Annotated in this window: 58 protein-coding genes (2 of these 58 cut by a window edge); 33 read left to right on the top strand and 25 right to left on the bottom strand. The window is 50.9% G+C overall.

Annotation, left to right across the window (positions count from 1 at the left end; translation table 11 throughout):
- Positions 1-871, top strand: partial view of a serine hydrolase domain-containing protein gene (locus ACO0LD_RS18865; RefSeq protein ID WP_423009593.1) — the 3' portion only. The gene continues 329 nt to the left of window position 1, outside the view; only the last 871 of its 1,200 coding nucleotides appear in the window; its start codon lies off the left edge, out of view; the stop codon is at positions 869-871.
- Between the two features lie 49 nt (positions 872-920).
- On the opposite strand, the gene ACO0LD_RS18860 is transcribed toward ACO0LD_RS18865, so the two are convergent.
- Positions 921-1,712, bottom strand: coding sequence for an alpha/beta fold hydrolase (locus ACO0LD_RS18860; RefSeq protein ID WP_423009591.1), 792 nt, complete (start codon positions 1,710-1,712; stop codon positions 921-923).
- A gap of 177 nt (positions 1,713-1,889) precedes the next feature.
- Between ACO0LD_RS18860 and ACO0LD_RS18855 the strand changes: the two genes are divergently transcribed.
- The 3 genes from ACO0LD_RS18855 (at position 1,890) to ACO0LD_RS18845 (ending at position 4,017) form a co-directional block, all read left to right on the top strand.
- Positions 1,890-2,318 (top strand): MarR family winged helix-turn-helix transcriptional regulator, encoded by a 429-nt coding sequence (locus ACO0LD_RS18855; RefSeq protein ID WP_423009589.1) that lies wholly within the window; start codon positions 1,890-1,892, stop codon positions 2,316-2,318.
- 47 nt (positions 2,319-2,365) lie between these two features.
- The gene (locus ACO0LD_RS18850; RefSeq protein WP_423009587.1) at positions 2,366-2,935 is read left to right on the top strand and encodes a demethoxyubiquinone hydroxylase family protein; all 570 of its coding nucleotides are present in this window, start codon (positions 2,366-2,368) and stop codon (positions 2,933-2,935) included.
- A gap of 407 nt (positions 2,936-3,342) precedes the next feature.
- The gene (locus tag ACO0LD_RS18845) at positions 3,343-4,017 is read left to right on the top strand and encodes a GNAT family N-acetyltransferase (RefSeq protein ID WP_423009585.1); all 675 of its coding nucleotides are present in this window, start codon (positions 3,343-3,345) and stop codon (positions 4,015-4,017) included.
- 30 nt (positions 4,018-4,047) lie between these two features.
- Here ACO0LD_RS18845 and ACO0LD_RS18840 read toward each other — a convergent pair whose 3' ends face one another.
- Entirely contained in the window at positions 4,048-4,446 is a 399-nt protein-coding gene (locus tag ACO0LD_RS18840; RefSeq protein ID WP_423009583.1) for a GFA family protein, read from the bottom strand.
- Between the two features lie 109 nt (positions 4,447-4,555).
- On the opposite strand from ACO0LD_RS18840, the gene ACO0LD_RS18835 reads away from it, so the two are divergent.
- On the top strand, positions 4,556-5,122 hold the full coding sequence (locus ACO0LD_RS18835; RefSeq protein ID WP_423009581.1) for a GNAT family N-acetyltransferase: 567 nt from the start codon (positions 4,556-4,558) through the stop codon (positions 5,120-5,122).
- Between the two features lie 323 nt (positions 5,123-5,445).
- Here ACO0LD_RS18835 and ACO0LD_RS18830 read toward each other — a convergent pair whose 3' ends face one another.
- Complete coding sequence (locus ACO0LD_RS18830) at positions 5,446-5,802, bottom strand: DUF1801 domain-containing protein (RefSeq protein ID WP_423009579.1); 357 nt, start codon at positions 5,800-5,802, stop codon at positions 5,446-5,448.
- Between the two features lie 155 nt (positions 5,803-5,957).
- Positions 5,958-7,187: an HPP family protein gene (locus ACO0LD_RS18825; protein ID WP_423009577.1), complete on the bottom strand. Its 1,230-nt coding sequence runs from the start codon at positions 7,185-7,187 to the stop codon at positions 5,958-5,960.
- 165 nt (positions 7,188-7,352) lie between these two features.
- On the opposite strand from ACO0LD_RS18825, the gene ACO0LD_RS18820 reads away from it, so the two are divergent.
- Together ACO0LD_RS18820 and ACO0LD_RS18815 are read left to right on the top strand one after the other, a co-directional pair.
- The gene (locus ACO0LD_RS18820) at positions 7,353-8,105 is read left to right on the top strand and encodes an SIMPL domain-containing protein (protein ID WP_423009575.1); all 753 of its coding nucleotides are present in this window, start codon (positions 7,353-7,355) and stop codon (positions 8,103-8,105) included.
- Between the two features lie 277 nt (positions 8,106-8,382).
- The gene (locus ACO0LD_RS18815) at positions 8,383-8,715 is read left to right on the top strand and encodes a DMT family transporter (protein ID WP_423009573.1); all 333 of its coding nucleotides are present in this window, start codon (positions 8,383-8,385) and stop codon (positions 8,713-8,715) included.
- Between the two features lie 67 nt (positions 8,716-8,782).
- On the opposite strand, the gene ACO0LD_RS18810 is transcribed toward ACO0LD_RS18815, so the two are convergent.
- On the bottom strand, positions 8,783-9,238 hold the full coding sequence (locus tag ACO0LD_RS18810; RefSeq protein WP_423009571.1) for a hypothetical protein: 456 nt from the start codon (positions 9,236-9,238) through the stop codon (positions 8,783-8,785).
- Between the two features lie 250 nt (positions 9,239-9,488).
- Here ACO0LD_RS18810 and ACO0LD_RS18805 point away from each other — a divergent pair, with 250 nt between their 5' ends.
- The 8 genes from ACO0LD_RS18805 (at position 9,489) to eutC (ending at position 15,628) form a co-directional block, all read left to right on the top strand.
- Positions 9,489-10,214 (top strand): hypothetical protein, encoded by a 726-nt coding sequence (locus tag ACO0LD_RS18805; protein WP_423009569.1) that lies wholly within the window; start codon positions 9,489-9,491, stop codon positions 10,212-10,214.
- 134 nt (positions 10,215-10,348) lie between these two features.
- Positions 10,349-10,690: a low molecular weight protein tyrosine phosphatase family protein gene (locus ACO0LD_RS18800; protein ID WP_423009567.1), complete on the top strand. Its 342-nt coding sequence runs from the start codon at positions 10,349-10,351 to the stop codon at positions 10,688-10,690.
- An 87-nt stretch (positions 10,691-10,777) separates the two neighbouring features.
- Positions 10,778-10,987 carry a YgaP family membrane protein gene (locus tag ACO0LD_RS18795; protein WP_423009565.1) on the top strand — a complete coding sequence of 70 codons (210 nt, stop codon included), beginning with the start codon at positions 10,778-10,780 and terminating at the stop codon, positions 10,985-10,987.
- A 1-nt stretch (position 10,988) separates the two neighbouring features.
- Positions 10,989-11,582, top strand: coding sequence for an RNA polymerase sigma factor (locus ACO0LD_RS18790; protein WP_423009563.1), 594 nt, complete (start codon positions 10,989-10,991; stop codon positions 11,580-11,582).
- Entirely contained in the window at positions 11,572-11,778 is a 207-nt protein-coding gene (locus ACO0LD_RS18785; RefSeq protein WP_423009561.1) for a hypothetical protein, read from the top strand. Before ACO0LD_RS18790 ends, ACO0LD_RS18785 begins: the two co-directional genes overlap by 11 nt.
- A gap of 224 nt (positions 11,779-12,002) precedes the next feature.
- Positions 12,003-13,421: an ethanolamine permease gene (eat, locus tag ACO0LD_RS18780; protein ID WP_423009559.1), complete on the top strand. Its 1,419-nt coding sequence runs from the start codon at positions 12,003-12,005 to the stop codon at positions 13,419-13,421.
- A 2-nt stretch (positions 13,422-13,423) separates the two neighbouring features.
- Positions 13,424-14,821: an ethanolamine ammonia-lyase subunit EutB gene (locus ACO0LD_RS18775; protein WP_423009557.1), complete on the top strand. Its 1,398-nt coding sequence runs from the start codon at positions 13,424-13,426 to the stop codon at positions 14,819-14,821.
- A gap of 6 nt (positions 14,822-14,827) precedes the next feature.
- Positions 14,828-15,628, top strand: coding sequence for an ethanolamine ammonia-lyase subunit EutC (gene eutC / locus ACO0LD_RS18770; protein WP_423009555.1), 801 nt, complete (start codon positions 14,828-14,830; stop codon positions 15,626-15,628).
- Between the two features lie 319 nt (positions 15,629-15,947).
- On the opposite strand, the gene ACO0LD_RS18765 is transcribed toward eutC, so the two are convergent.
- A complete protein-coding gene (locus tag ACO0LD_RS18765; RefSeq protein ID WP_423009553.1) occupies positions 15,948-16,760 on the bottom strand; it encodes a hypothetical protein in 813 nt (270 codons plus the stop codon).
- A gap of 382 nt (positions 16,761-17,142) precedes the next feature.
- Between ACO0LD_RS18765 and ACO0LD_RS18760 the strand changes: the two genes are divergently transcribed.
- The 5 genes from ACO0LD_RS18760 (at position 17,143) to ACO0LD_RS18740 (ending at position 24,089) form a co-directional block, all read left to right on the top strand.
- Entirely contained in the window at positions 17,143-17,907 is a 765-nt protein-coding gene (locus ACO0LD_RS18760) for an SDR family oxidoreductase (RefSeq protein ID WP_423009551.1), read from the top strand.
- A 321-nt stretch (positions 17,908-18,228) separates the two neighbouring features.
- Positions 18,229-20,397 (top strand): DUF4214 domain-containing protein, encoded by a 2,169-nt coding sequence (locus tag ACO0LD_RS18755; protein ID WP_423009549.1) that lies wholly within the window; start codon positions 18,229-18,231, stop codon positions 20,395-20,397.
- A 348-nt stretch (positions 20,398-20,745) separates the two neighbouring features.
- Positions 20,746-21,864, top strand: coding sequence for a ribosome small subunit-dependent GTPase A (gene rsgA / locus ACO0LD_RS18750; protein ID WP_423009547.1), 1,119 nt, complete (start codon positions 20,746-20,748; stop codon positions 21,862-21,864).
- A gap of 330 nt (positions 21,865-22,194) precedes the next feature.
- Positions 22,195-22,554, top strand: coding sequence for a hypothetical protein (locus ACO0LD_RS18745; RefSeq protein ID WP_423009545.1), 360 nt, complete (start codon positions 22,195-22,197; stop codon positions 22,552-22,554).
- A 134-nt stretch (positions 22,555-22,688) separates the two neighbouring features.
- Positions 22,689-24,089, top strand: a complete 1,401-nt coding sequence (locus ACO0LD_RS18740; RefSeq protein WP_423009543.1) for a hypothetical protein — start codon at positions 22,689-22,691, stop codon at positions 24,087-24,089.
- A gap of 55 nt (positions 24,090-24,144) precedes the next feature.
- On the opposite strand, the gene ACO0LD_RS18735 is transcribed toward ACO0LD_RS18740, so the two are convergent.
- Positions 24,145-24,477 carry a hypothetical protein gene (locus ACO0LD_RS18735; protein WP_423009541.1) on the bottom strand — a complete coding sequence of 111 codons (333 nt, stop codon included), beginning with the start codon at positions 24,475-24,477 and terminating at the stop codon, positions 24,145-24,147.
- A gap of 656 nt (positions 24,478-25,133) precedes the next feature.
- On the opposite strand from ACO0LD_RS18735, the gene ACO0LD_RS18730 reads away from it, so the two are divergent.
- Positions 25,134-25,934 carry a polysaccharide deacetylase family protein gene (locus ACO0LD_RS18730; RefSeq protein ID WP_423009539.1) on the top strand — a complete coding sequence of 267 codons (801 nt, stop codon included), beginning with the start codon at positions 25,134-25,136 and terminating at the stop codon, positions 25,932-25,934.
- A gap of 296 nt (positions 25,935-26,230) precedes the next feature.
- Here ACO0LD_RS18730 and ACO0LD_RS18725 read toward each other — a convergent pair whose 3' ends face one another.
- The 3 genes from ACO0LD_RS18725 to ACO0LD_RS18715 form a co-directional block, all read right to left on the bottom strand.
- Entirely contained in the window at positions 26,231-26,638 is a 408-nt protein-coding gene (locus tag ACO0LD_RS18725) for a hypothetical protein (protein WP_423009537.1), read from the bottom strand.
- 50 nt (positions 26,639-26,688) lie between these two features.
- Complete coding sequence (locus ACO0LD_RS18720; protein WP_423009535.1) at positions 26,689-27,273, bottom strand: suppressor of fused domain protein; 585 nt, start codon at positions 27,271-27,273, stop codon at positions 26,689-26,691.
- A gap of 170 nt (positions 27,274-27,443) precedes the next feature.
- Positions 27,444-28,097, bottom strand: a complete 654-nt coding sequence (locus ACO0LD_RS18715; RefSeq protein ID WP_423009534.1) for a TetR/AcrR family transcriptional regulator — start codon at positions 28,095-28,097, stop codon at positions 27,444-27,446.
- Positions 28,098-28,279: 182 nt separating this feature from the next.
- Here ACO0LD_RS18715 and ACO0LD_RS18710 point away from each other — a divergent pair, with 182 nt between their 5' ends.
- Entirely contained in the window at positions 28,280-28,723 is a 444-nt protein-coding gene (locus tag ACO0LD_RS18710; RefSeq protein ID WP_423009532.1) for a hotdog fold domain-containing protein, read from the top strand.
- A gap of 174 nt (positions 28,724-28,897) precedes the next feature.
- Here ACO0LD_RS18710 and ACO0LD_RS18705 read toward each other — a convergent pair whose 3' ends face one another.
- A complete protein-coding gene (locus tag ACO0LD_RS18705) occupies positions 28,898-29,359 on the bottom strand; it encodes a hypothetical protein (protein WP_423009530.1) in 462 nt (153 codons plus the stop codon).
- A gap of 163 nt (positions 29,360-29,522) precedes the next feature.
- Here ACO0LD_RS18705 and ACO0LD_RS18700 point away from each other — a divergent pair, with 163 nt between their 5' ends.
- Positions 29,523-29,777 carry a hypothetical protein gene (locus tag ACO0LD_RS18700; protein ID WP_423009528.1) on the top strand — a complete coding sequence of 85 codons (255 nt, stop codon included), beginning with the start codon at positions 29,523-29,525 and terminating at the stop codon, positions 29,775-29,777.
- Between the two features lie 11 nt (positions 29,778-29,788).
- On the opposite strand, the gene ACO0LD_RS18695 is transcribed toward ACO0LD_RS18700, so the two are convergent.
- The 3 genes from ACO0LD_RS18695 to ACO0LD_RS18685 form a co-directional block, all read right to left on the bottom strand.
- Positions 29,789-30,388 (bottom strand): phosphatase PAP2 family protein, encoded by a 600-nt coding sequence (locus ACO0LD_RS18695; protein WP_423009526.1) that lies wholly within the window; start codon positions 30,386-30,388, stop codon positions 29,789-29,791.
- 128 nt (positions 30,389-30,516) lie between these two features.
- Entirely contained in the window at positions 30,517-31,230 is a 714-nt protein-coding gene (locus tag ACO0LD_RS18690; protein WP_423009524.1) for a hypothetical protein, read from the bottom strand.
- A 101-nt stretch (positions 31,231-31,331) separates the two neighbouring features.
- Positions 31,332-31,721: a hypothetical protein gene (locus ACO0LD_RS18685; RefSeq protein ID WP_423009523.1), complete on the bottom strand. Its 390-nt coding sequence runs from the start codon at positions 31,719-31,721 to the stop codon at positions 31,332-31,334.
- Positions 31,722-32,052: 331 nt separating this feature from the next.
- On the opposite strand from ACO0LD_RS18685, the gene ACO0LD_RS18680 reads away from it, so the two are divergent.
- Together ACO0LD_RS18680 and ACO0LD_RS18675 are read left to right on the top strand one after the other, a co-directional pair.
- Entirely contained in the window at positions 32,053-32,514 is a 462-nt protein-coding gene (locus tag ACO0LD_RS18680) for a cupin domain-containing protein (protein ID WP_423009522.1), read from the top strand.
- Between the two features lie 170 nt (positions 32,515-32,684).
- Positions 32,685-33,188, top strand: a complete 504-nt coding sequence (locus tag ACO0LD_RS18675; RefSeq protein WP_423009520.1) for a DUF2199 domain-containing protein — start codon at positions 32,685-32,687, stop codon at positions 33,186-33,188.
- A gap of 62 nt (positions 33,189-33,250) precedes the next feature.
- Here the strand turns inward: ACO0LD_RS18675 and ACO0LD_RS18670 are convergent, their stop codons facing one another.
- On the bottom strand, positions 33,251-33,664 hold the full coding sequence (locus ACO0LD_RS18670; RefSeq protein ID WP_423009518.1) for a hypothetical protein: 414 nt from the start codon (positions 33,662-33,664) through the stop codon (positions 33,251-33,253).
- A 582-nt stretch (positions 33,665-34,246) separates the two neighbouring features.
- On the opposite strand from ACO0LD_RS18670, the gene ACO0LD_RS18665 reads away from it, so the two are divergent.
- The 3 genes from ACO0LD_RS18665 to ACO0LD_RS18655 all read left to right on the top strand — a co-directional run bounded on the left by ACO0LD_RS18665 (position 34,247) and on the right by ACO0LD_RS18655 (position 36,303).
- Positions 34,247-35,452: a hypothetical protein gene (locus tag ACO0LD_RS18665; RefSeq protein ID WP_423009516.1), complete on the top strand. Its 1,206-nt coding sequence runs from the start codon at positions 34,247-34,249 to the stop codon at positions 35,450-35,452.
- A gap of 316 nt (positions 35,453-35,768) precedes the next feature.
- Complete coding sequence (locus ACO0LD_RS18660) at positions 35,769-36,023, top strand: type II toxin-antitoxin system Phd/YefM family antitoxin (RefSeq protein ID WP_423009514.1); 255 nt, start codon at positions 35,769-35,771, stop codon at positions 36,021-36,023.
- Complete coding sequence (locus ACO0LD_RS18655) at positions 36,013-36,303, top strand: type II toxin-antitoxin system RelE family toxin (protein ID WP_423009512.1); 291 nt, start codon at positions 36,013-36,015, stop codon at positions 36,301-36,303. Before ACO0LD_RS18660 ends, ACO0LD_RS18655 begins: the two co-directional genes overlap by 11 nt.
- 79 nt (positions 36,304-36,382) lie before the next feature.
- Here ACO0LD_RS18655 and ACO0LD_RS18650 read toward each other — a convergent pair whose 3' ends face one another.
- The 4 genes from ACO0LD_RS18650 to ACO0LD_RS18635 all read right to left on the bottom strand — a co-directional run bounded on the left by ACO0LD_RS18650 (position 36,383) and on the right by ACO0LD_RS18635 (position 39,345).
- Positions 36,383-37,075: a hypothetical protein gene (locus ACO0LD_RS18650; protein WP_423009510.1), complete on the bottom strand. Its 693-nt coding sequence runs from the start codon at positions 37,073-37,075 to the stop codon at positions 36,383-36,385.
- A 74-nt stretch (positions 37,076-37,149) separates the two neighbouring features.
- A complete protein-coding gene (locus ACO0LD_RS18645) occupies positions 37,150-37,617 on the bottom strand; it encodes an SRPBCC family protein (RefSeq protein WP_423009508.1) in 468 nt (155 codons plus the stop codon).
- A gap of 310 nt (positions 37,618-37,927) precedes the next feature.
- Entirely contained in the window at positions 37,928-38,176 is a 249-nt protein-coding gene (locus ACO0LD_RS18640) for a hypothetical protein (RefSeq protein ID WP_423009506.1), read from the bottom strand.
- A 302-nt stretch (positions 38,177-38,478) separates the two neighbouring features.
- The gene (locus ACO0LD_RS18635) at positions 38,479-39,345 is read right to left on the bottom strand and encodes a hypothetical protein (protein ID WP_423009504.1); all 867 of its coding nucleotides are present in this window, start codon (positions 39,343-39,345) and stop codon (positions 38,479-38,481) included.
- Between the two features lie 668 nt (positions 39,346-40,013).
- Here ACO0LD_RS18635 and ACO0LD_RS18630 point away from each other — a divergent pair.
- A complete protein-coding gene (locus ACO0LD_RS18630; protein ID WP_423009502.1) occupies positions 40,014-40,817 on the top strand; it encodes an alpha/beta fold hydrolase in 804 nt (267 codons plus the stop codon).
- A 2-nt stretch (positions 40,818-40,819) separates the two neighbouring features.
- Positions 40,820-42,394, top strand: coding sequence for an ATP-binding protein (locus ACO0LD_RS18625; protein WP_423009500.1), 1,575 nt, complete (start codon positions 40,820-40,822; stop codon positions 42,392-42,394).
- Positions 42,395-42,752: 358 nt separating this feature from the next.
- Here the strand turns inward: ACO0LD_RS18625 and ACO0LD_RS18620 are convergent, their stop codons facing one another.
- The 3 genes from ACO0LD_RS18620 to ACO0LD_RS18610 form a co-directional block, all read right to left on the bottom strand.
- Positions 42,753-43,874, bottom strand: coding sequence for a sensor histidine kinase (locus tag ACO0LD_RS18620; protein ID WP_423009498.1), 1,122 nt, complete (start codon positions 43,872-43,874; stop codon positions 42,753-42,755).
- 488 nt (positions 43,875-44,362) lie between these two features.
- Entirely contained in the window at positions 44,363-45,859 is a 1,497-nt protein-coding gene (locus ACO0LD_RS18615) for a hybrid sensor histidine kinase/response regulator (RefSeq protein WP_423009496.1), read from the bottom strand.
- 57 nt (positions 45,860-45,916) lie between these two features.
- Positions 45,917-47,392: an ATPase domain-containing protein gene (locus tag ACO0LD_RS18610; protein WP_423009494.1), complete on the bottom strand. Its 1,476-nt coding sequence runs from the start codon at positions 47,390-47,392 to the stop codon at positions 45,917-45,919.
- Positions 47,393-48,066: 674 nt separating this feature from the next.
- On the opposite strand from ACO0LD_RS18610, the gene trhA reads away from it, so the two are divergent.
- Entirely contained in the window at positions 48,067-48,684 is a 618-nt protein-coding gene (gene trhA / locus ACO0LD_RS18605) for a PAQR family membrane homeostasis protein TrhA (protein ID WP_423009492.1), read from the top strand.
- 294 nt (positions 48,685-48,978) lie between these two features.
- On the opposite strand, the gene ACO0LD_RS18600 is transcribed toward trhA, so the two are convergent.
- The 3 genes from ACO0LD_RS18600 to ACO0LD_RS18590 all read right to left on the bottom strand — a co-directional run bounded on the left by ACO0LD_RS18600 (position 48,979) and on the right by ACO0LD_RS18590 (position 52,744).
- The gene (locus ACO0LD_RS18600; RefSeq protein WP_423009490.1) at positions 48,979-49,224 is read right to left on the bottom strand and encodes a hypothetical protein; all 246 of its coding nucleotides are present in this window, start codon (positions 49,222-49,224) and stop codon (positions 48,979-48,981) included.
- Between the two features lie 844 nt (positions 49,225-50,068).
- On the bottom strand, positions 50,069-51,997 hold the full coding sequence (locus tag ACO0LD_RS18595) for a sensor histidine kinase (RefSeq protein WP_423009488.1): 1,929 nt from the start codon (positions 51,995-51,997) through the stop codon (positions 50,069-50,071).
- Between the two features lie 63 nt (positions 51,998-52,060).
- On the bottom strand, positions 52,061-52,744 hold the full coding sequence (locus ACO0LD_RS18590; protein ID WP_423009486.1) for a response regulator: 684 nt from the start codon (positions 52,742-52,744) through the stop codon (positions 52,061-52,063).
- Positions 52,745-52,995: 251 nt separating this feature from the next.
- On the opposite strand from ACO0LD_RS18590, the gene ACO0LD_RS18585 reads away from it, so the two are divergent.
- Both ACO0LD_RS18585 and ACO0LD_RS18580 read left to right on the top strand, forming a co-directional pair.
- The gene (locus tag ACO0LD_RS18585; protein WP_423009484.1) at positions 52,996-54,288 is read left to right on the top strand and encodes a hypothetical protein; all 1,293 of its coding nucleotides are present in this window, start codon (positions 52,996-52,998) and stop codon (positions 54,286-54,288) included.
- Positions 54,285-56,353, top strand: partial view of an RHS repeat-associated core domain-containing protein gene (locus tag ACO0LD_RS18580; RefSeq protein ID WP_423009482.1) — the start only. Its footprint extends 3,937 nt past the window's final position; the window shows 2,069 of its 6,006 coding nt (coding positions 1-2,069); its start codon is at positions 54,285-54,287; its stop codon lies beyond the right edge, outside the window. Before ACO0LD_RS18585 ends, ACO0LD_RS18580 begins: the two co-directional genes overlap by 4 nt.

Below are 56,353 nucleotides of genomic sequence, written 5' to 3'. Positions count from 1 at the left end.
CCTGGGCAAACCCGTATTCGCGTATGCGGTACTGGGCCTGGCCGCGCAAGGCAAGCTGGCGCTGGATGAGCCACTGATGCAGTATCTGCCGCAGGGTTATCAACATGCATTGCGGCAAGGTGATATCAATAGCCCGCAAGAACTGGTGACAGACCCGCGCTTGCAAAAAATCACTGCACGCATGGTCTTGCAACATATGGCAGGCTTGCATAACTGGTCTAGCGGCAAGCTGGAATTTCAATCCGAACCTGGCACGCGCTGGCAATATTCTGGTGAAGGCTATATGTTGCTGCAAGCTGTAGTCGAAGCCATCACCGGCATGGGGCTGCAAGCCTGGATGCAGCAGCAAGTGTTTGTGCCATTGGGCATGCTGCACAGCAGTTACCAACCGCCCGGGGAATGGCAAGACCTGCTTATCACCGGCAGCATACAGGGCAAGGCCCTGCCCTTGCGCCCGGCGCGCAAAGCCGCTGCCCCAACCAGCCTGCATACCAGCATCAGTGACTATGCACGCTTTGCGCAGGCGGTGTTGAAGGATACCTCCCTTCAGAAACAAATCCTCGATGCACCTGTCATGGCAAACCAGCGCAGCAAGATTGAGTGGGGCCTGGGCTGGGGGCTGAGTCATACGTCTACGGCAGAACATGCGCCACTGCTCTGGCACTGGGGTAACAACTATGGTTACCGCGCCTTTGTCATTCTCGCCCCGGCGGCTGGTGATGGCATGATACTGCTGGCGAGTGGCGACCAGGGTTTGAGACTGGCAGAAGCAATGACGACCCACATCATCCCCGAACAACTGGGCCTGTTCCAGTTTCCCTTGCTGGGGTTGAAGCCAGGTCTTTTATGCCAGGTCACGGGCATCTGCTGACATTTGCTGATGATGGATGGCGGAGTCGACGAGGTTCATGCGATGAAGTTCATGCATTCCTGGTCTGCATGAATTCATCCATGATGGCAAAGGTTTTTACCGGTTGCTCCAGATGCGGCAAATGGCCAGCCAGCGGAACGGCTGTAAAGCGGGCGTTGGCAAAGGCGTCTGCATAGGCTAGACCGTACGCTATCGTCACTACCCTGTCACTCGTGCCCCACACCACTAATACAGGGATGCCAACCTGCCTGAGTCGCTCACGCAATTGCGGATCATGCATGAAGGGTGCACCGGCGATAATGCGCATGGTCGCCATATTGGCGCGCTGCATGGCTTGCTGCTCTGCGGGCAGGCTGGCAGGGTCGACAAAGAATTTGTCTGGCTCATGGAAGGCATGTTCTGCCAGGCCGCGCGGGCCAAGCACGAAGGGGTCGGCAATAGGTTCACCTTCAACATGGATGCCAACAGCATTCACCAGTACCAAACTGCTGATGCGTTTATCTGCATCATGCAAGGCCATTTCCGAGGCAATCCAGCCGCCTATCGATGAGCCTATGACGATCACATCACGCAAATCAAGATGAGCTAGCAGGGCCAGATAAGCTTTGGCCAGGTCAGCCACAGTTTGCACATCATCCGGCTTGGCCGTGCCATTCCAGCCGGGGTGCGTGGGCAGGATGGTAAGGGCACTAGCAGACACATGACGCGCAATGCCAGCCACGGTAGCCGTGCCGCCACCGCCGTGCAAGATCAACACAGGCCGCCCCTGGCCTGCCTGTTCATAGCGGATGGACAAACCGGGACGCAGGTCTGCAATATGGCTTACTGGTGTGTATGACATGATGATTTCTCCAAGACAGAGGAAGATGAACTCAATACCAAATGATTGACATCGATTGACATCGATTGACATCGATCGACATCGATCGACATCGCATTATATACACATATTTATATAAATATGTTGATATAAATCTTCTTATATCAGCTTATTTATACTTTATGCTAGACTCGCCTCATGCTAAATCACATCCAACAACTGGGCAGGGCCGTCAAGCAAGCCCAATATCGCCAGCACCGCGCCCTGGAAACTGCCCTGGCAACTGCCGGCACGACACTGGCCCAATGGGACGCCTTGCGCGCCATAGGCAACACGCCTGGTGCATCATCACATGACCTGGCTGTTGCCACTTTCCAGACCGACCAGGCCTTTGGCACACTGGCCAACCGCCTGGTAGCACAGGGCCTGATAGAACGCCGTGCAGGCGAAGGGCGACGCATAGAGCATTTTCTCAACAAGCAAGGCGAACGCATACTCGCCGCTGCCAATGATATCGCCACGCAGGTGCTGAGCAACAAATTTACCGTCCTCAGTGCAAGCGAGCAAAAGCAATTGCTGAAACTGTTGACCCGGCTGGTGGAAGCGGATGAGGGTGATTTGGGATAATATGGGAGCAATGCCTTCAATGAAGTGCCATCTCAGGCGACGCCACCATGAACAATAGCAAACTGCGGTCTATCAAGAAGAACATCACCCACTCTGCTGCCAAGATGAATCATGCAAACCGCATATTGAAAGTCAATCATGCCGGCGAACATGGTGCCGTCCACATCTATGCCGGACAAATCCTGATAGCCCGCTTCACCGCCCCTGCCATGCTGGCTGAACTGCGCGAGTTCAAAGCGCATGAAGAAAAACACCGCGCCCTGTTCGCAGCAGAATTGCAACGCCGGGCATGCCGCCCATGCCGCAGTGCTTTTTTATGCGCGGCGGGTGGTCTTGTACTTGGCATTGTCACCGGCCTGTTTGGCCGCCATGCCATTGCTGCGACCACGGTAGCGGTAGAACGTGTCGTCTTGCGTCATCTGCAAGCACAACTCACTGCACTGACTTCTGTAGATGCGGCGGCAGTGAAGGTCATTGCTGCTATCGTCGCAGAAGAGCAATTGCATCATGACCAGTCTGCCGCGCATCTGGATAAATTGACTTTATGTAGCAAGTCCCTGCAAACCATGGTGTCTGGTGCAACCGAGGCAGTGATCTGGACCGGGATGCGTGTGTAAGACGATAGGGCAACAGGACACTAGCAGGCCCAGGGCATGCGTGATACGGGCAATTAACAAACTGACACAAGCCTGTATCAGATCAGGCAAAAAAAGGGGCAACCGGGCAAATGATAGATGAGTTTGTCAGTTTGCCCGCAACAATGCAGGCCACCTTGGTCATTACCCATCACTGATTACAGGAATATGAATAAACAAGTGTATAAGCCGATTTTAGCTATGATAATGCGATCTGCTACAGCCAGATAATCACAGTAAAGAGACGAAACAGGCAAGCCTGGCAGGTTTTCAAAACCAATTTAAATTAACTGTTTGACAAATAGTTGATATATTTACTTAAAAGCAACATAATGCAGTAGAGTTGCTTTTTTGAATATATAATTAATTAGATTCAAACAGAGGCGAACATGCACAACCCTATATTCATCAGCGACACCGCAAGCGGTGCCGACAAGACTGACCAGCTACTCAGTGCCTGGGCGCATGGCTGGACGATTTCACGTGGCACCGACGCCCCTATCCCGCTGGCCGATTTTGGCTACCGCATCCAGGTGGGCCTGCCCGGGCATCTGGAGCGCTATGTCTTGCAAGGCCATGTGCTGACCGCCGTGCAAAAACTCGCACAAGAGCTGGACACACCTGACACCTGGCTCAAGATTTGCGCACCGCACAGCAGTGTTGCCAGCCTGCTGCCCAAGCGCTGGAAAATCAAGCCATTAGAATACCTGATGACAAAATCCATCGCGCCTATAGAAGTCAACATGCCCGACGCCTACCACATCAGCCTCACGCAGGATGGCGACGCAGTCACCGCCCGCGTCTGCAGCCGCGAAGGCCACCACGCAGCCACGGGCCGCATGGCCGTCTTCAAGCAGTATGCCGTGTTTGACCAGATTGTCACCGAACCGGCACACCGCCGCCGCGGCCTGGCCTATGCCATCATGCAAAGCCTGGCTAATCATGCCTGCAGCAAAGATGCTTCCATCGGTGTGCTGGTCGCCACGGACGAAGGCCGTGCGCTATACACCGCCATGGGCTGGATGCTGGCTTCAGAAATGACGGCGGCGGTGTTGGTGGAGTGAGAGTGAAATTCAGCTTGCGAACCTTACAGTCTACAGATAACGGGTCTCGGTTGGCGGTGTATCCCAGTTATCATTGATACCGTCGACATAGCTGACAGGTGCCTCCGCCAGTTCTGCAACGGTGATGTCATCAAAACAGCTGACGCTGACGCCATAGAATTTACCGCGTCGGGGTGAATGGGCAATGCCAAATGGCCGCACGCCACAATGCCCGCAAAAGAAATGCCGTTCATTCTTTGCGCCGAATTGATATTCGCTCAGATCAGCCTCACCTGCCAGCAAGCGAAAAGATTCTGGCTTCACCACCGTCGCCCAGCAGCGTATCTTCAAACAAAAACTGCAGTTGCAGCGCATGGTGCCATCGGCCAGATCGATGTCCGCTTCAAAACGTATGGCCTTGCAGTGGCAACTGCCGTGGTAAGTTTTCATGATATTTTATTCGTGTATGCGAGCTGTTATTGTACACAGACTTTCCTGAAGTGCAGTCCACCCATACGCGGTTATAATCTGCACACTGTCCGCCAAGGAGACCCTCATCATGCCCGCCTTTAACCAAGTCACCCTCGACACCCTGCGCCTGCACCTGCGCCCACTGTGCATGGACGATGCTGCCGCCATCCTGCGCATGCGTTCCAAGCCAGACGTGATGCGCTACATGACCACTGCACCCTGGACAGACATTGCCCAGGCAACTGGAATGGTAGAGCGTGACCAGGCCGCCATGGTCAAAGGCGACCTGTTACGCCTGGCAATGATACGCAAATCGGACCAGCAATTTATAGGCAGCTGCATCCTGTTCCACTTTGACGAAGGCTGCCGCCGTGCCGAAATCGGCTATGACATGGACACCACTTTCTGGGGTCATGGCTATATGAACGAAGCCCTGGTTGCCCTGCTTGATTATGGTTTCAATGCATTGAACATCAATCGCGTGGACGCCGACATTCACCCCGACAATGTGAATTCTGCCCGTTCGCTGGAAAGACTGGGCTTCATCCGCGAAGGCTACTTGCGCGAACGCTGGATCATCGACGGCGTAAGGTCGGATTCAGCCTGGTATGGTCTGTTGCACAGTGATTGGGTCAAGCGGGGTGAGTCCCGATAAATTGGGCTTGCATGCGCAGCGTCAAGACATAGACTGCGTATCACGGAGAAAATATTTTTCGCCGTGCACCACGCGCACATGCGGCGCATTGCAATGCGCCCTACGACTATCCTTTTACAACGATCGCGGTGCAATGCAAAACCCGGCAGCTTGCTGCATATAAAACTGCCCGAGTACCTTGATCATTGCCGTAACGTAGGGCGCATTGTAATGCGCCGTATGAGTATGTCACATACCGAGGGAAATATTTTCGCCGTGCACCACGCACACATGCGCTGCATCATATAACTCCCTGGGATCTGACTCTGTTTCCGCCAGCTGACCTACTCACTTGCTGCCTTCAATGCCAGCACCAGATAAGCGTGAACATGCTTGTCACTGATATCCTGTTCAGAAGTCAGCTTGATGTGACGCCGGTACTTGCCCTCGCCTTCCAGCTTCTTGTACTTATCTGGCAAGGATGCACCCTGACCAAACTCCAGGGTCACATGCTTAGTGTAAGAGAAAATGCCGCAGAATGGCCTGGTAGCTGAAAACAGCAGGCCGCCGTATTTCACCTCTTCGGTCACGCTATCATCAAGTTTCAAGACCAGTTCCCGCAAACTTTGCACCAGTGCATAACGCTCTTCATCGAGCATGCGTATGTCTTGCAGTAGTTTGTTGATTCTTTCTGTACTCATGAGGTCTGCTCCCTTCATCACGTGCAGTTTTTTGGTGATCGCTATCGATGCGCGCAGCGTGCTCTACAAAATATGGCGCTCTGCAGGATACGTTACGCGCATCAACGCAAAAAAACTATCAGGCGATATTTTACCGGCAATGATAAACGACTCTATTAGTCATGGCTATTGACTGCCACACTTTCACTCCCTGTATCTGCCAGCTTCCCCCTATACAAAGCCGCCACCAAATCAGACTGGGTCAGCATGCCTATCAAACGGCGTTCATCATTGATGATGGGGATGTGGTGCAAACCCTGGTCAGATAACAAGGGCACCAGTTCAACGATGTGCATGTCATGACGGGCGGTGCGTACCGGGTGGCTCATGATCTGGCCGACGACTTCTGGCTTGGTGGAATGCATGAGGCGGGTGCGGCGCAACATCTGGCGCAGTTTTTCATCAAACTTTTCATAGACATCCAGGTTGGCGTTCTTCATGAAGTCAACCAGGGTGACGATGCCAATGACACGGCGCGCCTTGTCGATGACGGGCAAGGCCTTGATCCTGTGCTGGCGCAACAGCGTCCAGGCTTCTTCCAGGGTGGTGCCATATTCTGCGGTGACGACGTCTTTGGACATGATATCGGCACAGCTTATTTCACCAAAGCGGCGGCGGTAGGCATGCATCTCGGTTTGCAGGAACAGGGATTCCAGATCGTCGCGACTGATATCGAGTACCTGATTGTATTTTTGCAGCACTTCATCCAGATCACGCGATTGAAAGCCCAGCCTGTCTATGGGCCGCACATCGCCCGTGCCATGTTTGCTGGAATGATCAGGCTGTGCAGCATGTGGATAACGGCGGCCAGTGGCATTGTTATAGGCCAGCGCAAACAGCATCAGCAAGATGGAATTGATGCCGGTCGGTATCAGCACAAACTGATAACCCAGACCCAGTATGGCCGGCCCACCGAGTACCGCAGTCAATGCCACCGCACCACCGGGTGGATGCAGGCAGCGCAGCAAGAACATGGCAGCCACTGCCAGCGCAGTCGCCAGTGCTGCCGTTGCCATCGATGGCCCCAGCAAATGCACGCACATTACGCCCACCAGGGCCGACAGCATATTACCGCCGACTATCGACCACGGCTGTGCCAGCGGGCTGGCGGGTACGCCAAACAACAAGACTGCTGATGCACCTATCGGTGCCAGCAACATGGGGATCATGGGGAGGGCGGCATAAGAGCCCAGCATGGCCCCTGTAGCCAGACCTGTCAGGAACAAACCAGCCAACATGCCAGCACAGGCGCGCAGGCGTTCGCGATTGTCGGTGCCGATTTGAGCGGGTGCGAAAGTCTTGCACCAGGCAAGCAGGCTTTCCAGGGTAGACCATTTTTTTTGCATGGTTTTTTATTTTAATTTGCAACAAAGTGCAATGAGTTTAGGGAAAACAAAAGCTTTATCGCAGTATATGATGATGCGATGCTAATTTTAACAGTGATCGCAAACTCAGTTTTTGCATGGCAACATAGGTTGGCCTTGCTACCTCACCACTCCCTGGAGATTTGAATGAACAAAGACTTATCCCGCGCCCTGGTCATACTCGGCATTTTGCTGGCCCTGGGCATGTCAGCCGCCGCCTTTATTTTTGGTGTGCAGGCCAAGCACATAGGCGCGGGCAAACAGAGTATCTCGGTCAAGGGGTTGGCAGAAAAAGCCGTGCAAGCCAATTATGCAGAATGGCGCATAGGCGTCGCCGTAGTCGCGCCCAGCTTTGCTGAAGCGCTGGCCAAATTGCGCAAGACGCGTCCGGTGCTGGACGATTTCCTGGGCAAGCAAGGCTTTGAAAAAACTGCCTTGAAAGAATCGGAAGAAGCCGTGGAGCCAAACATGGTCGTCGAAGAATTGCCAGAAGGCCGCAGCCGCCAGGTGCAGCGCGGCTACAAGGCCACGCAAAGCATACTGGTCACATCCAAGGATTTGACCAAGGTCACCAATGTCAGCCGCGCAGCCCTGCAACTGGAGGCTGACGGCCAACCGGTATTCCACAGCGCACCGCAATTTCTGGTATCGAACCTGGAAGACATCAAGATGTCACTCATCGGCGCCGCCACCGAAAACGCCAACAAGCGCGCCACTGAATTTGCCAAATACGGCGCAGTCAAAGTCGGCAGCATGCGCTCTGCCTCACAGGGTGCGTTTTATATCTTGCCAGTCGGGACAGAGGTGAGCTCGGATGAATACGGCGGCACTTATGACAAGACCACTATAGACAAGGTGGCTCGGGTGGTGGTGACGATAGAGTATAGTATTGAGCGTTGATCAGAAATGATGCCTGGTATGGTCATTTGCAGGGCGCGTTGTAAGGCACCATCTTCCTGATAAATCATCAGCATCTCGCATGTCGGGACATGGTGTGCACGACGCACCCTACGGGTTACGCTAATCGCTAGGGTGTGCCGTGCGCACCGTTTTTTTGTCAAAATCCATGTAGTCCTCATGTTTTAAACCCCGATTTGCTCAGACATTCGCTGATCTGACAAGACTGTTCAGCCCCCCCATCAACATGCATAATGCCCTCTCACCAAGGACACTTATCATGAAAAACTGGCTCTTCCTGGCTATCGCCATCGTTTCAGAAACCGTCGCTACATCGGCCCTCAAATCCAGTGAAGGTTTCTCACGGCTTGCGCCCTCGGTGCTGGTGGTACTGGGATATGCGCTGGCTTTTTACTTCTTGTCGCTAACGCTGAAGGTCATCCCGGTGGGCATCGCTTATGCCGTATGGTCGGGTGTGGGTATCGTGCTGATTACCGCCGTAGGCTGGTTCATGTTCGGGCAAAAGCTGGATATGCCTGCCTTTTTAGGGATGGCACTGATCATTGCTGGTGTCATTGTGATGAATGTGTTTTCGGTTAGCAAACAGTATTGAGCCCGGCAATTACGTGTTTGCTCTCAAGGCAGCATCCAGATGCTAACGCACAATAAATGCAAACGCATCACCGTTCTGCCATCTTGACACGTCTGCGTGTCAAAAGTGCTTTTATCAGGACAGACAACGAAATATACCAGCCTATAAAAAACGGATTAAGGAACAGGCTACCCACTACTACATGCCAGCCGCCATGCTTCTGAAAACCATTATCCTTTAGGCCAACCTGAATCTTGTAAGCCGTCACCGTCAGGAAAATGAAATTACACGCGGCAAACAGCATGAAAAGCAAGCGTACTTGCGGATTGCTTGGCCCACCAGTCACCACTGCATACCAAAAAATACCCAGGGTAAGCAAATAAATCACTAGACAAATGCCAAGCCGCTTGATGTGGCTGTCCAGTCCAATTTCTTCCCAGGTCTTTGCATCTGGATTCGCGAGTGTTACTGCTTCACTTTTCGGCGCTTTCTTGCTATCTCTGTATTCAGTCTTGATGTCAAATAGCGGTCCCGTGTTTCCCATAATTATCCTGATGTTGTATTGTTTCGGCCGCCGCCGCTCTGGTTACGGCGCAATGCGATGCACCGCATAGTGTATCCGAGTGGTGATCAAGTGTCACCTTCCCATTCTCTTTTTTTAATGACGGAATACCGAAATTGAATACTTCCAGGTACTACCGATGAATGCAAGTACAACAGGGAAATTGTCACAGGTCTCCCTAAATTTTAGGCATATAATTCTCGACTGGCCAACATCAGGTACAAGCTGAACCATGTTTGAAAAAATTTTATCCAAACTGTGGAAGAAAGACATTACGCCGCCTAAAAAAGAAAGTAATGCTGGCGCTACGGACCTAAGCTCTCAAGAGCAGGATAGCGTATCTTTCTCACCTCAATGGATGGATGCTACAGATACCAGAAATCCATTTGGCATTCCCGGCTGCGACTGCTTTGCCTACACACAATCACTGAGATCAACCACAACTCAGGAAAACGTGGAATCCTACTTCAGATTAAGGGGTGATTTTGGTCAAAGACTGATAGGACAGTTTCCCGAGAATTACATCTCAATTCCATGTTCGCTTGAATACCCGTATGCCGGAGAAATTGCCGATGGTGCCTTATTTAAATCCCAAGCGATGGAAGAAAAATGGGACATTTATCTTTACGAATCAAAAATCTATTTCTGCCGTAGTTGGACGGGCCTCCTGGTATATGTCGCTGAAATTGAATTTAATGATGGGAAAGTTCGTATTCAGAAAATTTATGCTCCTCACGAAATTGCTGAAAACGACACCGAATACGCTGTCAGGCAAGTTGACTATCTCAAGAAAGACCATCTCTTCAGATCAGTCGAACCACATCCATTACCCAAGAATTTTCCTTTGGACTTGGACAAAATCGCAGCCTTTTCATTTAGCCAGTATGGAAGCAAATGCTGTTTCGCAACCTATGAAGACACGATCAATTTTCAACGCCCTCCACGCAGAGACATCTGATACGCGACCAAAGACGCCCCCAGCAGTGAACATCCATACACCCTTGAAACAAAGTAGCAAGTATCTGGCATGATGTCGCTGGCACAACCCCCATTCATAACCTCCATTCCATGTAAATTTATCCTATAAGCAATATGCCGGACACCCCCATCAACGCCCTCTTCGTCTGCAGCCGCAACCAGTGGCGCAGCCCGACTGCCGAGCAAGTCTGGCGCAAGCATCCCATGGTGCGCGCCCGTTCTGGCGGCACCAGCCCTAACGCCCGCCACCCTGTCTCTGCTGCTGACATAGAATGGGCAGAAGTGATCTTTGTCATGGAAGAAAAACACAAGTCACGCCTGATGGCCAGCTACCGCAACCTGATTGGCCATAAGCCTGTGCATGTGCTGGATATTCCTGACGAATACAAATACATGGATGCAGAACTGGTAGAACAATTGCAACAGGCAGTGGGTGATATTTTGGGTTTGAACTGATTTTCAAACTATTTTGAAAAAACCTGAATCCTTTTAAGCGTCTGAGCACTCTTGGTCATTGTCATTCATTACAAAGAGGAGTTCAGCATGTTTCATTTCAAACGCAATCTACCCCATTGGGAACGCGCCCTGCGCATCATCAGTGGTCTGCTGCTGTTCTGGCTGGCATACAGTGGTAAAGTTGGCGGTATGTTGAACTGGGTCGTCATCGCCAGTGCTGTCACCATGGTCATGACGGCCTTTGTCGGCTTTTGCCCAGCCTGCGCCATGGTGGGCCGCAAATACCTGGATAACTGAGATGAGCCATCCCCGTCATCAACTACTGGAAGCCGCCCGGCAAGGCGATGGGGCAGCCATTGCCGAGCTGCTGACAGTCTGCCAGCCCGACCTGAAACGCTTTGCACGTCGCACCTGCTCAAATGCCGAAGATGCTGAAGATGCGGTGCAGATGGCCTTGTGGTCGCTGTACCGCAAAGTTGGCGCGTTGCGTTGTGTGGCGACCTTTGCCACCTGGATGTTTCGTATCGTCGAACGTGAATGTTTTCGCCTGCTGCGCATCAAGAAATATCATGATGCACTCGATGAACTCAGCGAAAGCGACATGCCCATGGCCAATATGGTGCCCACAGACCTGCGGCTGGATCTGGTGCGCGCCATGGAACGCCTGTCACCACCCTATCGTGAAGTATTGATACTGCGTGACGTACATGAACTGACAGCACCCGAAGTTGCCGCCCAACTGGGCCTGAGCCTGGAAGCCGTGAAAAGCCGCTTGCACCGCGCCCGTGCACAGGTGCGTGAGCAATTGCTCAATAGTGGATACTGGCTCAAGGATGGTGCGCCCGAGCTTGCCGGAGTTGCCGAGCGTGATGGAGGCAATCATGTTTTGTAGTACGTCTGTGACGGTGCATTTGCTGCGCGGTCTTGGTGCGTTGGCCTTGGTGATCGCTGCTTTCTTGCTTGAACCCCTGGGCATGATCTGGTCGGGTCTGGCACTCATAGCTGCATTTTTGTTGATGCGTGGGTGCCCCATGTGTTGGACGATGGGTTTGATTGAGACTATTTATGAGAGGCGGGAGAAGAAATAGCCGTAGGTTGTGCTTCCTGTAGGTTGGGAAATTATCGTAGGTTGGGCTACGCTTTATCAGCCCAACACTGGGCGTTTGATATACGTATACGTTATTTAAGCGCCGTGTGTTGGGCTGATAAAGCGTAGCCCAACCTACAAAGCCTCCAACCCAAATCTGGCACTTGTGATAACGCCCCGAATCATGGATACTTCAATAACCCCTACCCCACAGTGAGGCTATCCATGACACCCGATCAGGCCACGTCAAGCACGAGTGCGCAGTTAAAACCTACGCTGGGCAGCGTGCAATTGTGGGGCATCGCGGTGGGGCTGGTGATCTCGGGTGAATATTTTGGCTGGAGTTATGGCTGGGCTTCTGCCGGGACCTTGGGTTTTACCGTCACTGCGCTGTTCATTGCGGCGATGTACACCAGTTTCATCTTCAGCTTCACTGAACTGACCACGGCCATCCCGCATGCGGGTGGGCCGTTTGCGTATAGCAAGCGTGCGTTTGGGCCCCTCGGTGGCTTCTTTGCCGGGGCGGCTACCCTCATCGAATTTGTGTTTGCGCCGCCAGCCATTGCGCTGGCTATCGGTGCTTACCTGAATGTGCAATTTCCTGAAATCAATCCCAAGACAGCGGCAGTGGGGGCCTATATCGTCTTCATGGCGCTAAATATTATAGGCATACAAATCGCCGCCAATTTTGAGCTGGCCGTCACCTTGCTGGCGATATTTGAATTACTGGTCTTCATGGGTGTGGTGTCACCTGGGTTTAGCATGTCCAATTTCACCAAAGGGGGCTGGGCCGGGCAAGATCATTTCACTGCAGCCTCACTGCCCGGCATGTTTGCTGCCATCCCGTTTGCGATCTGGTTTTTCCTGGCGATAGAGGGCGTGGCGATGGCGGCAGAAGAATCACGCAACCCGCAACGCTCCATCCCCATCGCCTACATAGGCGGCATCATCACCCTGGTGGTGCTGGCGATAGGCGTCATGGTGTTTGCCGGTGGCGTGGGTGACTGGACCAAGCTGGCGAACATCAATGACCCGCTGCCGCAGGCGATGAAGCTGGTAGTCGGTAATAACAGCAACTGGCTGCACATGCTGGTGTGGCTGGGCCTGTTTGGTTTGATCGCGTCTTTCCACGGCATCATACTTGGTTATTCACGCCAGATTTTTGCGCTGGCGCGGGAGAATTATTTGCCGCATTTTTTTGCCAAAATCCATCCGCGCTTCAAGACACCACACCGTGCAATTATCGCCGGTGGCGCCATCGGCATCGCTGCGATATATAGCGATGAACTGATCAAGATAGGTGGCCAGAGTTTGACAGCGAATATACTCACCATGAGTGTCTTTGGCGCGCTGCTGATGTATATCGTCAGCATGCTCGCCCTGTTCAAACTGCGCCGCAGCGAGCCAGATACGGCACGGCCTTTCCGTGCACCGTTTTACCCTTACTCACCAGCCTTTGCACTGATCAGTGCCTGCATCTGCATGGTCACCATGATTTATTATAATCTGTTGATATTCGGTATTTTTTGCCTGTTCATGGCGCTGGCTTATGTCTACCATGCCATGACTAGCGGCCAGCGTAGTGCGACTGCACAGGATGAAGAAGGCAGCAATCCCATGACGACGGAAACCGCAGCAAGATGATCATGAAGGCAGCACAATTTACCCACATCGTCGGCACGCGCACTTACCAGTTCCGCGACCTTAGTGACTTGCTGGCCAGGGCCACGCCGCTGCGTTCTGGCGACTTGCTGGCAGGTGTTGCCGCAAGCACAGCAGAAGAGCGCGTGGTAGCACAAATGTGCCTGGCTGATTTGCCGCTGAAAACCTTCCTCAATGAAGCACTGGTACCTTACGAGAGTGATGAAGTCACCCGTCTCATCATTGATGAACATGATGCCGCCGCCTTTGCCACCATCAGCCATCTGAGCGTGGGGGATTTTCGTAACTGGTTGTTGTCGGATGCAGCAGATACCGCAACGCTAACGGCACTGGCACCCGGCATCACACCAGAAATGGCAGCCGCCGTCAGCAAGCTCATGCGCGTGCAGGATTTGATACTGGTGGCAAAGAAATGCCGCGTGGTCACGGCATTCCGCAATACCCTGGGGCTGGAAAACCGCATCGCCACGCGCCTGCAACCTAACCACCCTACTGACGATACCACCGGCATCGCCGCCAGCATACTCGACGGCTTATTGTATGGCAGTGGCGACGCCGTTATAGGCATCAACCCCGCCAGCGACAATGTGCCGCAAGTCATCAAGCTGCTGCACATGCTGGACGCCATCATCGATCAATATGCGATACCGACACAGTCTTGCGTGCTCACGCATGTGACCAATACCATGGCGGCCATCGAACGTGGTGCGCCGGTGGACCTGGTGTTCCAGTCGATAGCTGGCACAGAAGCAGCCAACAGCAGCTTTGGTATCAATCTCGCTCTGCTGGCAGAAGCACGTAGCGCCGCCCTGTCATTGGGGCGTGGCTCGGTGGGCCAGAATGTCATGTACTTTGAAACCGGCCAGGGCAGCGCCTTGTCAGCCAATGCCCACCATGGCATGGACCAGCAAACCTGCGAAGCGCGCGCCTACGCCGTGGCGCGCAAATTCCAGCCCTTGCTGGTGAATTCTGTCGTCGGTTTCATCGGGCCAGAATATCTGTATGACGGCAAGCAAATCATACGCGCAGGACTGGAAGATCATTTTTGCGCCAAACTGCTGGGCTTGCCCATGGGTTGCGATGTCTGCTACACCAACCATGCAGAGGCCGACCAGGACGACATGGATATTTTGTTGACATCCCTCGCCACCGCAGGCTGCAACTTCATCATGGGCGTGCCGGGTTCGGACGACATCATGCTCAATTACCAGAGCACGTCTTTCCATGACGCGCTGTACTTGCGGCGCGTGCTGGGCTTGCGGACCGCGCCTGAGTTCGAAGCTTGGCTAAGGCAAATGGAAATATATCGGCACGATGAGCAATTGCACCTGCATGATGCCTTGCCCCGTGGTTTTGAAACTGCCTTGCGACGACTAAGTTGAGCATCAATGAATCCACCCAAGCCACCAGTCCACGCCAACCCCTGGCAAGCCCTGCGCCAATTCACCCAGGCACGCATCGCCCTGGGTCGCGCAGGTGTCAGTGTGCCCACCAATGCGCAACTGGCTTTCCAGCTCGACCATGCGCGCGCCCGTGATGCGGTGCATCAGGCCCTGGATGTCGATGTACTAGCGCAGGCTTTGCAAGCTGCTGGATATGCCAGCCTGCACGTCAACAGCGCAGCACATGATCGCAATACTTATTTGCAACGACCAGACCTTGGCCGCAGATTGAATGAAGCAGCACGACAGCATCTGGGGCAATTGTCATCGCCAGCCAGCGATCTCGCCATCGTCATTGCTGACGGTTTATCAGCCCCCGCCGTTGCACAAAACGCACTGCCCTTCATGGCAAGTTTGCTGACAAGACTCACGCCAGACAACTGGAGCCTGGCCCCCATCGTCATTGCCACCCAAGCCAGGGTCGCCATCGGCGATGAAATAGCTTCCTTGCTGAATGCACGTGCCGTGCTGCTACTCATAGGTGAAAGACCGGGCCTGAGTTCGCCCGACAGCATGGGTGCCTACCTGAGCTGGGCACCTCAGCCAGGCCTGACGGACGCTGCCCGCAACTGCATCTCCAACATACGTCCGGATGGTCTCAGCTACGACACCGCCGCGTATAAATTGCATTACCTGCTGACAGAAGCCCGCAAGCGCGGGATGACGGGAGTGGCGTTGAAGGATGAGACGGAATCGCCGGTACAGTTGGGCAGCCAGACCGTGTCGAATTTCTTGCTGGAAAAGTAGGGTACGCCATGCGCACCGTCGTATGCATCGACAGAAATAAAAGTGGTGTGCATAGCGCCACCTTCAGAGCACGGACTTAGCATGTCCCGATGCTAGCCATTGCCGTGACGTAGGGCGCATTATAATGCGCCGCATGTAATTTCCGCATCCGCAGGTAAATGGCATTGCCGTTTATTGCGATCACATACGGTGCATTACAATGCACCCTACATGACGGCTCTTTTCAAAGCCTGGTGTCACCGTATTCTCTCCACTAAAAGAAGCAATGCCAGGCAGCCTTCTCACCGTCTATTTTCACTGTGAACAAACCCCGACTTTTTTAAAACCGCGCCTTCAAATAAACCGACGGTCCGTTTAAACGCAGGTTCAGTTGCGCACTGTCTTCGCGGCCAAGGTCACGAGTGAGGCTGATTCTGGAGATGCCATAGTCTGCCACGATGCCGACATTCTCCACCGGGAACCACTCCGCACCTATAGTAGCCGTGTAGATATGCCCATTGATGCTGCCACCATTTTTCTTGATGCCAGAAGCTTCTGCAAACATGCGCGTCGATGGCGAGAAGGCATGACGCCAGCCAATTTCAAGCAAGGGTGCAAATGTGCTGCGCTGGAAGCTATCGCTATCACTGGCGCTCAGACCGGGCAAAGCTGTACCTGTCACCGAGCCTGTCACTGTCCCATCGACCGTTGCCCTGTAATAGGCCGCGCCCAAGCCCAGCCCGACAACATCCGAGCCCTGACCCATCCACCATTTATAAGCCACCTGGCCGATTTCCAGCCGGGCTTTTGCGGCAAGTGCGGCAGTGCCGCTCAAGGGTTGGCCATTCAGGGTGGTGCTGCCATTCAGGTTGGACGAGTAGGATTTATCGTAGCGGTAATAGTCGAGAGAAATACCCTGGCTGTGACCCAGCAAAAAATCTGCCCTCACTCTGGGTATGGTCACTCTTTCACCATCATAAGACGGCGTTTCATACCGGCCTGAGGTGGTATTGACACCGAGCTGAAAGCTGGTATCCGCATTGAGAGCGCCGATTGACACGCTGAAACGATCCAGCGCAGGCGACATATTGGACGAGGTGGTATCAGCCGCAGATGCCGTAGATGCTGTAGAAGCTGTTGCCGCTGCTGCCATGCAACTCAAAAAGAGCATTGCCCGGCCAGGTCTTGCGAGCCGCCTGCCCAAATTGATTTGATTAAAATGAGGAATAAATTCAAGTGTAAATCCAGCCATGGATTGCTCCTGATAATAAGATGTTCTTGAAAAAATTGATGTGCGTTTTTACGCATCTGCGCATCTGTAATAAGTGAAGGATAACAATCCGCCACGGAAAATTAAATGGCTGCCTTCTCAAAATCAGGTCGGCGGTTTCCTACATGCATAGCCTTCAGGCCAAGCATTTCGCTGGCACATGCATAGTCTTTTTTAAAATTCCCAGTCCGTTTCTGGCGAGACAGGCCTCGCATCAAAACCAATACTGCTGACTCTTAATAACCAGAAGCAAAGAGGACACAGCATGACAATCTTGAGCAACAAAATAGCCATCATCACCGGTGCCAGTTCTGGCATAGGCCGCGCAGCAGCACTGCTATTTGCAAGCGAAGGTGCGACAGTGATTGCAGGTGCGCGTCGGCAGGGTGAGCTTGATAGTCTGGTGGCGCAAATACGGCAAGCAGGTGGCCGTGCCGTTGGTATTGCAGGTGATGTGCGCCATGAAGCCTATGCACAGACCCTGGTCGATTTTGCCGTCAATGAATTTGGCGGTCTGGACATTGCATTCAATAATGCGGGGACGATGGGTGAACTGGGGGCGACGCCGCAAATCAGCACAGCAGGCTGGCAAGATGCGCTGGACACCAATTTGAACAGCGCATTTTTTGGTGCCAAATATCAAATCCCTGCCATGCTGAAGCGCGGCGGTGGCAGCCTGATTTTCACCTCGACCTTTGTCGGCCACACCGTCGGCTTCCCGGGTGCAGCGGCCTATGCTGCCAGCAAGGCTGGCCTGACAGGCTTGACGCAGGCACTGGCGACAGAATTTGGTGCACAGGCCATACGCGTCAATGCCCTGCTACCGGGCGGCACGGAGACGCCCATGGCGCATGAAATGAACCACACGCCTGAAGCAATGGCCCAGGCCGCCAGCCTGCATGCCTTGAAGCGCCTGGCCCAACCGGAAGAAATCGCGCAGGCGGCGCTATTTTTGGCATCAGATGCTTCGTCTTTCATGACGGGTAGTTCCATGCTGGTGGATGGTGGGGTGTCGGTGAACAGGACTTGAATCTGGCTCCTTAAGTATTCTGAAATTTGTACACGATATTCATGTGCTGAAATTCCACTAGTAGTGGTGCGCCGTGCGAGCCATTTTTACCGTTGCTGATACCTGCAACGGTGGGCACGGCGCATTACCCTACTCACAACTGACCGACACTTGCTTACGCAGGTGTCGGTTAGCAGGCCAGTCTCATTTGCCGTATCGGGCGCAGCGATACTCAATAGGGCAAGACGCCCGCATGTATACAATCCCCCGTTTTTTTGCGATGATGCCGATTCTTTTGGCATGACATTGCCACCATCTTCTACTCAGCAACAAGGTTTTTACATGGCTACCGAAGTCGAGATCCAGAATTTGTACATTGCTTATTTCAATCGCCCTGCCGACAAGGCTGGCCTTGCTTACTGGAAGGATGCGAACCTGAGTATCTTGCAAATCGCGCAAAGCTTTTCTGAACAAAAAGAATATGCTACTGCCTTTGCAGGGTTCACAGCAGAACAAACCATCAATGCCTTGTACAACAATCTGTTCAACCACAAGGCGGACGCTGATGGCCTGGCTTACTGGAGTGGCCAGATCAAATCCGGCAAGGTCAGCATAGGTGCCGCAGCGATTGCGATCTTGAACGGTGCCACAGGTGCAGACCAGATAGCGGTGCAATCCAAAAATGCAGCGGCGATTGCATTTACTCAAAAACTGGCGACTGACCCTGTGACGGCGTATGCGTATAGCATGGGGGGCACGGTATTCAATCTGGCCAAGAACTGGCTGGCACCAGTGATTGACAATGCCAGCGGTGTTAATGCGATCAACAGTTTGGGCATTACGGCAGAAAGAATGGTTTTTAATGCGCCCTTTGGTAGCGACAAACTGGCGGGGATTACACTTGTGCCTGTACTAGCTGGTCAGAATAATACCGGCAAAATTGGCGATTTCAATTTCACAACGGATGATAGTCAGTTGCTAGCAGCAAGTACGCGCCTGACTGGCAATGGTGCGTCTGTTGCACTGAATGTAAACAGTTTTTTTTCACCCGTATCGCACAACGCTACGGTCATCAGCGGCGTGCAAACCCTGAATCTGCAAGCAGGTGCAGATACCAGCAATGCTGGCAGTGATTTCCTCAACAGTTTCAAGACCATCAATGTCAATAAACTCACTGGTGGCGACAATATCGTACTGGGTGGCCTTTCCGGCCAGACTGTAAACCTGAATAATATTACTGGAAATTCGACCGTTACCCTGGGCGGGGCCAACCAGAGTGTAATACAGACTTCCGAGCTGGCGCGGTCGCTGGTCAAGAGCACTACCGCCAATTTGACAGGTGCCAACCTGAACTTCAGCAATGCCAGCACTGGTGAGCACATACTGGAAATTACCGACAGCGGCTATACCAAACTGACTACAGCCAGCATGACAGGTATAAGCGGTATTATTCTGCGAGACACGACTGACAACAGCATCGACATATCGCCATCGCGCGCTGTTTCTATCTCATTGTATGGCACAAAAAATAATCACGTGAACGCCTACAACGGACAAGATGTCAGTATCACTGGCGTTAAAGCCAGTAGCCTGGCTCTTGGTGGCAACAGCAAGTTTACGATTGAAAACAGCCAATTTTCCACCATCAATCTATATGACAAAGGCGGCACGTTAAGTATCAAGGATATCAATACCCAGGAACACTCCATCTACAGTGCCGTTGCAACCAAACTCGATCTGAGTGGTGCCAGTGGAGCCGTTACTTTGTATGGCACCGGGTCATATGACATCACCGGTGTGGGTAACAAAGCCAGTGCTTTTTTCTTTGAGATGACCACGGACGGCAACATCAACCTGACTACAGCCGGCAGCAATAGTGTTGGCTACTACGAGTTCATGGGAACTGGGGCTGTTACTGTCAACATTGGCGGTACGGGCCTCGTAGATCTTGGCTCCAGCCGCAGCCATAGCTCAACCACAGTCTATGTCACCAAACCAGATTCCACTTTATGGCTGAGCGGTAGCGGTGGCTTGATTGATGTCATTGAAGCGGAAGGAAAAGCTGGCAATTTCACTGTTGCCACGGCCACCACCGCCCCAAGCAATATCAAACTAGCCAAGACCGGATTTGGCAGTGACAAAATCAAGATTAACAACTCGACTATAGAGAATATCAAGACCGCGCTGGCGACCATCAGTAATTTCAATGTGACTGGTAGCGACAAGCTCGCAACTGGCATCATAGCGAGCTCACTGAACAAGATCAGCGTCAACAGTTCCGACTTATCCAGTCTGGCAAACAATATAGATCTCAGTATAGCTGCCGCCGGCATTCCCCTGCTTGGTAATAGTGGACAAGCATTTGTGGTCACCGTCAATAATGGTGAAGCTGCGGGTACTTATTTTTACCAGCACAAACCCGGCATGGCCAGCGCTGTTACTGGTAGCGACCTGATCGTCAAACTGATAGGTGCAGGCTTGATCGAATTGAGCACGCTCATCGATTTTTGATGTACCTGACATTTCCGGCCTGGTGGTGGGCTGCAGACCCTGATAGGGTTTGCCCCTTGACGCCCTCGCCCACTGCTGGCACACTACCACTTCCATCAACTACCACAGGAGACAACATCATGAGAACCACGGATATTGCCCTCTTGTCGGCTGCCTGGTCTGCCCACATCGCTCCTGAGCTTCCAAGTTTTAATTTGATTTCATGAGTGTGCTGATGCGCATCTGATCGCGCGCCGACTTCCATTTTCTTTTTTTCGTTCCTGCACGCCCCGGTTTTTTTACCGTGCCTGCGGGATGGTTTAGTGCATCCAAAAACGATGCACGCCTGAATCTGGACACACACTTATCATGATCAATTTTGATTTCGCATCCCTGCGCCTGATCGGCCTGACACCTGCTATCGCCAACCAGTTACATGCATTGGCAGCAGATTATGCTGACGCCGGCGACGATGCCACCCTTGCCACCCTTGCCACCCTTGCCACGCTGCAAATGGTGCGTATTACTGAAGTGCACCGCGACAGCCTGGTCGTTCACAATGGCTACAATACTTTGCAGGCACGCGCCCTGCCGCGCCTCTTGCATGAACTGGCAGCAGACGATGACAGCCTGGCCGTTGGCGACTGGGGCTTGCTCAGCAACATCAGTGGAGATACGGCTAACGCTTACCACTTCATCGCCCGCATGCCACCATTGACGCATCTGGCACGGCGCAATAATGAAGGGCGGCGACAAGCCCTGGCCAGCAATATCGATACTGCCCTGCTGATGATGGGGCTGGACAGTGACTTCAACCTGCGCAGGCTGGAACGTTATTTGGCGCTGGTACACGCCGCCGAAGTTGCCCCTGTGGTGGTACTGACCAAGGCCGATGTGCATGCAGATGCCCCAGCGCGCCTGGCAGAGGTAGAGCAACGCCTGTCCGCCAGCGTGCCTGTGTTTGCCGTCAACGGCCAAAGCAGCATGGCCGCAGACATGCTGGCCCCCTGGATGGCGGCGGGCCAGACGCTGATCTTGCTGGGTTCATCCGGCGCTGGCAAATCGACGCTGACCAATACCCTGACCAGCAGCACGCAAGATACCGGTGCCGTGCGTGCCACCGATGGCCGTGGCCAGCACACCACCACCGCACGCTCACTACACCTGTGCCCTGGCGGTGCCTGCATCATCGACACCCCCGGCCTGCGCACCCTGCAACTCAATCTCGACGAAGAAGCTTTAAGTGCCAGCTTTGCCGACATTGATGCCCTGGCCGCAGAATGCCAGTTCCGCGACTGCAGCCACCAAAGCGAACCTGGCTGCGCCGTGCGTGCCGTGGTGGATGAAGACAGGCTAAAGAACTACCAGAAACTGCTACGCGAAACCCGCCGCAACCAGCAAACCCCGCTCGACAGGATAGCGGCAAGGTCAAAGTGGAAGGTCTTGATGCGCTCGGTGAAGGAGAGGGATAAGGTGAAACGGGGATAGGTTTGGACTAGGTTCAAGGGCGCGGCACGCGGCTGATGCAACATGCCGCGCCATGGATTTGTTATATGTGTTTTGTAGAGCATTTCTGTTAAACGCACCATCAACAATACTGCTGCCAATCTCAGAGTCGTCGCTCCAGCATAGGCTGGAGCCTGGTGGCCTTAGTCGCCCCCCACCAATATCGACAAATTTCAGAGTCTTGCAAGCGACATCTGAATAGTCTCACTTACATTTCACCAGCAACTTAAATTAAAATTACAACCAAGTTAGTTGCAATTTAAAAATAAGTAAATTATAGTATGCACATCAACACCCCGAAAAAAACTCATCATGACTGCGCACAACATCACCACCGTCACACTCTACCGCCCCACCGGCCCCCAAGAACTGGCACTGGTGCGTGACAGCGGCTACAAGAAATGGCCGCCCCGTTTACCGGAACAGCCAATTTTCTATCCGGTGACGAATGCTGAATATGCGATACAGATTGCCAGGGACTGGAATGTAGCCGCAAGCGGTGCAGGTTATGTGACGCGCTTTGAAGTCAACAAAAGTTTCATGGACAAGTATCCAATCGAGACAGTTGGAGGTGCCATTCACACAGAATGGTGGATACCGGCTGAAGATGTAGAACTGATGAATGAAAACATTGTTGGCGAGATTGAAGTCATCCATAGCTTTACAGCCTGAAGTCACTGGATCAATTGTCAGAGCCGTTCCACAACATGTTATAGTCATAAAGCTATCGGTAAGTTCCCTCATTGCCGATAGTCTTCACGCACACCCAAGAACTGCGAATAACTGTACATAAAGCGGACGACACCTTGACCACAAAAAAAGATCGCTGCACCCCAAGCTTGTTTCCTGTACCTGCCAGGCCGAATACAGCAAATCTGACCCGCCTGTTTTTCACACTATTCTGTTTCTCATTCACCAGCACTGCATTTGCCTTTGCACCCAGCACTGGCCTGGAAGAACTCATCGTCGCAGCCGTTGGCAGTTTCTTGTTTAGTGTCATCGCGATGATCGTGATTTTTGTCAAGCTGAAGAAGAATTTCTTGCCGCGGTTATTGATTGCGCTGGCTTCGCCTTTACTGGTTTTTCCGGTTTGCATGGGTGGAAGCATGGGGACGAGTTATGTCATGCACGAGATCAGTCAATCGAAGAAGAACTACGACATAGCACAAGTCGCTCAAGATGAGCAGGGTAACTGGCAGCGCAATCTCTTGCGCATCAGTGCCTGTGACGGTGACCGTGCTGTGCTGGAAACAGAACTGGCATCAGGCAGGCACGACTTCGAGACCAAGAAGCGGGTGTTGGAAGAATGCGTATTGCCCAAGGCGGACGCCATCGCCATGCGTGCCATGTTGACAGACCTGTTAGCACAGAATGCCGGGGACAATGCTTACTGTAGCTACCTGAACCCGGTATTGCAGCGCATGGATACCGGCTTGCTCGATGTGTTTCTCGAGCAGAAGCTGTCGCTGACCTGCCCTTCCACAAGGTACGCTTATGCCGGCATCGCAAAGAACGCACCGTCATGGTGGGAGATATTTCCGGATGGGCAAGCGGCAGATGCAGATCAATTGCTGAACACTTTACGCTATTTACAAGCGCATGGCGTGGAGATGAAAATGGTGGTTGACGGACGTTCCCTGCTATCGCTGGCGATGCTAAGCGGCAAGGCTGAACTCATTTTATATGCACTGGATGCAGGCGTTGATCCCTACGCCATCCCTGCTGATACGAGTATGCTGTCGCCGCAGCAAAGCTGGACGCTGCAACGGTTTTCTTTTCCTGATATGGGAACTTACACTGAAGCGGACAAGAAACGCATACAGTCACGCCTGCGCGACATGAATGGCAAGGAAGCAGAATCGCTGGCCCACAGGCTGCGCATCAAAGGTGGGCTGGAAAGTGCCACGGATGGCGGTGCCGGTTTGCTGGCTTACCTGATACAAAGCGGTGCCAATCTGCGCCGGTTGAACCAGGACGGCAATGGTGTCATGAGCGCTTACACCCACGTTTCACCGGCAGTGGTGGAGGTTCTTAATAAACTCAGCGACCAGCAGTTGAAGGATTTTATCTGTCCAGAAGCCGGGGAGTACGACGATGGTTATCAGTTGTATGCAGAAGCCATCAATGGCGACAACCAGCCCCTGGTCAACTTGCTGAAGCAGCGCAACATGCCGGCGACTTGTCCTGATACGAAAAAGAAGGAATAGCGGCAGACAGAAAGCCGGTGCCAGCCTGCTGCAAACCGATACTGGCTCTTGGTATTTATGTCAATGCCGGTGCCTGCTTAATCGCAGGCAGTGGCACATCCTTACCATTAACTGTCAGGCTGAAGTTCTCGCCGTTGTGTACCAGCCGTACCTTGAGCACACCCTTCTTTTTATAGACGACGATGCCATTCAGGCTTAACTCACCATTTTTGAGTTCAAGGATATTCCCGTTTTCATTCAGGCTGCCACCAACGCCATTCAGGGTAGAAACTTTGGCGTCTCCCTCGACTTTGATGCTGCCGCTATTGGGGGCAGTAACAGCAGCAGATGCAAGCGAGGTTGCCGACAATGCGGCCACCATGCTGATCAAGACAAATTTGGATTTCATAAACGGAAACTCTTGACGGAAGAAAACAGCTACCCTAAGTCATCGCGAATAGTTTGTCAAATAGATAATTAAAGCAGCAGAAAAATCAGCCGTACATGCAAAGTAGCAAGGTCGGTAGCCTGGGTAAATTTGCAGGGTGCCAAGCACGCTTCATCTCGCAATCGTTTTAGCTTAAGCATTGATCCAGGACGAAAAAAAACCTGCCACTGGCAGGTTCTTTTAGAGTCCCCCAAACTGACATAAACGCCCGTACTATCTGTACGGTGGATCTACATCCGTGGATGACATAGGTCTAATAACCTGTTTACGATCTTACTGCGCGAACGCGATCGGGCCTCATGCGCTGCTCAAAATGCTCATGTACCAGAGTACATTCCGCTTTTTGCGCTGCGTTTTTGTTACCCTGAACCCGCTGACGCTCGCTCGCTACAGATCGCAAACAGGTTCGAAGACGTGCCTCGCTCTGCTCCCTGGCTTATCTGCCAGGTGATACAGCTCTTTGCAACGTGCATCCATACTAAAGCACGACGGCTGACGGGTCTGTACGTTGGCACACACTATCTACGTTCCTGTAGTTTTACCAAATGTAATTAAAGCTGCTTCTGGACAGCAATTACGTATACTCGCGGCTTATAGAAAAAATAAGTTTATTTAACATGATTTTTCGCATCAGCCGCCCTGCATGCTTTTCATTCTTCGTCGCTCTGGCCTGTATTGCCTGGGGCTCATCTGTGCTGGCCATGCCAGTAGAGGTGCACAACCGCATCGCTACGCCTGTTAGCACAAACAAAATCGCAGACAAAAAAGTGGCGCTGACGCTGGATGCCTGTTCGGGCAAGTTTGATGCAGAGTTGCTGGACTTCCTGATACGCAAGCGCATCCCCGCCACCATTTTTGTGACCAAGAAATGGCTGGATAAAAATCCTCAGGGCGTTGCCATCATCAAGGCCAACCTGGATTTGTTTGATGTCGAAGACCACGGTGAAAAACACATCCCCGCCATCATAGGCCCCGGCAGAAAAGTCTATGGACTGACGGGTGAACCCGACATCGCTGGCCTGCAACGCGAAGTCACAGAAGGTGCCAAAGCCATCACCAGCGCCATGGGCACGACGCCACAATGGTATCGCGGTGCCAGCGCCAAATATGACCCACAGGCGATGGATGAGATCAAGCGCATGGGTTACAAGATCGCTGGTTTCTCCTTGAATGCAGACCAGGGCGCGACGCTGCGCAAGCAAGCCATCATTAATCAATTCAAACGCCTGCAAGCCGGTGATGTGATCATTGCACACATGAATAAACCAGCATCCGACTCTGCCGAGGGCTTGGCAGTGGCACTGGCTGAGACCTTGAAGCAGGGTTTTGTATTCGTGAGGCTTGATCAGGTGGAGTTGCAGCGGGTGGACATGCAAAAGTTGCAGACTGCCAGGCGCAGTTTGGCCTCATCCAATTAATGAGATTGAGAATGAGACGCGCAAAAGATAATCGTAGAGCGCAATATATGTTCACCGTACGTGTGCGTCATGTACGGTACAAATCTTTTTCCCGAAACTTTGACATACCATGCGGCGCATTGCAATGCGCCCTACGTCACGGCGATGCCAAAAAGCGAAGCGCAATGGCATACCGGTCCTGATGTATTTCTTGTTTGATTTTCACAGCCTCCAACCTTCTTAGATATGATTGTTGAAAATGTCAATGCGTCCAGCCACATCATCCTGTAGGTTGCGTTGCAACGCAACCTACAGGGCTACATAGGCAGAGCAACACTTAGGTAACTCACGATACCAGCACTATCAAATGCAAGCACTACCTGAAGATTGCTTTCGCGCATAAAATATCGACTATCGGTTAGATGAAATTTGTCAGGCATCCCTAACAACTCGTGTACCTGTTGCTGCGACATGCCACTTTGTATCCCAAACGGCAGCACACTATAGTATGCCGAATAGAGTTTCGTCTTCTGAATAAAGAATTGAACATCAACCAAAAGGTGCTCTTCAAAAAGCAAGTCTGTCCCCTTTTCCTTTGAGCCAATGTAACGACAATATGGTGGCTCATCATACACATCGAGAAAATGATTAAGCGCAATGACTTGCAAGACATCGGGATCATTTTCATGCTTTCCCAGCAAAGAGATTAATTTGGATGACAGCATATTCAAGAATATAAATAAACGGTGCGTCGTAACGCCCCCTAAAGTACCCTTTACACGATAGATTTCCGATTCAAATCGAAAATATCGATATCTCGCTCAGAAAAAATTGCTTCCAATCTTGCAGACCCGAATTCCTGTGCAAAAGCGCTCTCTTCCCTAGAAACGGGTACGGCCAATAGCCAGGCAACATGGTGTTCATGCATGGTAACTGATTTGAAACGATCATCCCAAAGGAATGGATGGGCGAAGTAAATATCACTCATTGTGTCCGACAAGCCATACATGCTCAACACATCCGGAAAAATTATCCCGGGCGCGCAAAACCATTTTGAATTGATGACACAAAATGCGAGTGTCGCCAGGACATTACTAAAATCTGGGAAATTTGAGCCGCAAGCGCTGACAATCTCCACCCGCGTTTCAAATTCTTTTCCCTCATGTATCAATGGCCGCGCGGACAAGCCAACTGTCGCATAAGACGTAACACCAATTTGTGGGCGATCCGGTGCCTTCATGACATATATATCGCTTGTATGGTCGTCGTCCCAGAAATGAAAGATTGGCGGCTTATCGGCTTGAAATGCAAGGGCCGTATGCCTTGCAAGCTCTTTTTGATGGTTGGATATTTGTGTCATGCGGTCTGTGGCTTATGCCCATGAAATGTTGCTGTCAATTTGTGTAGGACACCTTTTATTTTTTGGACTCCGTATCGGCAACAAGCATAGCGTAATCCCAGGGATGTTGTACGTCAAACTGCTGAAATTATCGTGCAATCCCTGCGCTTGCATTTGTGCAATTTGTACGATTACGCTGCGCTAATCGTACCTACAGACGCTGCTGAGGTTACGGGTGCTAAAGAATTCCACGCCGCCTGCGTCAGGTGTTCGCGGTATTTTTTTGGTGAAGTACTTACCCGCGCCGACAACCAGGCGCGGCAATAATTTTCTGCCTGCCCTATCAATAGCGATGGCAACAAATCATCCGGTATGTGTTTGATCAAATCGCGCCTGCCGGGTGCTGCCCACCATGCGTGCATGTTTTTATTGCGAGTGCGGTTCCTGGCTGACAATTCATCTGCTTGCGGCCCTTTGGCGATCGCTGCCCGCGCCTGGTATTGAAAGCGCGCCAGCTCAGGCTGCTCTGTCACCCAGTCAACGTAGGCGCAGACAATTGCTGCCACTCCTTCTTGCGCCGTCTGGGCTTTGTCCAGATAGTCTGCCAGCAAGCGCGCCTGGTCTTCCAGCGCGCTAAAGAATAAGGCTGCCACCAGGCCTTCTTTGCTGCCAAAGTGGTGATAGATATTGCCGACGCTGGTGTCACAGTGCTGCTTGATGATGTCTATCGTGGTCAGGTCCAGGCCATGTTCATTAAAACATGCGAGGGCACCCAGCAGGATATCGCGCTTTAACTGCGCACGCCTGCCGGGGTAATTGCGTTCGAGGACGTCTGCTGTAGCCAAATCAATGCTGCCAAATAATGAGTAATAGAATCGTTCGATGGCGATGATACCGCAGCTCGCCCGCTAGTAAACCGCTTGACACAGAAAAATGTTCTAGAATAGTATTCCATTACAGAATTTAGTTCTATTTTAGAATATTATTCCAATTAAGTTTTTTCGTACACACAACAGGAGACAAGAAAATGAGTCAAGCGCTAGAGATGTTCAAACTCGGTGGCCCAGAGCAATTCAGCAAAATGGTGTGCCAGATGGCCCCCTACTTCAGCACCATCAACCCCACTATGACCGAGCTGCGCCCCGGCTATGCCGAAGCCAAAGTCCCCTTCCGCCGCGAAATCACCAATCACCTGGGCACCATCCATGCGATTGCCCTGTGCAATGCGGCAGAACTGGTGGCAGGCACGATGACTGATGTTTCCATCCCCGCAGGCGGGCGCTGGATACCAAAGGGCATGACAGTGGAATACCTGGCCAAAGCCAAGACCGATGTCACCGCAGTGGCAGATGGCAGCGGCCTGGACTGGAGCACCGCAGGCGACAAGATAGTCATCGTGGACGTGGTCGATGGCGGTGGGGTCAAGGTCTTCACGGCGCGCATTACCATGAATGTGAAGCTGGCGGAGTAAACAGACTGCGACATTTACTTTCGCCACCGCAGTGACGTAGGGAGCTTTGCAATGCGCCATACGTTTATCCATTTTCGATGGTTGCCGTGATCAAGTTGCAGGCTAGCTGCAGAGTGCGCTGCTACCTACCCTGCGCACTCTACAACTGGTGGTCAATTCAATAAAACCCGATCTTCACCGATAATCTATACGCGTAATGTCATTTACAGACCCACGGTACAGGTGGGCACGGGTATGCATATCGAATATGCCTTCTATCAATAAACGTTTGCGATTGAAGGCTGACTTCAGTTGTTTTTCTTTTTTTTTATAACGCCTGAAATCATTTTCTGTTTCCATCTGCCCTTCTTGTATGGACAGCCATACAGATTCGGCAGGTGAGCTGTCTTTGCTCAATTGCAGCGCAATGGTTTCGTCAGCAATCAAGATGTATCCGGTGACACTGATTTTCTTGCCGTGAAAGCGCTCAGGCGTGGTGATCAGATTAATGATGGAAACTGCATAGCGTTCGCATTGACTATCTGCAGCACGGCTATGGCAATAGAATTGATCAATATCCGCATCGCTGGCGTTTGCACTTGCCGCAACAGATGCAAGCATCAACATCAGTTTCAGACCTGGAATTTTCAAAGCCATTCCTCTTTCACATTTGAACTGGAACTTGATTCGCTCAAGAATTCCACTGGCAAGTATCCGACACATAGGCTTACTCTGCTAAACTAGATTATGGCACTATCATCTGCACAAGATGATATCTTTGACTGACGCTTGGCCCTTCTCCCGCTATTGGACATTCCCCATGGACTTCATACTGGAATTCTTTTTCGAAATCCTGTTTCAAGTGATCCTCTATGGTACGGGGCGCGTGCTGATTCCTGCACTGACTTTGGGTATCGTGCGTGGAGAAGGTTTCAAGGAAAGAAGGGTACCAGGCAACTCTTCTTACTGGCGCGATAAAAAAGGTCTGGTATTGAGCACCAATGCGACCATCTTTGTGGGCGTCTTGTTCTGGATAGGCGTTGCCATTGCAGCGGTGGTCTATTTCAATCGCTGATCAAGACAGGCTTACGCCCTGATCCAGCCTTTGGCAATAGGCCAGGCCAGCAGATAGCGGTAAAGTTTTTCTATTGCCTGCATGAACGGGCCACCCCATCTTGCCCATAAGGGTAACAGCAACAAATAGGCAAACAGCGATACCCCAAGAGCACCCAGCATATCCAGCGGGAAATGCACGCCCAGGAATATTCTTGACCATGCCACCGCAATACCCAAGATAGCAGTGAGTGCACCCAAGGCCAGCTCGCCCGTTAGCAACAGACAACAAGCCATGCTGGCAAAGACGATGCCATGGTCGCTGGGGAAAGAGGCATCGGCAGCATGCGGTATCCAGGTATGCCCCAGACCTATCATGAAGGGACGGGGATGCGGCCAGAATATAGCCAGCAACTGGCCAATACCCAAGGCAATGCAGCACACCAGAAACGCCCTGACTGCCAGCTGGCGACGCTCAGGCTGCCATAACCAGGCAAGCACAAGGGTCAACGGAATCAGGTAAATCAATACATCGGCGATAAACGTTGCGGAGCTGATCACACCAGCGCCAGTCTGCTCACCGGCATTCAATTGTAAAAACAGGCTACGGTTCAATACTTCCAGTGCATTCATCGGCTTTATCCGGTACAGGTTTCATGGCACATTATAAGACACTCACATGCAAACCGGCTTGCTTGCTGACTTGCTTGCCGACATAGGGCGAGCATATGCGAACGTATTCCAAGGGCTGCATGCAACACCTAGATCTTCCACACACTTTCGAGCATCGCATACCCTTGCGCATCATATTGTTTTAGCTCGGCATTTTGGTAGGGGTAGAAATCATTTTCACCAAAATAGGCTTCGCTGAGTTCTGCAAAATATTCACGGTGATTGCTGAGGGCGTAGGCTTCTTGCCGCGCTGGCTTATGGTCACGCGTGACCTGGCGGTATAGTCCGGCGGCTTTGGCATTTTCATAGGCGCGCAGGACCGCAGCATCGAGCTCTGGATGCTGGAAATGGTAGGCATGTGCCATTTCATGCAACAGCCCATAAGGCTGGCTGCGCACCAGGGTGGTAAATTCTTTCCAGTTGCAGATTTCTATATTGCCAGCAAACTCGACCGGGTAGCCATGTTCCTGCAGCCACTGGGCAGAGGGATGATGTTGGGCACCGAAGGCGCGATAAGTGCCGCTGGACACATAGATGCTGACGCCACGCAAACTGTTCTGCGCATGGACTGGCAATTTCGTGAGTTTGTTCAGTTGATCAGTCAGCGCACTGATGAAGGCAGCTCTGGACGCCGCATCTGCCGTCTGCAAACCCTGGTCGTACATCAGGGTCCAGCCATCGATCCGGGTTTTCTGGTAAGTGTTGGCGGCGCTGGCGGCGTCGACTTGGGACGACGCCAGCAAGAGCAATGCAGAGCTGAACAGCAGCGCCCGGCGGCGGCTGTTGATAAGGACGGATGGCATGAGATTAACAGGCTGATTTTGTCAGCCGAATTAGAGCATGCCAGGCTGCCATGGCGCAATAGCCAGCGCCATGATCTCATGCCGTAAGCGCAATTAGCGAATCAACGGCGATGCGGTGCCCAATAGCCTTCCCTGAAATGCCAGGAATGGCCAACCTGCTCCCAATGGTGCCCGACCCAGTAGTGACCAGAGCGTGGTGCCGACCAGTAACCCCGGTGCCAGACATGGCGGCCACCTTCCCAGAACCAGGCGCCACCTATCCAGATATAATCAGGGCTGGGTGCCACACCGATCACTTCAGCATAAGGTGCAGGTGGTGCTGTTTCTACCACGACAACACCAGGGGCATACCCTGGCTGTGCATACACAGGCTGGGGTTGCGTATATACAGGCTGGGGTTGCGCATGATAATAAGGGCGTGGGGCGACCACGCAGCCAGTCAATGCGGCGGCAGCAGCGATTGCCGTCAGGCCAAGTGCGATTTTTTTCATAATGTTCTCCAGATCAATTTCCGCAGCATGCGGCGGACAAGCACGGTGCATGCTTGCTATGTAGGGGTGATAACGGCCATCGCAAAGACTCTGTTGACCGGGTTTTGTAATGATTTGTAGCAGACAATTGCAAGCTGGCAGCGCTGGTAAGCAAATGAAACCACAGCCCTGCCTGCAAACACCTGGCAATACCGCCATGACAACGGAAATTGCTTGCCCGGCATGGCTTTGTATTGCACACTTTACGTCCTGAGCTACCCATATCACTTGTTCCTATCACCAGCCCAATTATCACGACCAATTATCACGACATCAACAACCTGGAGACATCATGCGCATCAACAAAACTTCTGCCATTGCCGCCGCCTTTTTTGCTGGCCTGGTGGCTTCACCACTGATACAACATGCCGTCAGCGATGCCCGTGCCGATGCACCAGCCCTGTCTGCCACCATCATTGATTTACTGGCCATCAAACATGATGACTTGCCCAAAACCGGCAATGCCGACTTGAATGCGCGCGCCCTGGTCATTACCGACCATGCCACCGTCGGCATACAATCAGGCAATGTCGCCAAACACATGCACCCCCAAACCGATGAAATCCAGTACATCATCGAAGGTAGCGGCAGCATGTGGCTGGGTACAGAACGCAAAGACTTCAAACCCGGCAGCCTGATCATCATCCCCAAAGGCACAGCCCATGCTGGCAGCATCGTCAGCAATGGCCCGGTCAAAGCCATCGCCATCAAGATACCACCTCAGGGCAAGACGGATACGGTGTTTGTGGATTGATGAGCGTAAAGCTATTGGCAGTAAAAAGACGACAATCAGTAGGGTGCGCCGCGCGCACCGCTTTCACCACAGATCAGGTCATTGGATAGCATAAGGCTTACTGAAGCTTGAACGGTGCGCACGGCGCACCCTACCGCCTCTTTCACGCATCTACAAATAACAGGAAAAAAATGTCCACCGGTTTTACATGCGCCACATGTGGTGCATTCCATGAAGGCTACCCCATGTGTTATGGGCCGTCTGCACCAGAACTCTGGTACACCATACCCGAAGAGGAACGTGAATCGCGTTGTGACTTGTCATCCGACCAGTGCGTCATCGATGACAAGTACTTTTTCGTACTCGGTCGTGTCGAAATCCCCATCATCGAGACCGGCGAAGAATTCGTCTGGCTGGCCTGGGTATCGCTGAGTGAAAAGAATTTCGAACGTGCCTGTGAATTATGGGAAACAGAAGGCCGCGAAGCCGAGCCGCCCTGCTTTGCCTGGTTTTCATCTGCCCTGCCGTATGAAAAAACCACCCCGCATCTGGAAGCTATACTGCACACCAGGCCACTGGGCGAGCGGCCAGCGATAGAACTACAGGAATGCGATCATCCACTTTATGCTCAGCAAAGGCAGGGTATGTCGTTGGCAGAGTTGCAGGCTTTGACTGAGCGGCTGGTTCATGGCTAGGGAGCAGGGGAAAAATCGATATACGTGATATGGATACAAGCCCGGTAGTGATGGTATGAATGTCAGACCCGCCCTTCCCCCTCAATTGCCACCCATTTAACGTAAATCTCTCCGGGCAAATAAGAAAAGCTGGCTCTGTAGTAAGCACGATTTGCCGGGTCAGTCTTGAGCTGGTCGCCAATCATGGCTGTGATGGTTTCATGTCGGTCGCGCTCAGATGGCAGGGCTGGGTGGCTATCTTGTGCCACCTCGTCGCGTTTGTATGCGACCTCCCACCGCAGCCATATCTGCCAATCCTCAAGAACCAGAGCAAGCAAATCGGGGCGTATAGGTGACAGGAAAAATTGATCGCCGTACTCGTCAGCGCTATGGTCGAATTCTGCCTCGTAGATATGAGCAACGCCATTTAAGCAGGCAATGCCAAGGCGAGGCCCGTCATAGTAATCATTCACAGTCAGTACGCGGTCAAGGTGCATGAAATTCCATGTGTTTTCTCGTATTTTGCAATGATAATCTTCGGTCATAGTTTGCGTACAACTGCTAATCCAGTCAGGCTAAATCCTAATCAAGATCAAATGATCTTCTTCGCTGCAGTACATACCAAGCAAGATGTATTTCAATATCTTGCATCACAATTAGTAAGCTTGGCAAAGGGATAATCGTAGGGCGCAATATATTGCGCCGCATGTGTACATTATCCACGGTGTGAATATTTCCCCCGAAAATTGGGGAGACATGCGGCACATTGCAATACGCCTCACGTTACGACCACGTCACAGCGATGGCTTGAATATGAGCCAATTGCCTGCATGTCAGCTTGCTGGACCAGCGCGATATGGTTCTGCAAGCCGTATTAACTTACAGCTTGCCAGCTAACTTCGAACCGCCCCCATCGTCAAATGACTTCGCTTATTCACCTTGCCCCAAACTTCCTCCAACTTTTTCTCACCAGGCAGCAAAATCGTTGCATAATTGCTACCGCGCAATTGCTTGCTCACTTAAGCAAGATCAGCGACAAAAAAAGTGAACCAAAAGTTCACGCAAAATACGGAGACCTTATGAATAAAAAAATCGCAAGCGTATTGGTAGTCAGTTTATTAGGATCGATGTTGGCAGCTTGCGGTGGTGGCTCAGGTGGCAGCGACAGCAATGCACAAAACTCCAACAGTCAAAACCAGATCAGTACTAGCCTCGTGCCTGTGATATTGCCCGGGCCGGTTCCAGCAGATTCCCCTCCTCCGCCAACCGGTGCCCCTTACGCGATGTCATTGGCGATCCCGCCACGCCACCAGTGGAATGCCAATTACGGCTATTGCGGCGAAACCGCCTTCATCAGTGCCGGTTTATATTACGGTCAGTATGTATCGCAATACACGGCACGCGCCGCCGCAACACCGGGCCTGAGCCAAACCGACGTCAACAGCCAGTTGCTCGTTGCCGTCAATGACCTGACGGCAGCAGCCAATATGCACCTGACTGCCGTTGAATGGAATGGGCAAGCAAACACCATCACCACCAACCAGTACCTGGCCTGGATCAAGGGCTATGTGCTGGCAGGCTATCCGGTGATCATGGGCATCTATGTTAACTGGTATGAGCCAGATGGCAATCCGTTGGCAGGTTTTTCCAGCTACGATCATATCGTACCGGTCAATGGCATAGCCTCCAACCACCCTTTGGTGCCGGGATTTAACCAGACTTATTACCCCGACGATATTTTGCAGCTCAGCGACAACAGCGGCACTAACAATGTCAACTACCCCAATCAGTTTACTGCTCCACCGATTGCGGCTGCTTATTTGTTCCAATATGGTTTCGACAAGTTCCAGATGACGCGTTTGCAGGCTAACGCCCAAACTGCGCCGCCGTATTCGCTTGCCTTGCATACCAACGTCAACAATCAAAATTCAGCCGTCGCGATCACTGGTGTCATCGATCTGAATAAGGAAACCGTTCCGGTGCGTCTGGCAACCGACCTGAATTACGAAAACCCGGCAATGAGCAAAGGTTCGAATACTCCACCAACAGCAGCACCATTGACATTGACCGCGACCGTCTACGGCTTGACCGCCGGGGTCAAATACAATGTGTATCAGTACAATTCGCTGGCGGCTATCCCCAATTCCTCCTTCAACGCCAATGCTGCTGCAGCCGCGCAGATCTTTACTTTCACCGCCACGGATTCCACCTATGTGCTGCCACCAGTAAAAATCATGTCGAACCAGACAGTAGCTTTCCGCGCGGTGCCAGCAACAGCGCGTTAAAGCAGGGTTTTGAAGTCGCGCATGAGTCAGCAATGAATTGATACAGGAAACGGTGTTGGCACGTATCCAGATGCACTTATCAACACACGCCTGTATCAATCAATTCCCCTGCTGCGTGAACGCTATGTTTTTGCTATTAGTGGAAAAAATGCTTTTAAGGGCAAAAACAGAATAAAATAACTATTATTATGACCTTAATAAAGCATATAATAATGTGTCATTTATTAAAATACCTAATACCTAATACCTTAGCATACCGACTCTGATACCGACTCTGATACCGACTTTAATACCGACTTTAATACCGAAAACCTATATGACAATGACAAATGCAATCTATGCTAATGCTACCGTGAGCATTACCGAGCTTCGTCGCAACCCTGGGGCTGTGATTGAAGAAGCAGGTCTTGAGCCGGTAGCCATTCTTAACCATAACCGTGCGACCGCTTACCTGGTTCCTGCGGATGCTTTTGAAATCATGATGGAAAAGCTGGAAGATATCGATCTGGCGGAACTGGTGAGAAAGCGTCGGCACGGCAAGACCGTGAAAGTTTCTTTGGATGACCTATAAACTTGAGTTTAATGAGGCTGCGCTGAAAGAATGGAAGAAGCTTGACTCAACTATTCAGGCGCAATTTAAAAAACATTTAACCAAACGATTGCAACAGCCACATGTCCCAGCCGCCAGACTCAGTGGCGCGGACATGAAAAACGCCTACAAGATCAAGCTACGCGACAGCGGTTACAGGCTGGTGTACGAAGTCAACGACAACACTATCACTGTATTAGTTTTGGCCGTTGGTCGGCGGGACAAAAACCAGGCGTATGAAGCTGCAAGACAAAGGAAGTAAAAAAAAAAGCGACATTGATGATGAATCGATGCCGCTTTTGCTTTAAAGATTGCGATTCAAGAGCAGGTGTCTATTCAGCTCAATAGACCACACCTATCTCGGCAATCGGCCCCCGAAACGCACTGGCAAGGTCATTGACAAAATCACGTGTAGGCAGTTGGCGTAACTGGTCGCAAAAGCCCGGCAAGCTTTTACCAAAGTCCAGCATGACAGCGCCGCGCCAATAGCCGGCATAATCGCTCCAGTCATACAGCTCCGGGAAATTTTTACCCAAATGAATGCGCATCTCAGGCGCGCCTGAATACTTCCCGTGGACCAGGTAGGCATAAAAGGTTTTTGAAACCGGCCAGGGAATTGCATCGAGGCTATGCACAAAACCAATACACTCCTGGTCGGGTGCAGGTGAAATCTGTTCAAAATAACAGTATTCGTCAGACTGCTGGATGCGGATATCATTGCCAGCGACAACAATGATTTTTGAAATGTAGTGGTCCTCATCCTCTACGGTATCGTAGTAGCACCGCCCGGCGATGTCTGCTACAGGCTTGCCGCTGGCGCCATCACCGTAGACAACCGCCTGGCCAGCGCCCGGCATAAAGCCGGGAATGGTTTTTTCTGACGATTCTTTCATCGTCGATAAATCAAACACCATAGTCGGCGTATTGATCAGCGACCATTTATACAAGACCGCATCGACACGTGCCAGAGTATCCGCCGCTGGCAGCCAGTCCTTGTCATTAACGACCAAAAAATGCCGGTATTCCACGCCCATCTTATGTTCCCCTAAAAAGTAGGCATTAGTGTACTTGCTTTCGCATTATGCGGGTACCAAAGGGAACCCAAGAGTCATGGCCGCTTTTCGAGATTTTGCTGCAGGCGTTTTATACCAACAGCCGCCCTTTTGCGTAATACACTCCTGAATAAATGCAAGAGCGTGGACTTGAATAGAAAGCCATCGTTGCGACTGAACATGCGCCATGTGACGCTACAGGATTCAGCACCCGTTGCCAGAAAGCGTATCTCCATTCGTGGCATCAAAGGCGCGAACTCACCTTCAGTAATAAACACTTTGCCAAATTCAGCCTCCTTGACACAGATTTTAATTTTTCTCTTGCCTTTGAGAGGGACTACGATTGTTTCCAGGTATTCCTTACCGCGCTGGCCATGCTCAAGTGTGTTGGCTGACTCTATCGATAAAACGCCAGGAAACCACTCAGCAAAATGCTCAAGATTTGTCGCGTATTGATACGTGGCCTCTACAGATTTGGCGATGGTTATAGTTTGTTCAGTAAGTAGTTGCAATACAATCTCCATTTTGAAATCTAACGAGGCTGGAAAAAATATCGCACACTTGGTTACAGCACGATTTTCGGTGATACGGTAAGAGACAATCTTTGAAGGACGCGACGATGCATATATGCGTCAACATCAAAACACCACAGCACCGGCAGTGAAGAGTTGTCAGACTGGTCAATGACGGCGTCACCTGTGCGCGGGTGCGCTAAAGCGATTATATATTGACAATTTAAAATGCAGCCTTTACCTGCGCAGGCTACTCCTCACATTCCAGGCTCTATCTCTACTTTGCCATTTTTTTTCTGCACCTTCACTATCGGACCTGATGCTACGGGACGATTTGGTTCTGTTCCTTCACATCCAAAAACCCACTCCTTCTTTCTTCAATTAACGTGCAAGAAAAAAGTTCTGCTTTTTTATGCGAATATCTAACAAGCGCATCAATCGAAATTTTCTCGGCGTCCTTTAACGTTTGAACCTTTTTATTTTTAATGTCGCCATCTCTAGTTAACACTTGACCGGGCAACATAAAAATTCCAACGAAGAAAAACACAAAGATATATTTTGCAGAACTCATTTATAAAGACTCTCCCATTTTTTTATTTTCCCTATGAGTCATACTTAGTCCCCGACAATGACACTCAAATTGATACTATTGTCCAGAAAGGTTCACCCTACAAAGGGCGATTAGTGTAACGTAATCGCACATCTGTCCATCACGGGCATCTGTAGAAAATTGCCTTGCGAAATGCAACATCATTTCAGACATATGCGAGAAAATTCCGGATGAAGGGAATGGTGTATATCTCGTTGAGAATGTGTGCGATTACGCGCTGCAAATCACATCCACGCACTGAATTGAATTTATTAAAAAGCCCCTTAAAAATCACCGAAAATATTAACGTCTGCACCTATCTTGTCTACAACACGCTGTTTCAATTCCAGAGCATTCTTGGGGTAAGAATAACTTGCTATTCCCTTTACCCCATATTTCTCTAAAATCCCGCGATCAGGGAAGTAGGCCAGATTCGATGCTGCGCTCTCCCTCCTCATCTCTATTTTAATATCTGCTTTGATGCCAGCTTTTGCCAGGCCTATGGCTTTTTCTTGTGCCGCGTCGATATCGTCTATTTGATATTCCCATCGATTGTCGCTGGTGATGAGTACCACTGTCCCGGTTACTTTTGGTTCTCTTTTTTCTTTCAAAATCACTGGCTTCAGTTTCTCATCAATCTCTTTAAACAGATCGCCATTGACGTTGATGGATCTTAAAAATTCCAGTTCCAGAATCCCTATTTTCTTGAAAGCCTCTTGTGGTCCATTATTGGATAAGTCCATACTTTTCAATTTCCCGTTCTGAAATTGGCTAATGTCCTCTGGCGAGAGCACGGTACTTACTGAACCATGGAAACCCAAAAAAGCCCCCGGCTCCAGAACTTTACTTTGTGCTGCGAGAAATAAATAATTAGCACAAGATGAAAGACAGGCAGACTCTACGACAAGTTGAATATTCCTTTGTCGAATCTCATTCGCCATTAACATGGCTTCTTCCGCGTTACCACCTGGTGAGTTAACCTTTAGTCGCTCAGTTTCTGGTGTGAGGTGGGTCAATAAATCCTTATGGCTTCCGCGAACAATATCTCCGTCATATTGAACAGTTTTTGCATCAATATTCTTTATCGTGTATTCAGGTTCTGCCGCAAACGCTACAGACGAAAAGGCCAGCAAGATTAATAGTGGTTTCATTTTTTCACTTATTATTCAAAATTAGGTACAAGCGCTGAAATTGCCATAGCCCGGAAGAAGGCCCATGCATCAATTAGCTGGCGCAGCACTAGCCTCACAGCGGGGCAAAGGGCGGGACGCAGTCATCGCGCCGCCTCCATGACATGTCAGACAATTTCTGCATTTAACAGCATCGCCTGTTCATAGAAATACCTTCAAGCCCCACGTTAAATATGAGCAATTAATATTATATGAAAAACAAGATTAAATGTTAATAAAAGTTAAAAATACATTTACAGCAACTATTGACACTTCAAAATAATTGCTTGATAGAAATTGCGTAATCGCCAGAGTATCGATGAGTGCACCGGCCACAAATGGGCAGCGACTTCTCGCAGAAAACAGGTTTGCAAAATGCAGCGTCGCGCTGAGCATATGCAGGAAAATCGTGTACCTATCGGATTTAGAAGTATTTGATCGAGATAGGCGCGATTACTTGGGCCAAACGCAGCTAGGCTATACTTTCAGGATGATAGGTGAGCATTCCTGTCGGGCAAAAACAAGCAACTACTTTTTCCCGTAACACATATATAACTGGTGAATCTGTTATACGCCAGTACTGCTCTATAGCGTAAAATTGTCAGCTACCTAAAAAATTTGCCGTTCTACATCGATTCCTGTTGAAACTTATGAGAACTACACATCGAAATAACGTTAACATCACCGGCACGGGTCCAATCACGATGGTGTTGGCACATGGCTTCGGCTGCGATCAGAGCATGTGGCGTTTCTTGGCACCGCATTACACTGAGCGCTATCGGGTGGTGACCTTCGACCTGGTAGGTAGTGGCAATTCAGACCTCAACGCTTATGATCGCGACAAGTACAGCTCCCTGCACGGCTACGCTGACGATGTGCTGGAAATCATGGCAGAGTATGCGATGGGGCCGGTGGTTTTTGTAGGTCATTCAGTCAGTGCCATGATCGGCTTGCTTGCAGCCAATCGATACCCGGAGCGCTTCGCCGCACATGTGATGGTTGGTCCATCACCGTCTTATATTAATGATGGCGATTATGTAGGGGGCTTTTCTCGCGAGGATATCGAGGAACTGCTTGAAACGTTGCAAAATAATTACTTAGGCTGGTCGAGCAATATGGCGCCCGTCATCATGGGAGCACCGGACCGTCCGGAACTCGGACAGGAACTCACCAACAGTTTTTGCCGCACTGATCCCGAAATCGCCAAGCACTTCGCCCGGACGACTTTTTTGTCGGACCATCGTGCCGATCTGGTGCACTGTAAGACCCCCAGCCTGATTCTACAGTGTAGCGAAGACATGATTGCGCCAGTATCGGTCGGAGAATATATGTTGCGCCACATGCCCAACAGCAAAATGCACATAATCGATAACGTGGGCCATTGCCCTCACATGAGTGCACCGACAGCGAGTTCAGCAGCCATTGATGACTTTTTGTCCGGTGTTTTGAGGTAAGTATGAGCGCTGCGTTCGTGCCGAATGGGTTGCTTCCGAACGACGGCAACCTTTTCGAGAGTGCCCCCTGCGGCTTAGTTTTGTGCCACATAAATGGCACGATCCTGCGTGCGAATGCCACCTTTTGCCGCTGTCTCGGCTATACACAAGCCGAGTTGACTGATGGTAAACGTGTCCAGGACTTGCTTACTATTGGCGGTCGTCTGTTCTATCAAACTCATTGTAATCCGCTGCTCACTATCCAGGGATCGGTAGCTGAAGTCCAGATGGAAATGCTCTCGCTCAAGGGCGAACGGGTCCCAGTGCTGGTTAATATCATGCGCCGCCAGGAGGGCACTACCCAGTACGACGAATATGCCGTAATGGCAATGCATGATCGTCGATCCTACGAGCGTGAGCTGTTGCGCGAGCGTAAGAATGCCGAAGAATCGTTGGAAGCATTACGCGATGCCGAAGCGCAACTGCGAATTGCAAACGAGCAGCTGTCTCAAGCGCATGAGCGCAAGGACGAATTTCTTGCCACACTCGCGCATGAACTGCGAAATCCGTTAGCGCCGATGCGCAACGTGCTGGAAGTTGTTCGCTTGCGTCCAGAAACTGATTACATCTGGGCATTCAATATGTTGGAGCGCCAGACTAAGCAGCTGACTCATCTGGTGGATGACTTAATGGACGTTTCGCGCATCAACCAAGGCAGATTACAACTAAGGCTGGCGCACTGCGACCTGATAGCGATCACACGTGCTGCAGTCGACGATATAAGACCTCTAGCCAGTGCTGCCAATCACACGCTGGAAGTTGACCTTCCAGCGCCACCGCTGATGATCAATGCGGACGAGACCCGGCTAACTCAGATTGTCATCAACTTACTTACTAATGCGATCAAATATACGCCGGAGGGTGGCCGAATTACGTTATCGGTTCAACACGACGACGACATGGTCCGAATCGCCATTAGCGACAATGGAATAGGCATCCCCGCCGAGGCTCTGCAATCGGTCTTCGACATGTTTTCCCAACTTACACCCGCACTGGAACGTTCCCAAGGCGGACTGGGGATAGGTTTAGCGCTTGTGCATGGCTTGGTCGAGTTGCATAGTGGCTGCATCAGTGCGCATAGCGATGGACCTGGCAGTGGCAGTATCTTTACGGTCACCCTGCCGTTACTGGTGCCGACGGAACCGCCACTAGTCGCAACAATAGAGACGGCACAGGTGGGCGAACACAGCATCTTGGTGGTGGACGATAACGCCGATGCGGCCGACACCTTAGCAATGGCGCTCGAACTGCTCGGCAACCGCGTATACACTGCGTATAGTGCGACTGCAGCCCTGCAGTCAGCTACTGAGCAGCATCCCGACGTGATGCTGCTTGACATTGGTTTGCCTGACATGGATGGCTATGAACTAGCGCGGCGCGTTCGTGCCCAGCCTTGGGGCAAAAAAATCACCATGATTGCCGTCACCGGCTGGGGTCAGGAGTCTGATCGTGCCCGTGCCCACGATGCTGGCTTTGATCATCACATGGTCAAACCGATTCAGTTTGAGCGCCTACGCGAACTGCTCAGTCAAAGGTAAGTGGTTTGCGCCGAGCATGACCTGAATCTCTGCCAAGAACTGGTATAACGCCAGAGCCTGAGCGTAGTGCTCGTAGTTCTAGCCAGTCGTCAGCTTCATCGGGGGAGTATTTTCGGTTGGTTGAGATATTCTTGATATCGACATAGATAACTTGATATGTTGTGCTGACTAATTGAGTCACTGGCCATGAACACAAAGTCAAAAACCACCTAACGGTGGCTTTTAGACTCTTTACTGGGTTGATTAAATTTTTATGCGTTATTTCTAGCAATGCCACGTTTTGCTATTTGCCGGGACAGTAAATGTGTATAAGTTCATTTTTTTCGGGCGAGTTGCCCACTTTAGTCATGGCCCAGGATTACGGTACAAATGGACGGCAGTCAACAGGCACATCTATAAGAAAGGTTGTCCCCAGCTCTTCAGAGCTGTCGACCAGAACACTTCCCCCATGACTTTCTGCGACAGTTTTTACAAAATGCAGGCCAATACCCCAACTGGGTGTTGTAGCGACATTATCTTCACGACGTAAATAATCAAAAATATTGTTGTGCATTTCTTTTGGAATGGGGTTGCCCATATTGTGGACGCTCAGCATTAATCTACCGTGGGCCTGATGAACTCTGGTACTGACTGTTTTATTGTCTCCATATTTGATGGCATTGTTAATCAAGTTTTCCAAAGCTCTGCGTAATGAGTTCTTGCACCAGTATCCAATGACCGCTTCACTCGTTTCACACCCGATATTACAATCAAAGTTTTGATAATATTGCTCACATACTTCGCTAGCTAATTCGTTGATGTCGAATTGCGAGAGGTCAAGCGCCAATTTGGTGTTGCCTTGAAGAGTAAGTGCATCCACCAATTCCCCCATCATGGCACCTAAGCGCGTCGCGTTAGACGCGATTTTAGAGGAAAATTTCTTGACTACTTCCATGTCAGTAGTCATGCCGATGAGCTGAGCGCCGTTGACTATGACTGCCAGCGGCGTCCGCATATCGTGCGAAAGGGCCGCGGCTAACTTACCGCGCAATATCTCGTGGTTGGCAGTGAAAGCTCGGATAGCTTCCCTGGTAGCAGTGTTGATAGACTGATCGATAATTGTCCAGTGATGCTCTGTCAGCTCAACGCGTCCTTTCGCAACGATAGCAATTATCTCCCTAAAAATTTGGTATTCGTGTATCACCTGATCGGGACCATACAAAGTCATGCGTGCCCGCTCACCGCCATGCACGGAAGCAGCATTGTTATTACTGGTCGCATCTTTGCGCGGGTAGTCCGGGCTTAAGGCTTCAGCAATATTGTCGTAAAACGCCGGAAGCGTATTGATTAATACGGGCCCAAGCAAGCTACTGGCACCTGGAACTCGCGCTCTGATTTCCTGTTCCCAGCGTGCCATCACTGCTTCGCGAATGGAGATAAATTGCAGGGAAATCGGGGATAATTCATCCGCTGCCGAGCTTTGATCCGTTGCCAATACCATGCCTCCTCCACAAAGAGCCGATTCAATAACAAATCTGTAAAACACATTCAGTTGCTATGAGCCGCTCCAAGTAGGGAGCCTGATGTAAATCAGGTAAACAGCTATGGCGTAACCATATATCTTACCACCACCTGCCAGAAGCACAATCACAGCATATTTTATCTATGAATGCGTCACTTCCCTATTTAAGTAATAGGAAGTTCTTCAGCTATTGAAGCTCCGCAAAGTGACCGTTGAGTTCATATAAAAGTGATGGCTCTTTGCTCGGCACTGTCTCAACCTTGCTTGCAGTAGAAGCATAGCCCTATATCTAGCGAGGCGGAAATTACCACATTGGGGAAGGCGGCAAACGGTGCATTTGCTAGACGACTAACACGGTGAAACAAGAAGGGCTCTCACTGCCTGCAAAGTAGAAGCAGTTACCATTTTCCATGTTTCTACTGATTGCTGCGCGATAATCTGTGTAGTCGGAGTTGTTAGGTTACTAATTAACTCAGCTGGCCTAACAGACGCATTAACGCATCCATGTCAACGGGCTTTACCATATGGTGATCAAAGCCAGCTTCTGATGACCGCTGCCGGTCTATATCTTGGCCATATCCTGTGATTGCCACAAGCATCGTGTTTGCCATTGTAGGTAATCGACGCAGATTCTTAGCTAACTGTGTACCATCCATATCGGGCAAACCAATGTCCAGCAGGCAGGCATCTAAAGACTCCGTTTTTGCTACATCTAAGGCTGCTTTGCCGCTATGAACAATTTTTACGCTACACCCAGACAGCTCTAAAAACATGCCCAACGTTGATGCCGCGTCTTCATTGTCATCCACTACAAGCACATTAATATTTCCCGTGACCGGTTTCAGCTTTAGTGCAGGTTCATTATTAATCGTCGATACCGGATAAAATCGTGGAAGTGTTATGGTAAATTTACTTCCATGGCCTAAGCCGTCACTATTGGCCGTCACGGTGCCACCGTGAAGTTGAACTAAATTCTGTACTAATGCCAGCCCTATTCCCAACCCGCCTTGCGTTCGGTCTGAAGATCGCTCTGCTTGCGCAAACATGTCAAAAATACTATTTATAGTCTTTGGCTCAATCCCAATGCCGTTATCGCGGATAACAAAGATAATCGAATCTGCGTCACTGTTCATACTCAGCGTAATTTCCCCGCTCTCCAAAGTGTATTTTGCGGCATTATTCAGCACGTTCGACAATATCTGAATTAGCCGTTTAGGATCGCCTTTTATGTAAACAGGGACGGAAGTTGTTTGCAGTGTAAGATGGTGATGACGGGCTTCAAGCAATGGTCGCACTTGCTCTATGGCATCCGTGGCGATATGCCTTGCATCAAGTACCTCTTCCTTAAGCGTGACCAAGCCCCGCGACACTCTGGAAACATCCAAAAGATCATCGATCAATCCCGTCATGTGTTTCACTTGGCGAGAAATGATTTCGCTTGTGCGCTTGATTCTTTCTGGAGCCAGATTGGGGAAGTTCAATAAATCAGAGGCGGCACTGATTGGGGCTAGTGGATTGCGCAATTCATGCGCAAGCATCGCCAAAAATTCATCCTTGCGGCGATCCACGTCACGCATCGCATATTGGCGCTGCCTCCCACGAAAGGCCGACATTGCAGCACTGATGAGCGTCAGTCCTTGAAGTGGGCGCTCTAACAAAGTTATATTACCTAATTGAAAAAAATTAGATGTATGTCGAGATTCTACTTCCCTCTTGGTTAAAATTAATATAGGAAAATCTGACCACGCTGGTTGGTTACTCAAAAATTGATTTAAAAATTTGAGAAGATATGCACTAAGCGCTTCGTCTGAGACGATCAAAGCTGCGGCACCTACGCGCAGTTCTGTTAGCACTTCCAGATCGCTTCTGCAAATAAAGGTTTCCATCTTGGTGCGCTGAAGCAATTGGTCTACCAGGCGTGCATCCTTTCCAATTTGTGCAAAGATTAAAATTCTGCTTTCCACGGCGGCCTTTTCTATTGCAAAATTAAATTAATACAAAAACAACTTACCCTCAGAAAATCACACTTCTTCTTTATTTAAAAGAATAGGTACACCCGTGAGTATCCCCTGGAAGCTATCAAGGACCTGACCTACTTCAATACCAGTTTTCGTAATGTTAAACCGACGTAAAGTGGTTTCATGTGCGCTACCTCGCTTTTTGAACACAGAGAGGGCTTTAGCTATAGCTCCTCGCACCTCGAAATATCGCAAAATTAAGACATTGTCTGCCATATAGCTGACGTCAATACCGGTTGTCATCGCGCCGACAATGCCTTGTTGCACCCCGATCAGAAAAGTTGCTACACCACGTTGTCCCAAATATCTGAGTACCTCGTGCAAATGGGTGGTTAAAAAACCTGCTTCAGGCATTGCATTCAGATAGCCATTAAGACTGTCAATAACAATAATCTTCGCCCCGTTATCGGCCGCACTGCACACCGCGTGCGTGAATTCGCCAGGACTCATTTCAGCGGGATCAATTTGATGGACTTCCAACAACCCCGCTTCGTATGAAGGGCGCAGATCCATACCTATACCCACGCATCGGTTTAGCAGTGTATTGAACGACTCCTCGAACAAAAATATTGAGGCCCGCTGGCCAGCATCAGTAACAGACTTCACAAATTGTATCGCTAGAGTCGATTTTCCCGTCCCGGGAGGACCAGAGATTAGCGTACTCGACCCTTCTTCGATACCACCTCCTAACAGTGAGTCGAACTCAGAAATTCCACTAGAAAATTGGGCGCGCCGTGCAAGTTCACGACTTTCAGCAGCGATGATGCGGGGATAAACCACGATCCCTCCAGTAATGATCGTATAGTCGTGTGGTCCGCGCCTGAATGCGACGCCACGATACTTCATTACTCGAACGAGACGTCTTTCTGCGCCATACTCAGAGTCTGTCTGCTGTAAAGTAATCACGCCATGGGCGATACTGCGGACTTGTTGATCGCCGCGTACGGCTGTCTTGTCGTCCAGGAGAAGGGCTGTACACGCGCGCTTAGCAAAATATTGCTTGAGCGCGAGAACATGGCGACGATAGCGCAGTGCACTCCCTGACAGTAGTTGCAATTCTGATAGCGAATCCAGGACGACGCGATTGGGGTTCAACTTCTCGATCATTTCCAGAATTAAGAAGTTTGTTTCTCCCAACTCGACTTCGGAAGGGTGGAGAACAGTATATTGCTCACTGGGATCAAGGAGGCTTTCTTCCGGAATGACTTCATGGACATGCACCCCTTCCATTGACAAACCGTGCGCATCTGCTATAGCACGCAGTTCCACCTCATTTTCTGCCAAAGTGATATACAAAACCGTCTCACCACGCTTCACCCCCTCAATTAGAAATTGAAGGGCTATCGTGGTCTTGCCTGAACCTGGATCTCCCTCGAGCAAATATAAACGTTCTTTGGTCAACCCACCGCCAAGAACATTATCTAATCCCGGTATACCGATTGATACAAAAGCGTTCGTCAAAGAATTCTGTGCAGTCATATCAACCCTCGGTTATGCGCCTGGTACAACATGCCTTGCCTCACGCGTGTTGCATGGGCTAAAGGAGAATTTACTATTATACAAGCAAGATATTCCATAGCGCGCAAACGCATCTGCCACTGAGTATTCGATCTGATACTGAAATGCGACGCTTGAAGGTGAGTTGGACCGCTTCACAATCCTGCAAACGAAGAAATGTAGTGAGCGTACGTAAGACATGGGAATAGCACATAGGTCAGGGATATCCTTCCATGGCACAGTAGGATCATGCTTGGTCTTCAGCGATTTGCCAGGCTGCTGCGGCAGTAAACGATTAACCACAGTCACAGGGTTCGATTAATAGTGTTAATGTGCCCAGCCTCAAGGCATCACTGCATGCAAGCGTGTTTTAATCTACTGGCCGTTTCAGCTTTATTTAACCAGATGGGAAGAAAAGTATCTTCGATATGCCTTGTAAAATTTTATCCAGCGGCCAATTACCGATAAAAGGGAGCGAGTACTCAGTGACAGTATTGATCCATTACAATGGCGCCACTTCGATTGGAAAGAACTGGAATTTGATAGGTCGCGTAACAGGGGTGGTAGTTTTCGCCAGTAAGTACACAACGCGCCCACGCAAAATATAAGGTCTGGGCCGCAGCTTTCAATAGTGGGAAATTTGTAAGGGAATACGCATGTATTATGGAGAGCGCTTTAACAGCATTACCCACGCGGTGGGTGCTGCGCTGGCGGCAGTCGGCGGCATATCGCTGATTGCGATAGCAGCTCGCAGTGGTGACTATTGGAAGATTGTTAGTTTCAGCATCTACGCTGCCACGCTATTTGCCCTGTATTTTACATCTGCGATGTATCACAGCTCCCAAGGGCCAGCAAAAGACGTCTTGCGTCGGCTAGACCATTGCGCGATCTACTTGCTAATTGCTGGTACCTATACGCCATTCACACTGGTCAGCCTAAGGGGGACGTGGGGATGGTCGCTGTTCGGCGTAGTGTGGGGGCTTGCCGTTGCTGGCGTCCTGCAAGAATTGTGGTACGCCAAAGGAGCACGTCTAATGTCGTTGCTAATCTACGTGGTGATGGGCTGGGTTGGCGTGATCGCTGCTAAGCCGCTCATCAATGCGCTCACGATGGACGGCTTCTGGTGGCTGGCAGCAGGTGGTGCACTCTACACCGGCGGCATCGCGTTTTATGCCACAGATCACAAATGGCGTCACGGCCACGGGGTTTGGCACCTGTTCGTGCTTGGCGGAAGCATATGCCATTTTGGCGCGGTATTGCTGTACGTGGCGTAGTAGAGGACCAAGCAGAGCGATTTGACTACTATAGTAGTGCCATTTGCTGACTGAGCATCGACAGAATTTTTTCTAACTGAAGTTCTTCCGATTTAGCTAATCAGCCAATAAGCTTTGTCGAATGCCTCCAGCGATAGCTTGTTGGTCCGCCACTCCAATAACGCTCCGGACAGCTTATCCATTGTTGAATTTATAGACTAAATCAATTCGATAAATACAGGTGGCTACTTTGAAATAAGAATCGCTGGCTACTTTTATGAGAATACGCAAACTGCCTTCACTCTTGTAGCAGCGTTACCATATATGTTGACTGCAAATGGTGGCAATCTCATTTCCATTCATAAAAAAATCGGCAGACTGACCATGAGGAATCCAGATAACCACAGCACCGTCACAATAATGAATTTCGAATGGCGTGCCACCTTCAATCTTTTTTTGAATCCCCAACACATCATTTTTTTTCAATAGAATTTCATCAGTAGATGGCTCTATATAAATCTTCAATTCATCAATTGTCGTATTTTTAAAAATCAGGTCCATTTCCAGGCATCCAATATTTTTGCATTAATTTCGATCTTGTCGCGTGAGTATGAACCTGATTTCATCTTTAGAAGAGCGAACTTCAATTCTTTGATTTTTTCGACCCAAATGTTTTTAGGTACATCCCACGCGAGATGAATGCCTTAAAAATGTATGCATGACCTGACCCTTCTCCATTTACGCGCTTCACTCGATATTACTTGTTGGGACAAGTGTCCAGAGAAGTAGCAACGCCAATGCAAACAAGATCAAGACACATGCCTTCATATGCCGCCTTGCTGAGCCATCGGATCGAAAAAGTAAATTACGAACTGGATCAGTTTTTCCTGGCTTCCACATCCAATCCGGTCCGGCGCTACCTTTCCCCGTCCCTGAAAAATAAATCAGGACTGCAACCACAGCAGTGGCTAGAGTCAAAAAGAATTTGATACCTATTGGCATTTAACACCTGCATGCATTTAAAAAAATGCTCAGATAAAATTATAGTGGCGTGTAGTATTCTGGATAATTTCAGGATCATTCCTAGAGATGGGATTCATATGTGTGTGTTGTTCAGCATGCGTGCGATAACCTAACTGCTTAATTAATGGATCCAAGATATCAGCTCGGACATCAGCTTCACCCATCAATTCAAATAGAAATGTCGTACTCATAAATAGCCGCCATCAGAATGAAATGAAACCCCACTACCCGTGGCTTCGTTTCCCTGGCGTACAGACATTAAACCCCGGGGCACTCATGCCAACATGATCAAATTGAAGCTTGCCCCCTGCTTTTCCGTCATAGCCTCACCAGGCTTTCCGGAATTTGGTCTGCATCATTTATTCACTACAGTTTTAGCCCATTAACGTAACAGCGGTAACCAAAGTGTAAAACAGGTGCCTAATGGCCCTGAGCGCCAGGATACAGCGCCGTCAATTGCCTGGGCGCGGCGCTGCTGATTATGCAAACCACGGCCAGCCATTGCTTTCAGCGCTTTTTGAACATCGAATCCCTTGCCATTGTCTTCAATACTCACACTTACCCCTGCTGCCATCAACGCAGTACCGACCCGTATTTCACTGGCCTGAGAGTGGCGCAATATGTTGGCAATGCTTTCTTGAATGATGCGCAAGATGTGCAAGGCCGTGGTTTGGTCTATCCAGTCCAGCGAGGGTAATTCACGCACATTCCACTGCAATGCAACGCCTGCACTCTCAAGCCGGGGCTCCAGCCGAAAACGCAGCGTGGCCAGTAATAACAACAGATCAGCCGCGACTGGCTCCATTGAGTCGATGGTGAGTTTGAGGTCGTCAATACAATCCTTGAGAATTTGTAGAACATCGACATTGCTCATGCCGCCACGTTCTACAGAGCGAATTGCACCGATCAACGATGAGCCCAGCCCGTCATGCATATCCTGCATCAACCGCTGACGTTCATCACTGATCACCTGCCGTACTTCTACTATGCGCAAACGCTGATGGCTTAATTCAAGTTCGGCTTCACGTATTTGCAGGCGTTGTGCGAGCTTGATATTGATCGCCTCCACCTCATCAATGGCATTGACGTAACGCAAACACATCAGTGTGGCGAAAATAGTGCAGGCCACTGCATTGGCATATGCTCCCAGATACCATCCCTCCGGATTGATGATATTGTTTTGCAACAACCAGTCAACCACGCCAAACGACGTGCAAAGACCGATACCGATAGCGACCAGACGCCCTTCTCCAGAACGACGCCAGGTATTGATCCCTCCGACCACACCGACAGCAGCTCCCATCAGCGCCGCCGCCAGATAAATCAGCGGCGTGACCTTGGGGGTATTAGGCACCATGGCAAGTAGCGGCAGTGTGAGCAGGCCTACCAATACAGTCAGCCCGACCGTGGCGCGGCTCAGCCAGACCAGAGGACGGCCATGCAGCTGGCAGAGAGAGAAATGTACGATCAAAACCTGCCAGAACAAGGCGTTGACAGTGAGCCAGGCAAACCAGTCATTGGCAATCGGCAGACTCACATAAAAGTGCAGGCCGCGCAAAAATGAGGCCGCGGCAATCCCGAAGAAAAGCAGATAACCGGTTTCCCGCCGACGCTTAAGCCACACAAACAATGCGAATACACCAACGGCAAGATAGGCTGCCCCCAGTGTTGCCGGCAATTCCTGCTGGAGCCACAGGCGGATATGGTAGCGGCTGCTCAATATGTCCGCAGACCCAAGCCAAAGTGATGAGATGGCGATCTGGGTTTTAGCCGAGTGCTCGAGACGAACCAGTATTTCGGTTGGCGGCGAGCCGCCTGGGGAATTGTTCAAAAGTACCCACAGGGGCGTCCGTGTACTGTTCCACAGCGGCCCCTGCTCTTGCGCCCGGTGAACCAGCTCGCCATCGACATAGATGGCAATTGTCCCATCTGTTTTAATACGGCTGCCATAAAGGGCAATTGGGCCAGAGGTATTTTTGTAGCCATGCACAACTAATCTGATCCAGGTGGTCAGCACCATACCCTGATGAAAACCGGCAGTTTTCGCCTGCCGCAGCAAAGCGATATCGGGGGCAAGCGGCAACTCCACGGCCTGCCAGCTAGCAGCCAAGGCTTTACTATCCTGCCAGAGCACGGGAGCGACCGGGGAGCGTGATTCTGACGATTGCCATTCAGCCTGGGTCAGGTGAGTGATCGCAGCCTGCTGCTCGGTTTCCAGGCTATTTGCGTACCATATCCCGCCAGCGAGCAATAGCATCAGCAAAGAGAATAAACCAGCTTTTGTGAAAGAAGAGGTTGAGAGGTAGCTCATGCTGACTGTACCTCAGTTTGTCCAGACAAACGGGGGAAGTGCGCGACGCATGCGCGTTGCCATCTAATTGACAATGAGGCCAAGATTTCTCGCTTCATAAATCGCTTCTGCCTTGGATGTCACCTTGAGCTTACTATAAATGCGCCGCACGAATGAGCGCACAGTAAAAGGCGACAACTGCATCAGCTTGGCGATCTCGGTCGCGGTGAAACCTTTGGTGATCAAGCCCAGTACCTCTGTTTCCCGCGCAGAAAGCAAGGATGATTCTACAACCGGCCCCTGCATTCCCGTTGCCACCATATGATTATTTCTGAAGCGGGCCAGAATCTGCCTCGCGATGATGGGGCTGATCGGGCTGCCGCCGCGCGCGAGACTGCGAATTTCATCTGTCATTTTGGTCGATGAACTATCCTTCAGCAGATAGCCGGCAGCTCCGGCTTCGATGGAGCGGATGACATGTGTTTCATCGCCAAAATTGGTACTGACCATGATATTGCAGCTAGGCCAGTGCAGGACAGCCGCCTCGATAACATCAATACCCGAACCATCTGGCAGACCAAGATCAACCAGCAACACATCTGCCGGTGGATTTTGCAACAGGGCGAGCCCTTCTGCCCGCGTAGCAGCAACACCAACCAGCAGCATATCCGGCGCCTGCTGCACGACCTGACCCAAAGCATCGCAAAAATCGCGATCATCTTCAACAATCACAATATGGATGGCAAGCGGTTCAGATTTGATATTCATTGATTGCATATTTGTCTATTGTACGACAAAACAAGAGAGCAGACTTGTAGCACATTTGTTCTACAGACAAGATTTATTCACATAAATACACTGAATTAATTATCAAAAATGAATGCCGGCCCTCAGCCAGAAATGTGAAAGCGGGGCAAAACTATTCTTTCTTTTTGATTCTTTGCAATGTAATGATTTGCTTGTTGCCTTGCCTGGAAATCAAATTTTCTACCGTCGCAAAACCAAACGAGGTAATTAGCATGACAACAGTAAGACATGATATCGAAGTTATTGGCGCAATCCGTCCTGAAATACAATCCCAGCTATCTGATTACGTCAACACGAAAGCCGGCGATGCAAACGAACACCGGCCAGCTTTGCTTGACGCATCGGCTGGTTTTGACAGCGCCGCCATTGAGTCCTTGCTCGAACAGGGACGCACTCTTGTCTTGCTCTCTCCCTCAAGTGAGAGCCGTGAATTGTTGATGAACATGACAGGCTCACATATAGCTGATACCGATGCTGTCGCTCTCAAGCGAAATACAAACGGACAATATCGTTTCTCCTCCACTGCGGGCATTACAGCGCAAGACAGCACGAGCATTTCTGAAAATGGCAGCACCGAAGCGGCGGCACATCTGATCAACAGCATTAACCAACCACCCTTGGGCGCCCGCATCGCCGGTTTGATCAATGGACTGGCGAAAAAACCTTTGCTTGCTGCCGGTGCAGGTTCCCTGATCGGACCTGCAGGATCATATAGCGGCGAAGTTCGTTTTAATCAAAAATTAAGCGGCGTGCTTGGCCCTGTTGCGGAGAATTTTCCGCGCGCTACGGGAAAAAGCCAGCCTTTCGATTCAAATGGGGAGACTACCTTTTATGTCTACTATGTCGAAGACCGCACCAGTCCGCATTATGTTGTCATCGCCAAACAGCAGCTGTCTTATAGCGCCGGGACAATCATGATCAACCAGGATTGCAATCGTGGCTGCGGCATGTATCAGGCAGCCAGCGAAATTCGCGGTGTCTCTGTCAACGCGGGCAATGTGAACCTCGTCTATTCATCGCCTGACTCGGAAAGTGCCGTTGCCAAAGTACGCGAAGAAATGCGCTTGCGGCAAAACGTCCAGGGCGGGACATCCATTCTCCCGACCATTATAGAAGATGCGACCTCACTGTCGCTCACCGATTGGACAGTCAACAAGCGATCATCACATGGTGTAACCAGTGCCGGCTGGGAATTCATACAGTCGAATCTCCGTTACGGCTTCGGTGACATCACGCAAACCATCTTCAATGGCCAGACAGTCAAGCCCTATTCTGTTATTGCCACCTCCACCCTCTCCGTCACCACATTTGCCGTGTGGAGAATCACTAACAATCCAAAACCCATACTTAACCTGGGGCTGGAGATGGTCCAGAGCTTCATGATAATGGCCAATGGCGGCTGCCGCAAAAACCAGGATTATCGCGGCGGTAATATGCACACCATCGGCACTGGCGTACAACATCATAGTCTCGATCTGGCAGCAATCACGAGGGCACCAGTGTGAACGTCGATACCTTAGCCCCCGGCCGCAGAACAGGAACCCTACCCGGGGAATTTGCCGTAGCAAGTGATGGTGCCGCGCTCTATACCATTCCTCTCACTGTGCCGCCAGGCACGGGTGGCCTCGCACCTTCGCTGGCACTTGCCTACACCAGCGCCAGCGGCAATGACCTGCTAGGTATAGGCTGGCAACTTACCGGCCTGTCGTCAATCAGCCGGACCGGCGCCATACCGGTGCTGGACGGTTTTCGCGGGGGTGTCTCGTATACCAGGAATGACCGTTTTAATCTGGATGGACAGCGTCTCGTGAACGTTAGCGGTGCCTATGGTGAAGCGGGCACCGTCTATCACACTGAGCTGGAAAGCTGGAGACGGATTGTCCCGGTGTATGGCAACAGTGCGCGGCTCAATGACAGCAATGACGGCAATGGCCCCGATAGTTTTATCGTCTACGAGAAAAATGGCCAGGTTGTCGAATTTGGCAGCAGCGCTGACTCACGCATTAACGCAAGTAATGCCAGTCCCCTGGTACGTTCGTGGCTGGTCAGCCGCATCACAGACAGGAACGGTAACTTCATCAGTTTTCAATATATCGTTGCCGACGGCGCAGCTCGCATTGCGCGTATTGATTACACTGGCAATCAAGGTGTGGTGCCCAGGAGATCGGTGCGCTTTTCCTATGAAAAACGGCCAGATCCCACTACCCGTTATGTAGGCGGATTCCCGATTTGCTCACAGCATCGCATGGTGAGTATTGACACTTATGTTGATGAACAGCGTGTCACACGTTACCAGCTCGATTATCTGCCTGGCGGAACAACAGGGCGCAGCCGCCTGGCCTCAGTCACTCAGGCAGATACACACGGCAACAGCCTGACCCCGACACGTTTTACATGGCAGGACAGTAATCCACTACTTTTTTCAGCAACAGCAACAGAGTCGGCCACAGAGCTGCCTTTTGGCGGTAATTTTCTGCCGCTTGACGTCAATGGTGACGGCCGGATTGACTTCGTCAACGCCTACCCTGTCAACGATTTACTGGTCATGGATTTATATGTGGCACAGACCAGTGGCAAAGGCTTCCATGGCCCGTTCCGCGTGCCGGCCAGCTCGCCTGCGCTACCATGGGGAGGCCAATTCTTCCCCATGGATGTCAATGGCAATGGCCATACCGATCTGGTCTATGCCTGGCGAGATGATGATGCATGCCGCCTGGCAGTGTTTCTTGCCACGCAAGACAGTAACAAAAACTGGAACTTGCAAATGGTCACTGCCAAAAGCAGCGATATCAGCTTGCCATGGGGAGGTCAGCTCTATGCCGCCGACTTTGACGGCGATGGCGCGACAGATTTTGTTTATCTGCAACGCACTGATGAAGGCACAAATTTTAGCCTGCTCACAACGAAGGACGCAGGCTTCGAACGTGGCCAGACATTAAAAACCTCACTCCCCTACGATGGACTGTGCCTCAGCTTCGATGTGGACGGTGATGGCATGGCCGATATTGTCTATGCCTATCATGTCGACGGCAAACTCAGAATCGCCACACTGAAATCAAACGGCAAGACATTGGCATTGCACGAGAAAGGCTTGCTCGCCAGCCTGGACCTGGATTTTTCCGGAGCCTTGCTGCCTATGGATTTCAACGGCGATGGCCTGGTTGATCTGGTGCATGCGGGACAGAATAGCGCGGGGAACCTGATACTAACCCCTATCGTTTCCAGCGGTGCAGGATTTATACCTCAGTCAGCACAAACCTTTAACGATATCCCATTCAATAGTTTGATCCTTCCCGGAGACCTGAATGGCGATGGCATAGCAGATCTGGCAATTTCCGTTCAATCGCCAACTGGTACGGCCTTGCATACCCTGGTTTCAACAGGCACAGGTTTCCGTTCCACCCCATCAAATCAGCCACTCAAATCAATGCGGGCAGGCGTGCTTTTCCCTATCGACCTCAATGGAGTCGGGCGCAATGGCTTGCTCAACCTGGCGGAAGTCAACGGCAAGCTGACCCTGGGCTCGGTCTTGCCCAGTGGCGATGCACCAGATCTATTGACAACGATCAC

This window comes from Undibacterium sp. Ji83W (genome assembly GCF_049340385.1).
GTDB lineage: Bacteria > Pseudomonadota > Gammaproteobacteria > Burkholderiales > Burkholderiaceae_D > Undibacterium.
Note: the sequence above shows the minus strand (reverse complement) of the source record. Positions and strands in the feature narration are given on the sequence as shown.

Bases quoted from the DNA above. Each gene is read 5' to 3' on its own strand.
- ACO0LD_RS18860 (WP_423009591.1), bottom strand. From the start codon at position 1,712: ATGTCATACACACCAGTAAGCCATATTGCAGACCTGCGTCCCGGTTTG.
- ACO0LD_RS18855 (WP_423009589.1), top strand. From the start codon at position 1,890: ATGCTAAATCACATCCAACAACTGGGCAGGGCCGTCAAGCAAGCCCAA.
- ACO0LD_RS18850 (WP_423009587.1), top strand. From the start codon at position 2,366: ATGAACAATAGCAAACTGCGGTCTATCAAGAAGAACATCACCCACTCT.
- ACO0LD_RS18845 (WP_423009585.1), top strand. From the start codon at position 3,343: ATGCACAACCCTATATTCATCAGCGACACCGCAAGCGGTGCCGACAAG.
- ACO0LD_RS18840 (WP_423009583.1), bottom strand. From the start codon at position 4,446: ATGAAAACTTACCACGGCAGTTGCCACTGCAAGGCCATACGTTTTGAA.
- ACO0LD_RS18835 (WP_423009581.1), top strand. From the start codon at position 4,556: ATGCCCGCCTTTAACCAAGTCACCCTCGACACCCTGCGCCTGCACCTG.
- ACO0LD_RS18830 (WP_423009579.1), bottom strand. From the start codon at position 5,802: ATGAGTACAGAAAGAATCAACAAACTACTGCAAGACATACGCATGCTC.
- ACO0LD_RS18825 (WP_423009577.1), bottom strand. From the start codon at position 7,187: ATGCAAAAAAAATGGTCTACCCTGGAAAGCCTGCTTGCCTGGTGCAAG.
- ACO0LD_RS18820 (WP_423009575.1), top strand. From the start codon at position 7,353: ATGAACAAAGACTTATCCCGCGCCCTGGTCATACTCGGCATTTTGCTG.
- ACO0LD_RS18815 (WP_423009573.1), top strand. From the start codon at position 8,383: ATGAAAAACTGGCTCTTCCTGGCTATCGCCATCGTTTCAGAAACCGTC.
- ACO0LD_RS18810 (WP_423009571.1), bottom strand. From the start codon at position 9,238: ATGGGAAACACGGGACCGCTATTTGACATCAAGACTGAATACAGAGAT.
- ACO0LD_RS18805 (WP_423009569.1), top strand. From the start codon at position 9,489: ATGTTTGAAAAAATTTTATCCAAACTGTGGAAGAAAGACATTACGCCG.
- ACO0LD_RS18800 (WP_423009567.1), top strand. From the start codon at position 10,349: ATGCCGGACACCCCCATCAACGCCCTCTTCGTCTGCAGCCGCAACCAG.
- ACO0LD_RS18795 (WP_423009565.1), top strand. From the start codon at position 10,778: ATGTTTCATTTCAAACGCAATCTACCCCATTGGGAACGCGCCCTGCGC.
- ACO0LD_RS18790 (WP_423009563.1), top strand. From the start codon at position 10,989: ATGAGCCATCCCCGTCATCAACTACTGGAAGCCGCCCGGCAAGGCGAT.
- ACO0LD_RS18785 (WP_423009561.1), top strand. From the start codon at position 11,572: ATGTTTTGTAGTACGTCTGTGACGGTGCATTTGCTGCGCGGTCTTGGT.
- eat (WP_423009559.1), top strand. From the start codon at position 12,003: ATGACACCCGATCAGGCCACGTCAAGCACGAGTGCGCAGTTAAAACCT.
- ACO0LD_RS18775 (WP_423009557.1), top strand. From the start codon at position 13,424: ATGAAGGCAGCACAATTTACCCACATCGTCGGCACGCGCACTTACCAG.
- eutC (WP_423009555.1), top strand. From the start codon at position 14,828: ATGAATCCACCCAAGCCACCAGTCCACGCCAACCCCTGGCAAGCCCTG.
- ACO0LD_RS18765 (WP_423009553.1), bottom strand. From the start codon at position 16,760: ATGGCAGCAGCGGCAACAGCTTCTACAGCATCTACGGCATCTGCGGCT.
- ACO0LD_RS18760 (WP_423009551.1), top strand. From the start codon at position 17,143: ATGACAATCTTGAGCAACAAAATAGCCATCATCACCGGTGCCAGTTCT.
- ACO0LD_RS18755 (WP_423009549.1), top strand. From the start codon at position 18,229: ATGGCTACCGAAGTCGAGATCCAGAATTTGTACATTGCTTATTTCAAT.
- rsgA (WP_423009547.1), top strand. From the start codon at position 20,746: ATGATCAATTTTGATTTCGCATCCCTGCGCCTGATCGGCCTGACACCT.
- ACO0LD_RS18745 (WP_423009545.1), top strand. From the start codon at position 22,195: ATGACTGCGCACAACATCACCACCGTCACACTCTACCGCCCCACCGGC.
- ACO0LD_RS18735 (WP_423009541.1), bottom strand. From the start codon at position 24,477: ATGAAATCCAAATTTGTCTTGATCAGCATGGTGGCCGCATTGTCGGCA.
- ACO0LD_RS18730 (WP_423009539.1), top strand. From the start codon at position 25,134: ATGATTTTTCGCATCAGCCGCCCTGCATGCTTTTCATTCTTCGTCGCT.
- ACO0LD_RS18725 (WP_423009537.1), bottom strand. From the start codon at position 26,638: ATGCTGTCATCCAAATTAATCTCTTTGCTGGGAAAGCATGAAAATGAT.
- ACO0LD_RS18720 (WP_423009535.1), bottom strand. From the start codon at position 27,273: ATGACACAAATATCCAACCATCAAAAAGAGCTTGCAAGGCATACGGCC.
- ACO0LD_RS18710 (WP_423009532.1), top strand. From the start codon at position 28,280: ATGAGTCAAGCGCTAGAGATGTTCAAACTCGGTGGCCCAGAGCAATTC.
- ACO0LD_RS18705 (WP_423009530.1), bottom strand. From the start codon at position 29,359: ATGGCTTTGAAAATTCCAGGTCTGAAACTGATGTTGATGCTTGCATCT.
- ACO0LD_RS18700 (WP_423009528.1), top strand. From the start codon at position 29,523: ATGGACTTCATACTGGAATTCTTTTTCGAAATCCTGTTTCAAGTGATC.
- ACO0LD_RS18695 (WP_423009526.1), bottom strand. From the start codon at position 30,388: ATGAATGCACTGGAAGTATTGAACCGTAGCCTGTTTTTACAATTGAAT.
- ACO0LD_RS18690 (WP_423009524.1), bottom strand. From the start codon at position 31,230: ATGCCATCCGTCCTTATCAACAGCCGCCGCCGGGCGCTGCTGTTCAGC.
- ACO0LD_RS18685 (WP_423009523.1), bottom strand. From the start codon at position 31,721: ATGAAAAAAATCGCACTTGGCCTGACGGCAATCGCTGCTGCCGCCGCA.
- ACO0LD_RS18680 (WP_423009522.1), top strand. From the start codon at position 32,053: ATGCGCATCAACAAAACTTCTGCCATTGCCGCCGCCTTTTTTGCTGGC.
- ACO0LD_RS18675 (WP_423009520.1), top strand. From the start codon at position 32,685: ATGTCCACCGGTTTTACATGCGCCACATGTGGTGCATTCCATGAAGGC.
- ACO0LD_RS18670 (WP_423009518.1), bottom strand. From the start codon at position 33,664: ATGCACCTTGACCGCGTACTGACTGTGAATGATTACTATGACGGGCCT.
- ACO0LD_RS18665 (WP_423009516.1), top strand. From the start codon at position 34,247: ATGAATAAAAAAATCGCAAGCGTATTGGTAGTCAGTTTATTAGGATCG.
- ACO0LD_RS18660 (WP_423009514.1), top strand. From the start codon at position 35,769: ATGACAATGACAAATGCAATCTATGCTAATGCTACCGTGAGCATTACC.
- ACO0LD_RS18655 (WP_423009512.1), top strand. From the start codon at position 36,013: ATGACCTATAAACTTGAGTTTAATGAGGCTGCGCTGAAAGAATGGAAG.
- ACO0LD_RS18650 (WP_423009510.1), bottom strand. From the start codon at position 37,075: ATGGGCGTGGAATACCGGCATTTTTTGGTCGTTAATGACAAGGACTGG.
- ACO0LD_RS18645 (WP_423009508.1), bottom strand. From the start codon at position 37,617: ATGGAGATTGTATTGCAACTACTTACTGAACAAACTATAACCATCGCC.
- ACO0LD_RS18640 (WP_423009506.1), bottom strand. From the start codon at position 38,176: ATGAGTTCTGCAAAATATATCTTTGTGTTTTTCTTCGTTGGAATTTTT.
- ACO0LD_RS18635 (WP_423009504.1), bottom strand. From the start codon at position 39,345: ATGAAACCACTATTAATCTTGCTGGCCTTTTCGTCTGTAGCGTTTGCG.
- ACO0LD_RS18630 (WP_423009502.1), top strand. From the start codon at position 40,014: ATGAGAACTACACATCGAAATAACGTTAACATCACCGGCACGGGTCCA.
- ACO0LD_RS18625 (WP_423009500.1), top strand. From the start codon at position 40,820: ATGAGCGCTGCGTTCGTGCCGAATGGGTTGCTTCCGAACGACGGCAAC.
- ACO0LD_RS18620 (WP_423009498.1), bottom strand. From the start codon at position 43,874: ATGGTATTGGCAACGGATCAAAGCTCGGCAGCGGATGAATTATCCCCG.
- ACO0LD_RS18610 (WP_423009494.1), bottom strand. From the start codon at position 47,392: ATGACTGCACAGAATTCTTTGACGAACGCTTTTGTATCAATCGGTATA.
- trhA (WP_423009492.1), top strand. From the start codon at position 48,067: ATGTATTATGGAGAGCGCTTTAACAGCATTACCCACGCGGTGGGTGCT.
- ACO0LD_RS18600 (WP_423009490.1), bottom strand. From the start codon at position 49,224: ATGGACCTGATTTTTAAAAATACGACAATTGATGAATTGAAGATTTAT.
- ACO0LD_RS18595 (WP_423009488.1), bottom strand. From the start codon at position 51,997: ATGAGCTACCTCTCAACCTCTTCTTTCACAAAAGCTGGTTTATTCTCT.
- ACO0LD_RS18590 (WP_423009486.1), bottom strand. From the start codon at position 52,744: ATGAATATCAAATCTGAACCGCTTGCCATCCATATTGTGATTGTTGAA.
- ACO0LD_RS18585 (WP_423009484.1), top strand. From the start codon at position 52,996: ATGACAACAGTAAGACATGATATCGAAGTTATTGGCGCAATCCGTCCT.